Annotated in this window: 54 protein-coding genes and 1 tRNA gene (1 of these 55 running past the window's edge); 17 read left to right on the plus strand and 38 right to left on the minus strand. The window is 54.9% G+C overall.

All coding sequences use genetic code 11. From position 1 onward, the window contains the following. Together Yoon_RS13845 and msrB are read right to left on the minus strand one after the other, a co-directional pair. Positions 1 to 514: hypothetical protein (locus Yoon_RS13845; protein WP_238112956.1), on the minus strand; the 514-nt coding region annotated here is incomplete at its 3' end. A 309-nt stretch (positions 515 to 823) separates the two neighbouring features. Further along, entirely contained in the window at positions 824 to 1,285 is a 462-nt protein-coding gene (msrB, locus tag Yoon_RS13850; protein WP_238112957.1) for a peptide-methionine (R)-S-oxide reductase MsrB, read from the minus strand. A 147-nt stretch (positions 1,286 to 1,432) separates the two neighbouring features. On the opposite strand from msrB, the gene cobS reads away from it, so the two are divergent. The 6 genes from cobS (at position 1,433) to Yoon_RS13880 (ending at position 7,992) form a co-directional block, all read left to right on the plus strand. Beyond that, on the plus strand, positions 1,433 to 2,419 hold the full coding sequence (gene cobS, locus Yoon_RS13855) for a cobaltochelatase subunit CobS (RefSeq protein WP_238112958.1): 987 nt from the start codon (positions 1,433 to 1,435) through the stop codon (positions 2,417 to 2,419). Between the two features lie 2 nt (positions 2,420 to 2,421). Continuing rightward, a complete protein-coding gene (locus Yoon_RS13860) occupies positions 2,422 to 3,336 on the plus strand; it encodes a hypothetical protein (protein WP_238112959.1) in 915 nt (304 codons plus the stop codon). A 91-nt stretch (positions 3,337 to 3,427) separates the two neighbouring features. Continuing rightward, positions 3,428 to 3,790, plus strand: a complete 363-nt coding sequence (locus tag Yoon_RS13865) for a hypothetical protein (RefSeq protein WP_238112960.1) — start codon at positions 3,428 to 3,430, stop codon at positions 3,788 to 3,790. Between the two features lie 81 nt (positions 3,791 to 3,871). After that, positions 3,872 to 5,752 carry a cobaltochelatase subunit CobT gene (gene cobT / locus Yoon_RS13870; RefSeq protein ID WP_238112961.1) on the plus strand — a complete coding sequence of 627 codons (1,881 nt, stop codon included), beginning with the start codon at positions 3,872 to 3,874 and terminating at the stop codon, positions 5,750 to 5,752. 38 nt (positions 5,753 to 5,790) lie between these two features. Further along, entirely contained in the window at positions 5,791 to 7,575 is a 1,785-nt protein-coding gene (locus Yoon_RS13875; protein WP_238112963.1) for an aminopeptidase P family protein, read from the plus strand. 75 nt (positions 7,576 to 7,650) lie between these two features. After that, the gene (locus tag Yoon_RS13880) at positions 7,651 to 7,992 is read left to right on the plus strand and encodes a DUF427 domain-containing protein (RefSeq protein ID WP_238112964.1); all 342 of its coding nucleotides are present in this window, start codon (positions 7,651 to 7,653) and stop codon (positions 7,990 to 7,992) included. Here Yoon_RS13880 and Yoon_RS13885 read toward each other — a convergent pair. The 14 genes from Yoon_RS13885 to Yoon_RS13950 form a co-directional block, all read right to left on the minus strand. Continuing rightward, positions 7,989 to 9,677, minus strand: a complete 1,689-nt coding sequence (locus tag Yoon_RS13885) for a chloride channel protein (protein WP_238112965.1) — start codon at positions 9,675 to 9,677, stop codon at positions 7,989 to 7,991. The two genes, Yoon_RS13880 and Yoon_RS13885, sit on opposite strands and share 4 nt — an antisense overlap. A 685-nt stretch (positions 9,678 to 10,362) precedes the next feature. Then, positions 10,363 to 12,018 carry a DNA repair protein RecN gene (gene recN, locus Yoon_RS13890; RefSeq protein WP_238112966.1) on the minus strand — a complete coding sequence of 552 codons (1,656 nt, stop codon included), beginning with the start codon at positions 12,016 to 12,018 and terminating at the stop codon, positions 10,363 to 10,365. Positions 12,019 to 12,042: 24 nt separating this feature from the next. Then, positions 12,043 to 12,837: an outer membrane protein assembly factor BamD gene (locus Yoon_RS13895; protein ID WP_238113234.1), complete on the minus strand. Its 795-nt coding sequence runs from the start codon at positions 12,835 to 12,837 to the stop codon at positions 12,043 to 12,045. A 178-nt stretch (positions 12,838 to 13,015) separates the two neighbouring features. Then, positions 13,016 to 13,933, minus strand: a complete 918-nt coding sequence (lpxC, locus tag Yoon_RS13900) for a UDP-3-O-acyl-N-acetylglucosamine deacetylase (protein WP_238112967.1) — start codon at positions 13,931 to 13,933, stop codon at positions 13,016 to 13,018. Between the two features lie 198 nt (positions 13,934 to 14,131). After that, positions 14,132 to 15,736, minus strand: coding sequence for a cell division protein FtsZ (ftsZ, locus tag Yoon_RS13905; protein ID WP_238112968.1), 1,605 nt, complete (start codon positions 15,734 to 15,736; stop codon positions 14,132 to 14,134). A 175-nt stretch (positions 15,737 to 15,911) separates the two neighbouring features. Next, on the minus strand, positions 15,912 to 17,246 hold the full coding sequence (gene ftsA / locus Yoon_RS13910; RefSeq protein ID WP_238112969.1) for a cell division protein FtsA: 1,335 nt from the start codon (positions 17,244 to 17,246) through the stop codon (positions 15,912 to 15,914). Beyond that, a complete protein-coding gene (locus tag Yoon_RS13915) occupies positions 17,246 to 18,142 on the minus strand; it encodes a cell division protein FtsQ/DivIB (RefSeq protein ID WP_238112970.1) in 897 nt (298 codons plus the stop codon). Before Yoon_RS13915 ends, ftsA begins: the two co-directional genes overlap by 1 nt. Continuing rightward, positions 18,130 to 18,327, minus strand: coding sequence for a hypothetical protein (locus Yoon_RS13920; RefSeq protein WP_238112971.1), 198 nt, complete (start codon positions 18,325 to 18,327; stop codon positions 18,130 to 18,132). The genes Yoon_RS13915 and Yoon_RS13920 overlap by 13 nt, the downstream gene beginning before the upstream one ends. Positions 18,328 to 18,403: 76 nt before the next feature. Continuing rightward, a complete protein-coding gene (murB, locus tag Yoon_RS13925; RefSeq protein WP_238112972.1) occupies positions 18,404 to 19,342 on the minus strand; it encodes a UDP-N-acetylmuramate dehydrogenase in 939 nt (312 codons plus the stop codon). Next, positions 19,342 to 19,599 carry a DUF2484 family protein gene (locus Yoon_RS13930; protein WP_238112975.1) on the minus strand — a complete coding sequence of 86 codons (258 nt, stop codon included), beginning with the start codon at positions 19,597 to 19,599 and terminating at the stop codon, positions 19,342 to 19,344. The genes murB and Yoon_RS13930 overlap by 1 nt, the downstream gene beginning before the upstream one ends. Then, complete coding sequence (gene murC / locus Yoon_RS13935) at positions 19,596 to 20,999, minus strand: UDP-N-acetylmuramate--L-alanine ligase (protein ID WP_238112977.1); 1,404 nt, start codon at positions 20,997 to 20,999, stop codon at positions 19,596 to 19,598. The genes Yoon_RS13930 and murC overlap by 4 nt, the downstream gene beginning before the upstream one ends. Positions 21,000 to 21,034: 35 nt before the next feature. Then, positions 21,035 to 22,129 (minus strand): glycosyltransferase, encoded by a 1,095-nt coding sequence (locus Yoon_RS13940; protein WP_238112980.1) that lies wholly within the window; start codon positions 22,127 to 22,129, stop codon positions 21,035 to 21,037. Next, positions 22,126 to 23,295 (minus strand): putative lipid II flippase FtsW, encoded by a 1,170-nt coding sequence (gene ftsW / locus Yoon_RS13945; protein WP_238112982.1) that lies wholly within the window; start codon positions 23,293 to 23,295, stop codon positions 22,126 to 22,128. The genes Yoon_RS13940 and ftsW overlap by 4 nt, the downstream gene beginning before the upstream one ends. A gap of 154 nt (positions 23,296 to 23,449) precedes the next feature. Continuing rightward, a complete protein-coding gene (locus tag Yoon_RS13950; RefSeq protein ID WP_238112984.1) occupies positions 23,450 to 24,832 on the minus strand; it encodes a cellulose binding domain-containing protein in 1,383 nt (460 codons plus the stop codon). Positions 24,833 to 24,984: 152 nt separating this feature from the next. On the opposite strand from Yoon_RS13950, the gene Yoon_RS13955 reads away from it, so the two are divergent. Further along, positions 24,985 to 26,163: an NAD(P)/FAD-dependent oxidoreductase gene (locus Yoon_RS13955; RefSeq protein WP_238112985.1), complete on the plus strand. Its 1,179-nt coding sequence runs from the start codon at positions 24,985 to 24,987 to the stop codon at positions 26,161 to 26,163. 18 nt (positions 26,164 to 26,181) lie between these two features. On the opposite strand, the gene murD is transcribed toward Yoon_RS13955, so the two are convergent. From murD to Yoon_RS18040, 8 genes are all read right to left on the minus strand, one after another. Then, on the minus strand, positions 26,182 to 27,579 hold the full coding sequence (murD, locus tag Yoon_RS13960) for a UDP-N-acetylmuramoyl-L-alanine--D-glutamate ligase (RefSeq protein WP_238112987.1): 1,398 nt from the start codon (positions 27,577 to 27,579) through the stop codon (positions 26,182 to 26,184). A gap of 100 nt (positions 27,580 to 27,679) precedes the next feature. After that, on the minus strand, positions 27,680 to 28,687 hold the full coding sequence (locus Yoon_RS13965; RefSeq protein WP_238112989.1) for an alpha/beta hydrolase: 1,008 nt from the start codon (positions 28,685 to 28,687) through the stop codon (positions 27,680 to 27,682). Then, the gene (locus Yoon_RS13970; RefSeq protein WP_238112991.1) at positions 28,680 to 28,958 is read right to left on the minus strand and encodes a DUF4389 domain-containing protein; all 279 of its coding nucleotides are present in this window, start codon (positions 28,956 to 28,958) and stop codon (positions 28,680 to 28,682) included. The genes Yoon_RS13965 and Yoon_RS13970 overlap by 8 nt, the downstream gene beginning before the upstream one ends. Positions 28,959 to 28,967: 9 nt before the next feature. Beyond that, positions 28,968 to 29,936 carry a Gfo/Idh/MocA family protein gene (locus Yoon_RS13975; RefSeq protein WP_238112993.1) on the minus strand — a complete coding sequence of 323 codons (969 nt, stop codon included), beginning with the start codon at positions 29,934 to 29,936 and terminating at the stop codon, positions 28,968 to 28,970. 128 nt (positions 29,937 to 30,064) lie between these two features. Next, positions 30,065 to 30,964, minus strand: coding sequence for an RNA polymerase sigma factor RpoH (gene rpoH / locus Yoon_RS13980; RefSeq protein WP_113775703.1), 900 nt, complete (start codon positions 30,962 to 30,964; stop codon positions 30,065 to 30,067). A gap of 159 nt (positions 30,965 to 31,123) precedes the next feature. Beyond that, positions 31,124 to 32,152: an RluA family pseudouridine synthase gene (locus Yoon_RS13985; protein ID WP_238112995.1), complete on the minus strand. Its 1,029-nt coding sequence runs from the start codon at positions 32,150 to 32,152 to the stop codon at positions 31,124 to 31,126. 256 nt (positions 32,153 to 32,408) lie between these two features. Continuing rightward, entirely contained in the window at positions 32,409 to 33,482 is a 1,074-nt protein-coding gene (locus tag Yoon_RS13990) for an acyltransferase (protein WP_238112996.1), read from the minus strand. Between the two features lie 4 nt (positions 33,483 to 33,486). Beyond that, complete coding sequence (locus tag Yoon_RS18040) at positions 33,487 to 34,470, minus strand: sterol desaturase family protein (RefSeq protein ID WP_238112998.1); 984 nt, start codon at positions 34,468 to 34,470, stop codon at positions 33,487 to 33,489. A 343-nt stretch (positions 34,471 to 34,813) separates the two neighbouring features. Here Yoon_RS18040 and Yoon_RS14000 point away from each other — a divergent pair, with 343 nt between their 5' ends. Continuing rightward, entirely contained in the window at positions 34,814 to 36,667 is a 1,854-nt protein-coding gene (locus Yoon_RS14000; RefSeq protein WP_238113000.1) for a DUF4157 domain-containing protein, read from the plus strand. A 303-nt stretch (positions 36,668 to 36,970) separates the two neighbouring features. Here Yoon_RS14000 and Yoon_RS14005 read toward each other — a convergent pair. Further along, positions 36,971 to 37,047, minus strand: a tRNA-His gene (locus tag Yoon_RS14005). Positions 37,048 to 37,187: 140 nt separating this feature from the next. Between Yoon_RS14005 and Yoon_RS14010 the strand changes: the two genes are divergently transcribed. After that, entirely contained in the window at positions 37,188 to 37,379 is a 192-nt protein-coding gene (locus Yoon_RS14010) for a DUF6324 family protein (protein WP_113775813.1), read from the plus strand. On the opposite strand, the gene Yoon_RS14015 is transcribed toward Yoon_RS14010, so the two are convergent. Beyond that, entirely contained in the window at positions 37,366 to 37,824 is a 459-nt protein-coding gene (locus Yoon_RS14015; RefSeq protein WP_238113002.1) for an MmcB family DNA repair protein, read from the minus strand. The two genes, Yoon_RS14010 and Yoon_RS14015, sit on opposite strands and share 14 nt — an antisense overlap. 310 nt (positions 37,825 to 38,134) lie before the next feature. On the opposite strand from Yoon_RS14015, the gene Yoon_RS14020 reads away from it, so the two are divergent. Together Yoon_RS14020 and Yoon_RS14025 are read left to right on the plus strand one after the other, a co-directional pair. Further along, a complete protein-coding gene (locus tag Yoon_RS14020; protein ID WP_181820758.1) occupies positions 38,135 to 38,281 on the plus strand; it encodes a hypothetical protein in 147 nt (48 codons plus the stop codon). Between the two features lie 312 nt (positions 38,282 to 38,593). Continuing rightward, entirely contained in the window at positions 38,594 to 39,109 is a 516-nt protein-coding gene (locus Yoon_RS14025; protein ID WP_238113003.1) for a GNAT family N-acetyltransferase, read from the plus strand. On the opposite strand, the gene nusB is transcribed toward Yoon_RS14025, so the two are convergent. From nusB to Yoon_RS14050, 5 genes are all read right to left on the minus strand, one after another. Continuing rightward, positions 39,106 to 39,573, minus strand: coding sequence for a transcription antitermination factor NusB (nusB, locus tag Yoon_RS14030; protein ID WP_238113004.1), 468 nt, complete (start codon positions 39,571 to 39,573; stop codon positions 39,106 to 39,108). The two genes, Yoon_RS14025 and nusB, sit on opposite strands and share 4 nt — an antisense overlap. Continuing rightward, on the minus strand, positions 39,570 to 40,109 hold the full coding sequence (locus Yoon_RS14035; protein ID WP_238113005.1) for a 6,7-dimethyl-8-ribityllumazine synthase: 540 nt from the start codon (positions 40,107 to 40,109) through the stop codon (positions 39,570 to 39,572). The genes nusB and Yoon_RS14035 overlap by 4 nt, the downstream gene beginning before the upstream one ends. Continuing rightward, on the minus strand, positions 40,109 to 41,239 hold the full coding sequence (gene ribB / locus Yoon_RS14040; protein ID WP_238113006.1) for a 3,4-dihydroxy-2-butanone-4-phosphate synthase: 1,131 nt from the start codon (positions 41,237 to 41,239) through the stop codon (positions 40,109 to 40,111). The genes Yoon_RS14035 and ribB overlap by 1 nt, the downstream gene beginning before the upstream one ends. Positions 41,240 to 41,354: 115 nt before the next feature. Further along, positions 41,355 to 41,924, minus strand: a complete 570-nt coding sequence (locus Yoon_RS14045; RefSeq protein ID WP_238113007.1) for a hypothetical protein — start codon at positions 41,922 to 41,924, stop codon at positions 41,355 to 41,357. Further along, positions 41,921 to 42,517 (minus strand): riboflavin synthase, encoded by a 597-nt coding sequence (locus tag Yoon_RS14050; protein ID WP_238113008.1) that lies wholly within the window; start codon positions 42,515 to 42,517, stop codon positions 41,921 to 41,923. Before Yoon_RS14050 ends, Yoon_RS14045 begins: the two co-directional genes overlap by 4 nt. Before the next feature lie 130 nt (positions 42,518 to 42,647). On the opposite strand from Yoon_RS14050, the gene Yoon_RS14055 reads away from it, so the two are divergent. Then, complete coding sequence (locus Yoon_RS14055) at positions 42,648 to 43,919, plus strand: capsule biosynthesis protein (RefSeq protein WP_238113235.1); 1,272 nt, start codon at positions 42,648 to 42,650, stop codon at positions 43,917 to 43,919. A gap of 4 nt (positions 43,920 to 43,923) precedes the next feature. After that, the gene (locus Yoon_RS14060) at positions 43,924 to 45,924 is read left to right on the plus strand and encodes a capsular polysaccharide biosynthesis protein (RefSeq protein ID WP_238113009.1); all 2,001 of its coding nucleotides are present in this window, start codon (positions 43,924 to 43,926) and stop codon (positions 45,922 to 45,924) included. Here Yoon_RS14060 and ribD read toward each other — a convergent pair. The 3 genes from ribD to Yoon_RS14075 all read right to left on the minus strand — a co-directional run bounded on the left by ribD (position 45,921) and on the right by Yoon_RS14075 (position 48,018). Continuing rightward, positions 45,921 to 47,009 (minus strand): bifunctional diaminohydroxyphosphoribosylaminopyrimidine deaminase/5-amino-6-(5-phosphoribosylamino)uracil reductase RibD, encoded by a 1,089-nt coding sequence (gene ribD, locus Yoon_RS14065; RefSeq protein WP_370642180.1) that lies wholly within the window; start codon positions 47,007 to 47,009, stop codon positions 45,921 to 45,923. The two genes, Yoon_RS14060 and ribD, sit on opposite strands and share 4 nt — an antisense overlap. Then, on the minus strand, positions 47,006 to 47,473 hold the full coding sequence (nrdR, locus tag Yoon_RS14070; protein WP_238113012.1) for a transcriptional regulator NrdR: 468 nt from the start codon (positions 47,471 to 47,473) through the stop codon (positions 47,006 to 47,008). Before nrdR ends, ribD begins: the two co-directional genes overlap by 4 nt. Positions 47,474 to 47,610: 137 nt before the next feature. Continuing rightward, positions 47,611 to 48,018, minus strand: coding sequence for a secondary thiamine-phosphate synthase enzyme YjbQ (locus Yoon_RS14075; RefSeq protein WP_238113014.1), 408 nt, complete (start codon positions 48,016 to 48,018; stop codon positions 47,611 to 47,613). A 117-nt stretch (positions 48,019 to 48,135) separates the two neighbouring features. Here Yoon_RS14075 and Yoon_RS14080 point away from each other — a divergent pair, with 117 nt between their 5' ends. Continuing rightward, complete coding sequence (locus tag Yoon_RS14080; protein ID WP_238113016.1) at positions 48,136 to 49,713, plus strand: sulfotransferase; 1,578 nt, start codon at positions 48,136 to 48,138, stop codon at positions 49,711 to 49,713. Positions 49,714 to 49,780: 67 nt separating this feature from the next. Here Yoon_RS14080 and Yoon_RS14085 read toward each other — a convergent pair whose 3' ends face one another. Continuing rightward, positions 49,781 to 50,254 carry a hypothetical protein gene (locus Yoon_RS14085; RefSeq protein WP_238113018.1) on the minus strand — a complete coding sequence of 158 codons (474 nt, stop codon included), beginning with the start codon at positions 50,252 to 50,254 and terminating at the stop codon, positions 49,781 to 49,783. 209 nt (positions 50,255 to 50,463) lie between these two features. Here Yoon_RS14085 and Yoon_RS14090 point away from each other — a divergent pair, with 209 nt between their 5' ends. After that, positions 50,464 to 51,153, plus strand: a complete 690-nt coding sequence (locus tag Yoon_RS14090) for a nitroreductase family protein (protein WP_238113020.1) — start codon at positions 50,464 to 50,466, stop codon at positions 51,151 to 51,153. Between the two features lie 154 nt (positions 51,154 to 51,307). Further along, on the plus strand, positions 51,308 to 51,934 hold the full coding sequence (locus Yoon_RS14095) for a hypothetical protein (RefSeq protein WP_238113022.1): 627 nt from the start codon (positions 51,308 to 51,310) through the stop codon (positions 51,932 to 51,934). Positions 51,935 to 51,948: 14 nt separating this feature from the next. Here the strand turns inward: Yoon_RS14095 and Yoon_RS14100 are convergent, their stop codons facing one another. From Yoon_RS14100 to dnaG, 3 genes are all read right to left on the minus strand, one after another. Beyond that, complete coding sequence (locus Yoon_RS14100) at positions 51,949 to 52,224, minus strand: HlyU family transcriptional regulator (RefSeq protein WP_238113024.1); 276 nt, start codon at positions 52,222 to 52,224, stop codon at positions 51,949 to 51,951. Between the two features lie 812 nt (positions 52,225 to 53,036). Beyond that, entirely contained in the window at positions 53,037 to 55,010 is a 1,974-nt protein-coding gene (rpoD, locus tag Yoon_RS14105) for an RNA polymerase sigma factor RpoD (protein ID WP_238113026.1), read from the minus strand. Between the two features lie 126 nt (positions 55,011 to 55,136). Next, positions 55,137 to 57,107 carry a DNA primase gene (gene dnaG, locus Yoon_RS14110; protein WP_238113028.1) on the minus strand — a complete coding sequence of 657 codons (1,971 nt, stop codon included), beginning with the start codon at positions 57,105 to 57,107 and terminating at the stop codon, positions 55,137 to 55,139. 368 nt (positions 57,108 to 57,475) lie between these two features. On the opposite strand from dnaG, the gene Yoon_RS14115 reads away from it, so the two are divergent. Continuing rightward, positions 57,476 to 57,671 carry the 5' portion of a Tad domain-containing protein gene (locus tag Yoon_RS14115; protein WP_238113030.1) on the plus strand. Its footprint extends 1,349 nt past the window's final position, so the window shows 196 of its 1,545 coding nt (coding positions 1–196); its start codon is at positions 57,476 to 57,478; the stop codon falls past the right edge of the window.

The raw sequence follows: 57,671 nt of genomic DNA on the forward strand, positions 1-57,671 counted from the left end.
GAGACAAGGCGCTCAACTGCCCAATTGCAGTACTATCGGTCTTACGCGTAACTTGGCGTAGCCCTTTGGCACGCCGCGCCAAAAGCCCATGTGCCATCAGCACAACCATAAACCACGCGCCTGCAAGCCATGGCTTCAGCCCGAAGGCCGCGACCAACATGATTGGCGCAAAAACTGTTCCTGAAAGCGGCGCAATCAATGTGCCGGCGATCACCGCCGCGACAAGCGCCATCGCGCAACCACCAACCAACGCGCGTGCAGCGCCCAGCTTTCCTGGCATGCCCATCCAGCGGCGGGTCATAAATAATGCAATCAACCCGCTTACCGCGCCGGTTAACACGATCCCGATCTCTGTACCAAAGGGAGAGCGCGTCAGCACCTCCGACGTATTACTACCTGACATAACGAACAGGGTCATTCCCGCAGATGTCGCCCCGATGGCGGCATAGGCCGTTGCGAACGCCTTTCCGCCGCGCGAAAGATTAAAAAAATCTCCAAATACTCTTGCCATCATACGCCCTCAATACTCGTCTCTACTCAGGTCACTATACGAGGTAGATGGTTAACAATCCGTGTCAAACATCACAGACCCCTACCTTATACGCCTTCTTTATGCCATATTTGCCTTATTCTCGCAACATTTATTAAAAGTGGTGAGAGACCTATAAACGCTAAAAATACTTAAGCGAACTCAAAGGGATATCACGAATATCCGAGCACCCACGCCGAAACATATGCGACAGTTCATCGCAATTATTAAAATTGTGTCCAAACGGGACACAAGCGACCGCCAGAGCGATTCCCGATCATCCCACCTAAACCGTCAAGCTGCGCGGAAAACCAAGCTTACCCCGTTCAAACAATGACGCTTGCCTGTAGGCTGCGGACCGTCGTTAAAAATATGCCCCAGATGGCTTCCACAACGGCGACAATGACATTCGGTGCGCACAGAGAATAACTTGCGGTCCTCCATCGTGCCGATTGCGTTTGGCAGGCTTTCGAAAAAGCTGGGCCATCCGGTCCCACTGTCATATTTTGCCTCGGATGCATACAGCGGCAAATCGCAGCCGCGACAAAAATAGGTCCCGGACGCATAGTTTTTATCAAGCGGTGACGAACCCGGGCGTTCAGTCGCTTCATGACGCATCACTTGATACTGCAGATCAGTTAGCATCTCCCGCCATTCAGCATCAGTGCGGGTTACCTCAAACACTTCTTGCGCAAACCCGGCGCGCCCGAACAAAAGCGTTGCGATTGACAAGGTAACAAATTCTCTGCGGTACATGGTAACTTTCCTCTTTGGCTGCCCCATTTATAGCGCAACATTGTATTTCAAGCGATGCACCTTGCCGTTACCTCTGGTACTTGCAGCGGCGCGCGATATGTTGCATCCCGGAACACAACATTCGACGATAGATGCAAAGGCACGCACATGGCTGACGGTACATTGGATATGAACGCAAAACCGACCGAAGATATTTCGGTCCGTGAGGTCTTTGGCATCGACAGCGATATGAAGATCAAAGGCTTTGCAGATCGCACAGATCGCGTGCCTGAAATCGACAGCACCTATAAGTTCGACCCCGATACGACGCTCGCGATTTTGGCAGGTTTTGGCTATAACCGCCGGGTGATGATCCAAGGGTACCACGGCACAGGTAAGTCATCGCATATTGAACAAGTTGCGGCGCGCCTGAACTGGCCTGCGGTACGGGTGAACCTCGATAGCCACATTTCCCGGATTGATCTGATCGGGAAAGACGCGATTAAGCTGCGCGACGGCGTCCAAGTGACTGAATTCCATGAAGGCATCCTGCCATGGGCGCTGCGCAACCCAGTTGCCATTGTCTTTGATGAATATGACGCAGGCCGCGCTGACGTGATGTTTGTCATTCAGCGCGTGCTTGAGGCTGACGGCAAATTGACGCTGATGGATCAAAACGAAATCATCACGCCCAACAAACACTTCCGCCTGTTTGCGACCGCCAACACCGTTGGTTTGGGCGACACCACAGGGCTGTACCACGGCACCCAGCAAATTAACCAAGCCCAGATGGACCGCTGGTCGTTGGTCGCGACTCTCAACTACCTGTCGCATGACGCGGAAGCCGCGATTGTTCTGGCCAAATCACCGCATTTCAACACAGAATCTGGCCGCAAAACGCTGAGCCAGATGGTGACGGTTGCGGACTTGACCCGCACCGCCTTTATGAATGGTGACCTGTCGACAGTGATGTCGCCACGCACCGTGCTGGCCTGGGCGGAAAATTCGCGCATTTTCCAGGACGTCGGCTATGCGTTCCGTCTGTCATTCCTGAACAAATGTGACGAGCTTGAGCGCCAAACCGTCGCTGAATTTTACCAGCGCTGTTTTGACGAAGAGCTGCCCGAAAGCGCAGCGAGCCTTAGCCTCGGCTAAGGATGCCCAAAAAGACAATCACCATAACCGCGATGGAACGCCCGGCGTTATTTGCGGATATGGTGGCGTCGCTGACGCGTTGCGGGTTAGACCGATGGCATGTCTACGTTGCAATTGAACCAGGCGATCATCAAGAAGCACTGGCGCAGATTGCAATGGATCTGCTACCCAGCGACCAAATTACAATTCTGCGCAACCCAAAACAGCTAGGCGTGCGCGAGAACCCCAAAGCTGCGATTGACGCTGCTTTTGGTGACCGATCAGATTTCAACCTTTGCCTTGAAGAAGATTTTTTGCTTGCGCCAGACGCGTTGCAACTGGCCGATTGGTATATCGCAAACGCGCAGCCGCATTGGGTGTGTCTTAACCTCCTCGCCGCAAGCTGCGGGAGCACGGGCAATCTGTCCGCGCCAGCCTATCCGGAACTCTTGTTTGAGAGCAAAGGGTTTAGTTCAATTGGCCTTGGCTTGACGCGGCGCAACTGGGATCAACTGCGCCCCCATTGGAGCGCACCCACTGCGATCAGACGCAAAGGATACCATGACATCGCCGTTGATGGCTGGGATCATGCCTTATTCGCGCATCTATTGAAACATCCCGCCTTGCGCAGCATACATCCGGTTGCGGCGCGCTGCACGCATGTAGGCGCGACTGGTACCTACTGCACCCCCACTTTCCAAGACGCCGCATTTGGGCACATCGCATTGGCGCTGCGCGATGCCGATGCGGCCGCGCGCGACGGGTTTTCTCTTGTTCCAATCGCGCGGTTGCCACAACAGATTGTCGGCCACGTGCGCGCGCAACAAGATTTCGCAAACCTGCTGGCCCAACAGGTCACAAGGTTTGAACCAACCCGCAGTTATCTGTACGATCGGCTGAGCCATTGGAATCGCAAACGCCGCCGCCGCAATCAATAGCGGGATGCAGACGCGAAACCGCCGCGCGATAGCCACATTCCGGTCCGGTTTGTCGGCATTATACCGTTCACGACACAACCGGGAGCAGACCATGAAAATGAAAATTGGCACAGAGTTGCCTTCAGATTACGTGGTCAGCCACGCAGACCTCACAGATGCGGCAACCACATTGATCGCGCAGACATTGCTGCCGCTTTTTGCGGAAAGCATGACCGAAGAAGTCTCGCGCGCCAATGTCGAAGGGATCGTCACAGAGCTGGCCTATTTGTTTGACGAAGGCGCCATCGAAATCGGTGGCAAAACCTATTTGCCACGCTTGGCCTTTGTGGATGAGGCTGGTGCCACCTTGCCCGGCGTCGCAGAGCTGACCACGATGCACGAATTTGTCGAAGATCTTTTTGATATCGATCCAGCCGCGCAAATCACCTTTGAAGAGCCAGAGTTCGACGAATAGCGGGCGGTAAATTTGCCTGTCTTGGCTCTGGTCATTGGGGCGTCGCGTCTTTAGTTTGCACCTTAACAAAGGATGCAGCGCATGAAGAACCCGACCGACAACCCCGCAGATCCGTTTAAAAAAGCGCTGGCCGAAGCGACCAAGACGATGGCCGATGACACAGAGCTGTCGGTCACCTATTCTGTTGATCCTGCAGGACAAACCGCTGATAGCATCCGCTTGCCACAGGTCACGCGGCGTATGACCCGCGACGAAGTGCTGCTTGCGCGCGGGACGGCTGACGCCTTTGCGCTACGCCACAAATTTCATGATGCAAACCTTGCCGCCCGCTATATGCCCCAAGGGCAGATGGCGCGTGATTTGTACGAAGCAATGGAAACAGCCCGGATCGAGGCCGTAGGCGCCCAACATATGCCCGGCACCGCTGGCAATATTGACGCGAAAATCGAAAACGAAGCCACGCGCAAAGGCTATGATCAAATATCGAACGCCTCTGACGCTCCTTTGGCCGTTGCAGCAGGCTATATGATCCGACAGCTGGCCACGGGGCGTGACCTGCCCAAAGGCGCAGACAATGTGCTGGACCTTTGGCGCGGCTTTATCGAAGATCATTGTGACGGCACGCTTGATGGATTGGGCGACGCGCTGGACGATCAGCAGGCATTCGCAAAACTGGCGCGCCAAATGATCAGCGACATGGGCTATGCCGATCAGTTGGGCGACGATCCTGACAGTCTTGACGATGATCAAAACGACGAGGCCGAAGACGGCGGTGACGAGGATCAAGAACCCGAAAGCACAGGGGACGACGATGAAAGCGACGGCGAAGAAGCCGACGCTTCGCCCGAGCAGTCACAAGACGAACAACAAGACGCAAGCCAAGCCCAAGTCAGCATGGATGATCAGGCCGATCAGGACATGGGCGAAGAAGCCGAAATGCCAGAAGGCGAAGCCCCGCTTGATCCGCCTGCCCCGCAACCTGTGTCTGATGCAGACCCAGAGTACACTGTCTATAGCGCTGAATTCGATGAAGAAATCGGCGCCGAAGATCTCGCAGAACCTGCTGAATTAGACCGATTGCGTGCCTATTTGGATCAGCAGCTAGAACCGCTCAAGGGTGCAGTTAGCCGATTGGCTAACAAATTGCAGCGCCGGCTGCAGGCGCAACAGAACCGATCATGGGAATTTGACCGCGAAGAGGGCATCTTGGACGCCGGGCGGCTTGCTCGTGTGGTGGCATCCCCGACAACGCCCCTGTCGTTTAAGGTCGAAAAAGATACCGAATTCCGCGATACCGTGGTGACGTTGTTGCTTGATAATTCCGGGTCCATGCGGGGCCGCCCGATCTCTATCGCGGCGATCTGTGCTGACGTGATGGCGCGCACGCTGGAACGTTGCGACGTGAAGGTCGAAATTTTGGGCTTTACCACGAAGGCGTGGAAAGGCGGGCAATCGCGTGAAAAGTGGCTAGGTGATGGGCGCGCGGCAAAGCCGGGACGGCTGAACGATCTGCGCCATATCATCTATAAATCGGCGGACGCCCCTTGGCGGCGGACGCGCCCCAACCTAGGGCTGATGATGAAAGAAGGGTTGCTGAAGGAAAACATCGATGGTGAGGCGCTCGAATGGGCGCACCGCCGCGCAGTGAACCGCCCAGAGGCACGTAAAATCTTGATGGTGATTTCTGATGGGGCACCTGTCGACGATTCCACGCTGTCTGTGAACCCGGCAAATTATCTTGAAAAACACCTGCGCGACGTTATCGCCATGGTGGAAAAACGCAAAGCCGTCGAACTGGTCGCCATTGGCATCGGCCATGATGTGACCCGCTACTATGAACGTGCGGTGACGATCACGGATGTGGAACAGCTCGCAGGTGCGATGACCGAACAGCTTGCGGGCTTGTTCGATAGCGACCCGCGCAAGCGGGCGCGTGTTCTGGGCATGCGCAAGGCCGGCTAGGCAAAAGTTTCGGCCGCACTTATTAACAGGGGCATACCATGTTTCAAACCTTCGCGGCGCAAACCACACCTGAACAAGGTCCGCCCCGGCTAAAAGCTTTGCGCGCGCAAATGCAAACCGCAGGTGTCGATGCTTTCATCGTGCCGCGTGCTGACGCCCATCAGGGTGAGTATGTGGCCCCCCGCGACGCCCGGCTTGCGTGGTTGACGGGGTTTTCGGGCTCTGCCGGGTTTTGCGCGGTGTTGCCGGACATCGCGGGCGTGTTTATCGATGGGCGCTACCGGGTGCAGGTCCGCGCCGAGGTCGCAGATGCGTTTACCCCCGTGCATTGGCCGGAAACGCAGCTTGCCGATTGGGTCATGGATCACCTACCAAAGGGCGCGGTGATCGGCTTTGATCCGTGGTTGCATAGCGCGCAAGAAATCGCATCGCTGACGAAGAAACTCCGCGCATACGATCTGCGCGCGACAGATAACTTGGTCGACGCCATCTGGCACGACCAACCCCCTGCTCCGTCCTCCCCGTTCTTGGTCCAACCAATTGAATTTGCAGGCGAACCTCATACGGAAAAACGCATACGGATTGCAGATACCCTGACCGCAGATACAGCGGTGATTACCCTGCCTGATAGCATCGCATGGCTGCTCAATATCCGCGGGACAGATATCGCGCGCAACCCGGTACCGCAGGCATTTGCTATTTTGCATGCGACTGGCATGGTTGATCTGTTCGCAGGTACGGGCAAGGCAGACGGTATCCGCGACCATCTCGGGCCCGATGTGCAACTGCATGACGTCAGCGCGTTTCTTGGCCACATTGCGCGGCTATCCGGCCCGGTACAGATCGACCCAAAAACCTGCCCCGATATTGTCGCACAAACGCTGATCCGGACCGGCGCGGAGGCCAAACATTGCCCCGACCCCTGCCTGCTACCCAAGGCCATCAAGAATGCTGCCGAGATCGCAGGCGCGAAGACCGCGCATCACCGCGACGGCATCGCCATGGTGCGTTTTCTTGCCTGGCTTGATACTGAAGCCCCGAAGGGCGCGCTGACCGAAATCGATGTGGTCACAGCACTTGAAGGGTTCCGCGCGCAGACCAACGCACTGCGTGACATTAGCTTTGAGACCATCAGCGGCGCGGGGCCGAACGCAGCCATTGTGCATTACCGGGTCAATGAAAATACGAACCGCGCTGTTAATCCGGGGGAATTGCTGCTGGTGGATAGCGGCGGTCAATATGTTGACGGCACAACAGATATCACGCGGACGATTGCGATTGGCACCCCGACCGAGGATCACCGCCAATGCTACACAAGGGTCCTACAAGGGATGATTGCGATCAGCCGCATCCGGTTCCCCAAAGGGGTCGGTGGGCAGCATTTGGATGCGCTGGCGCGCGCGCCGCTTTGGCTGGCAGGTCAAGACTATGATCATGGGACCGGCCATGGTGTCGGCAGCTACCTCAGTGTCCACGAAGGCCCGCAGGGTATTTCGCGCCGATCAGAAGTTGCGCTGGAAGCCGGGATGATTCTGTCGAATGAGCCCGGCTATTACCGCGAGGGCGCGTTTGGTATCCGGATCGAGAACCTGATCACCGTCATCCCTGCCCTCGCCCTGCCGGGCGCGGATGCACGTGACATGCTTGGCTTTGACACGCTGACCTATGTGCCGCTTGACCGACGGTTGATTGATACATCCCTGCTGGCGAATGCAGAACGGGACTGGATTGATCAGTATCATACGGATACAGTCGCGCTTCTTGCGTCGCATCTTGATGCGACAACTTGCGCATGGCTGGAAGCGGCCTGCGCGCCGCTTTGACATAAAACTGTCACGGCCTACCCATACCACGCTACGGCGGTAATCGATTACCGCCCTCACCAAAGGAATTCGCTTATGGCTGACCATATAAATATTCGCCCCGTAACCGGTACATGGGTTGTTCGCGCTGGCGGCGCTGTATTGGGCGAAAGCCAGAACGCACTTGAATTGACCGAAGGCGACTACCCTGCTGTGATCTATTTCCCGCGCAGCGATATTGCCATGGCGTTTCTAGAGCCATCTGAAACGACGTCTTCATGCCCACATAAGGGCACGGCGTCTTATTTTTCAATTATTGCAAAAAGCGGACCAATAGCGGATGCGGTCTGGTCTTATGCGGCCCCCGCGGCAGGCGTTGCAGCAATCAAAGATCACCTCGCATTCTACAGCAATAAGGTAACCGTCGAAGAGGTCTAGGAATGTTCCTCGGCTGCGGTTTCTGACAGCGCCCGGTTCATCGCCTTCAGCGCATCGACCTGAAACAGCGCGCCCCATAATGCAGGCGGGCTGTCTTCGCCACCCAATGTGACCACCGGAATAAACGTATGCCCTGCTTGGTCAAACAACGGCATAGCTTGTTCTAACGTGGCGTTGCCGTCGATATAAACACCATCACGGATAAGATCCCAACAAGCATCTTCGGGCGCGGCACGCGGAGTATCGGCTGGGCGCATAATCGTTGAGACCTTGAAGGTCGCCAAAAGATAGGCCTGTGGACCTGCGGCCAAATGCACATTGCGCCGCTCAAGCTGCGTCAAAAAGAACGACCGATCCACCAGCCGTGACGACAGCGCGGTTGAAAGGGACACAGCCACCATCACCGCAAGCCCGGTCTGCCAATCGCCTGTCAGTTCAAACACAATCAACGTCGTTGAAATCGGCGCGCCCAAAACTGCAGCCGCAACCGCGCCCATCCCGGCCAAAGCATAAAGCGTGCCTTCGCCTGAAACCGTTGGGAAAATCGCCGTTGCGATGGCCCCAAAGGCCAAGCCAGTCAGCGCCCCCAACATCAACGACGGTGAAAACACGCCCCCGCCCATACGCCCGCCCATAGTGATGGCCACAGCAATGACCTTAAGAATGCCAAAGATGATCGCCTCGTGGAGCAGTAATTGGCCCGTAAGCGCGGCAGATGTCGTCTCGTAGCCGACGCCAATCACATGCGGCCACCAAATTGCGAGCATCCCCACCAGCCCACCCGCAATCGCTGGACGTAAAAAACGTGGGATTCCTATTTCGTTTTGAACGTAGGTGCCAAAATTATCGGCCCAAAAAATGGCCTTCATCAAGATGACGGCCACGAGCCCACAAAGCAACCCCAGGATCAAGAACGCTGGCAGTTCAACGTAGAACGCCAAGGCTTGTTGGGTAGGCAAGACAAATTCAGTCACATCGCCAAAGGCCAATCGGTTGATCACGGTCCCCGCAACTGATGCAATCACGATCGGCGCAAAAGCGTGCACTGCAAAATGGCGCAATACAACCTCTAGCGCGAAAAGCGCCCCAGCAATCGGCGCATTAAAACTCGCCGAGACGGCAGCTGCGACCGCGCAACCCAAAAGATCGCGACCTGTGATTCCATTTGCATTAATCCAACGACACACAAGCGTTGAAATGACCGCGGCAAGATGAACCACCGGACCTTCGCGGCCGGTAGAGCCACCAGAAGATAGGGTGATGAGCGAAGCAAAAGCCGATGCAAGCCCCCTGCGGGCCTCGACGCGCCCCTCTGACAGGGCCGCGGATTCGATCACATCCCCAACCGAACGCACCCGGCCGTCATCGGTAAACCGATCCAGAATGATCCCAACAATCAGCCCGCCAACAATAGGAATCACAATGATTAGATACCAATCAAGCCCCGCGACATGGCTATGTAGGAGCGTCACGTCATCGGTACCGTAAAGCGTCGCCTGAATGTAATCGATTCCCAACCGAAACAGCAATGCAGCCAGCCCGGCACATATCCCGATCGCCAATGCAATAAACCAAAACTGAATCTGCGTGGGGCCACGGGTCTTGATCACATGCGCGGCTTCAACGCACGCGGCCTTTGTGTCGCCAATCGCTTGATCTAGCAGTTTCTTAATCGGCTCGCCCATGCCGTTGGTCATCCCAAATCGTTAAATAGCCCGCAAATGCCGTTAATCTCGGTGTAAGCGATCCACCGAGCCAGTCCAAGTACCCATCGTAAAACGGTGTGTTCGTCCGAGAACGAATCAAAACTCCTAGCTCGCACCAAGCTCCACCCGTAGCAGCTGTATAGAGGGAACCCATCATTTCAGCCCGCAATGCAGATCATCCCGACAACACGAAACAACTTAAGGATGTAATCCTCCATTTTGCACGCCGACATAAAAACACCGATACTTTTTCTTTTTGCATTAGTATCAATACTTAACAATCCTGAAAACGATTACGTGAAGAGTGAAGAAAAACCCTTAATTTCCATAGAATACTCAGCCACGCCACAGGGTTGCAGGGGAAATACCTAAAAATAGGTCAGTTATAGTGATATACTTTGGTACAGGTTGATTGATAGCCACCCGCTCTGGTAGATTGTTACCTAGAGGAAATTAGGCCTCGTGTATTAGCCAGTTTATAAATCGTTTGACGGTTATTCAGCGGTTTTCGTGTTGAGGAGGAGGCACGGTTAAGGTCTCTCTCAAGACGACAGTGTGAGATACGTACCTTCGACGTGAGTGGAAAAGGTACGTCATAATGAGTGGGTCGGGTAACAATTTCTAGGGGTGGGATGCACATATTACTGCGCATCCCGCCCCTAACTTATTTTTGGCTCGCGATCAGCGCCTGCGCCGCAGCGCGAGCTGCATCGGTCACCACGTCACCAGAGATCATCCGTGCAATTTCATCAACGCGTGCCTCTGCGCCCAAAGCAATCACGGTAGAGGTCGTCGTGGCGTCATCTTGACGTTTTTCGACCCGCCAGTGGTGTCCACCTAAGGCAGCAACTTGGGGCGAATGCGTCACGACCAGAACTTGCCTACCATCCGCCAATTCGGCCAGACGACGGCCAACCGCATCTGCGGTCGCCCCACCAACGCCACGGTCAATTTCGTCAAATATCATCGTCAGGCCAGTCTCGGCCTGGGTCAAACAGACTTTCAACGCTAATAAAAACCGGCTGAGCTCTCCGCCGGAGGCAATTTTGTTGAGCGGCCCAGCAGGCGCGCCGGGGTTGGTTGCCACAGTAAAGGCCACCGTGTCCCTGCCCGATGGTCCCGGATCTGCTGGTGCAATATTCGTCGCAAAAACAGCGCGTTCCATCTTCAGTGGGGCCAGCTCTGTCGCCATCGCCTGATCCAGTTGCAGAGCAGCTGCGCGGCGCTTTTTGGTCAGCCTAGCTGCGGCTTCTTCATATATTGCTTGCGCGGTTTGTAGATCACCATTGAGCACGTGCAGATCACGCGCACCATCATCAAGCAGCGCCAAGCGGGCGCGCAACCCGTCGGCAAACCCGCGCAGATCATCCGCCAGCACCCCGTGTTTGCGGGCCAAACCACGAATAGCGAACAGCCGCTCTTCGACATTTTCAAGATCAGAGGTATCGAACGACAGCGCTTCGAGACACTGCAATATCCCATTTTGTGCCTCATCCAGCGCAAGCTGGACCCGTTCAATCGCGGCAAGCGGTTCATCAAGCTGCCCTTCGGCCTTATCCGCGACACCAATCAGCCAACGTGATGCATCGCTAATCATCCCTTCGGCACCATTCAAGCTTAGCGCCTCTCCGGCTTTGGCAATATCGGTGCGGATCTTTTCGGCCGCTTGCATCATCCGGCGTTGCGTATCAAGCGTCGCCTCTTCGCCCGCTTCGGGCGAGAGCGCATCAAGCTCGCCTACGGCGTGGCGCAGGTAGTCTTCTTCGGCTTGCACTTCGGCGATGCGCGCCTCGGCGGCGGCCAGTGCCTTTTGTGCCTTGGCCAATTGCAGCCAAGCCGCACGGGTCTTGTCTAAATCTGGCGCAAGCCCCGCATAGCTATCAAGCATCTGTTGATGTCCACGCGGATTCAAAAGCCCCCGGTCATCATGTTGACCATGCAATTCAACCAATGTTTCCGAAAGGTTACGCAAGACTTCACCGCTGACACGGCGGTCATTGATCCACGCCGTTTTGCGGCCATCACGGGTATTTACGCGACGCAAGATCAGCTCATCTTCGGCAGCGATCCCGGCATCCGCTAGCACGGCTAATCCCGGATGCCCCTCAGGCAAATCAAACCAAGCGGTAACTTCGCCTTGATCGGCACCTTGGCGCACCAGTTCAGCACGCCCGCGCCAACCCAGCACAAAGCCCAATGAATCAAGCAGAATAGATTTTCCGGCCCCGGTTTCCCCGGTCAGCACATTCAGCCCCGGTTGAAACGCCAATTCCAGCCGGTCAATGATAAGCATATCCCGGATATCAAGACCCCGTAGCATATCAGCCCCCGAATCTTGCGCCGATTACAGCCATTCGCCGCGCACGACCTGTCGGTAAATCGACGCCAGCCAATTGTCACCGGACACTTCAGTCGACAGCCCTTGCCCCGTCAGCAACGCATAGCTTGATTCGTACCATTCGGTTGACCGGTAGTTATGCCCCAAAATCGCGCCTGCGCTTTGCGCTTCAGCAGTGAGCCCAAGTGACAGGTACGATTCGACCAAGCGGTGGAGTGCTTCGGGTGTGTGAATGGTGGTTTGGAAATCTTCGACCACAATGCGGAAGCGGTTCGCGGCCGCCGCATAGTGGCCACGCTTCAGATAGTAACGTCCGATTTCCATCTCTTTTGCGGCCAAATGATCAAAGGCGAGATCAAACTTTAACACCGCAGAGCGCGCATATTCGCTGTCTGGATAGCGTTCAATCACCGTACGCAAAGCCTGTAACGCTTGGAACGTCAGCCCCTGATCGCGACCGATATCATCGATCTGATCGTAGTAAGACAGCGCCAAGAGATAGGCTGCATAAGGCGCATCCTGTTCGGCTGGGTAGAAATCCAAGAAACGTTGCGCGGACGCGCGGCTGTTCTGGTAGTCCTCGTCCCGGTGATAGGCGAATGCCTGCATGATCAGCGCGCGTTGGGCGTATTCAGAATAAGGATACAGCCGTTCAATTTCGCCAAATGTAAAGGCGGCATCATCTTGATCCCCCTGCGCCAACTGCTGTTCGCCACGTGCAAAAATCTGATCTGCGGTCATTTCATCCAGCGGAGCAGAAGGATTACCTGCGCCACAGGCGGACAAAAGCGCAAATGCCATTGCGGCGCCAACCTGCGTTGTCCGCATGCGGAATGTGTTCAAGCTGACTGACATCGAGCGACCTCATTACTGACGGTGCGCGCAAGACACGCACCAATTGTTAGGGATCGGTCTAGCATAGAAAAATCTGGTGCAAAATGCCTTTTGAGCACCCGGTGATCAACTGTGCGTCGCTGCTTTACGCAACAGCGTGAAGATCGGCCATGCTCACCCCGACACCGGGCAAACGCGCCGCGATTTTTGCATCACAATTGACCCAACGCCATGCGGTCGAATCTGCAAATAGCGCATGTAAAAGCCGGTTCGTCATCGCGTGGCCCGCACGCGTACCTGTATAACGTCCCAAGATCGGCGCGCCGGCCGTGTAAAGATCACCCAATGCATCCAGCATTTTATGGCGCACCGCTTCATCCGCGTGGCGCAGCCCACCGGGTGTCAACACATCCGCACCATCAACGACAACGGCATTTTCCATCGAACCGCCAAGCGCCAACCCATTGGCCCGCATGGCATCCACATCCGCAGAGCGGCAGAACGTCCGACTATCACACAGCTCGCGCACGAATGTGCCATTCGCCATATTCAAGGTCTTGTGCTGTTTACCAATCGCCGCATCAGCAAAATCGATCGCAAAATCGATTTGTAACGACGTTGCAGGCGAAAGCTGTGCAAAAGCCGCACCATCCGTCACAGACACATCTTTGAGAATTTCAATCGCGCGCAGCGGTGCGTTCAGACGTGTCAGGCCCGTCTGCACAATACCGCGCACAAAGGTCGCGGCGCTGCCATCCAAGATCGGCACTTCGGGACCGTCGATGTCGATAAGCACATTGTGAACACCACAGCCGGAAAGCGCCGCCATCAGGTGTTCAATTGTAGATACGGTCACCCCATCGGCATTCACCAAACGGGTATTAAGCGGTGAAACAATCACCCCATCCCATCTTGCCGCAAGCCGCGGGGTACCCTGTAGGTCAACCCGACGGAACACGATGCCCGCATTTGCGGGCGCTGGATGCAAGACGACTGAAACAGGCGCACCAGAGTGTAGACCTGTGCCTTCAAAGGCCGCTTTGTTTTTCAGTGTCGTTTGCACGGTTTTCGGGTGCCTTAGATGATTCCAGTTTCTTTACAGAACTACGCGCAAGGGCTGCGCGGCTCAACTCACTCTTTACAACGGTATGAAACATCACATGGCAATATTATGGCGGCCCAAGTAGGGCATTGCCTTAAAAGGAAAAAGGCCGCCCTGGGGCGACCTTTTCAAAGTATTAACGCAGCGTTACCGTAAGGTTTAGTTTGCCTGACGGCGCAAGAACGCAGGGATTTCGATGCGATCTTGGTCTTCGTTTGCTTCGGGTTCTTGGTGCAACGGCGTGACCTGCGGCTGTGCCCGTGTTGGCTGCGCGGCAGCGGCTTCAGCTTGCGCACCGGTCATCCGGTTGATCAAAGAATTGATACCAAATCGCGGCTTTTCTGCTTCTTCAGGAGCGGGCGCAGCAGCCTGCGGCTGCGCGGGGGCAGCACGCTGCGCGGGTGCGCGGCTCACGGCGGCTTGCAAACGCGCCAGAGCTTCGGGGGATGGTGTTCCCGGCGTGCGAGGCGCAACAAAGCTATCGGCCTCGGTTACCGCTGGTTCAGCGCGTGGCGTATATGCGGGCGGGGGCAGATCGTCAGCTGCGGCAGTCTGTGGCGCAGGCGCGGGCTGTGGTGCAGCAGCGGTTGGCATATCCAAATCTTGGAATAGCGTGCGTTCTTGTGGCTGTGGTTGCGGCGCTGGCGCAGCAACCTGCGCCGCTGGTTCTTGTACTGGTGCGGGCGCCGGTGCAGCAGCAGCCGGTGCAGGTTCTTGCACAGGTGCAGGGGCAACTTCGGGCTGTGCCAAAGGTGCGGCCATGCTGCGGCGAGGCAGCGGGGTATCAGCATTGCTCATGACAGCGTCAATGCCGGTCGCAACGACAGAAACGCGCATCTTGCCTTCCATCCCGGTGTCAAGCGTCGAGCCAACAATGATGTTTGCCTCTGGGTCGACTTTTTCGCGGATTTTGTTGGCCGCTTCGTCCAATTCGAACAGTGTCAAATCGTGTGAACCGGTGATGTTGATCAGAACGCCCTTCGCGCCTTCGAGGCTGATTTCATCAAGCAACGGGTTCGCGATGGCTTTTTCTGCCGCTTGGATCGCGCGGTTTTCGCCTTCGGCTTCGCCGGTGCCCATCATCGCCTTGCCCATTTCATCCATGACGGCGCGGACATCCGCAAAGTCGAGGTTGATCAGGCCGGGACGCACCATCAGGTCAGTCACACCTTTCACACCTTGATACAGAACGTCATCTGCAAGAGAGAAAGCTTCGGTGAATGTGGTGTTTTCATTGGCCAGACGGAACAGGTTCTGGTTTGGAATGATGATCAGCGTATCCACAACCTTTTGCAGGGCTTCAATGCCTGCATCGGCTTGTTTCATGCGCTTGCCGCCTTCAAATTGGAACGGCTTGGTCACGACGCCAACAGTCAGAACGCCCAATTCACGGGCTGCCTGTGCGATGATCGGGGCTGCACCTGTCCCGGTGCCGCCGCCCATACCTGCGGTGATGAAACACATATGCGCCCCAGCAAGGTGATCAACGATTTGTTCAATGCTTTCTTCAGCAGCAGCGGCCCCAACCGTTGCGCGCGCACCCGCACCCAGACCTTCGGTCACTTTCAGACCCATCTGGATTTTTTGTTCAGAACGCGATTGCTGCAGCGCTTGCGCATCAGTGTTCGCAACAACAAATTCGACGCCTTCAAGCGCCTGTTCGATCATGTTGTTTACTGCGTTGCCGCCTGCCCCACCTACACCAAACACGGTGATACGTGGTTTCAGTTCTTCATGCCCCGGGAGGGAGAGATTCAATGTCATTGCTCGATCCGCCTGTTTTTATGAGCCCGTCCCACCGGGCGCCTGACTGCTTATTGCTTACATCCTAACCGGGTGATGCCGAAAGGTCACGGGAAAAACACAAAATTGCCACCAAATCTGGACAAAAATTGATCGATACCCGCTTGATTTCGCGCAATCGGCAAAATGTTGCGCATTACCAGTTGTCTTTAAACCATTTGACAGCCCGTTTGAGCGAACGCGCCGGGTAGCGATCCGCCGGAATTTCGAAATCCCACCATTCGTCTTGCGGGTTTGACGCAAACAGCGACAGCCCAACTGCGCTTGAAAACGCGGGACCAATCGCGGCTTGTGGCAGGCCTTGCACCCGCAATGGACGCCCGAGCCGGACCTGCTGACCTAGAATTTTGCTAGCCAACCCATCAAGTCCAGGGATTTGGCTACCGCCGCCCGTCAACACGATCTGCTGGCTCGACAGATGCTCGAACCCGGCAGCATCAAGGCGCGCGCGGACTTCTTCAAGAATTTCTTCCACGCGCGGACGCATGATACCAATCAATTCGGCCCGGCTAACGGTGCGGCGATCATGTTCCCAATCGCCGGTTTCACCATCCGTCTCGATCATTTCGCGGTCATCCATTCCCGTCGCAACGACACCGCCATAGAATGTTTTAATCCGCTCAGCCGTCGCAGCGGGGATTTGCAGCCCCATCGAAATATCAGAGGTAATATGGTCGCCGCCCATGCGCACTGAATCCGCATAGATCATGTGTTTTTTCATAAAGACAGAGATGCTGGTCGACCCGCCGCCCAAATCAATACAGGCCGCGCCCAATTCTTGCTCATCCTCTACCAGTGATGACATCCCCGAAACATATGCCGAAGACGCCAGCCCAGCCAGTTCAAGATCGCATCGCTTGATGCAATAAAACAGGTTTTGCAATGTCGCCGTATCAACCGTCAGCATATGCATATCAGTGGTCAACTGGTGCCCAATTTGCCCGCGCGGATCAGCAAGGCCAGACCGGTTATCAAGCGAGAAATTGACAGGTTGCGCATGCAGTACTTCGCGATCAGCGCCGTAGTCGGGCACATCGCAGTTGGCCATCACCTGACTGATATCTTGTTCTGTCACAGCACCGGCCGACACATCAAGCGCACCATCCAAACCGTAAGACCGCGGACGCCCACCTGACAGCGACGCAATCACGTGATCAACACGGACTTTGGCCATTTTTTGGGCCGCCTGAACCACCGTGCGAATAGCGCGTTCCGTTTCTTGCATCGCGTCGATTTCGCCAAATCGAACACCGCGCGACCGTGTGGTCGCAGCACCGATCACCCGAAACTGCGATTGCCCGGCCATAGATCCCACGCCGTCGACATTGCGAAACTGTTCTGGTCCGTCAAAACGCAGCACCAAACAGGCAATTTTCGATGTACCCACATCCAAAATGGCCACGACACCGCGCTGCATTGCGGCTTTGCGCATTTGACGCATCGCGCGTTGGTTGTCGTATAGATCGCCCATTAGTTGCCTGCCCCGTTTGTCGATACTGTTTCATTCACGCGGCGCATGGCCGCGACGGCCTCTTCATTCATCCGCAAGGTGGGGCGGTCTGCATTGCGCATATCCACCACCGTTACATCACGGTCCAACATGTCTTGGGCCGCGTTCAGCGCGACAACCCGGTCAAGCGCAGCAACAGCCCCCTCGCCGGGTAAAAGGATGCGTTGTTCGCGGTCCAACACGATGTCCCAACGGCGTTCGCCCATGCGCACGAGGCCACGCACACGCGGGCCTAGCGGCCCGGCAGCAGCGTAAAGCGCAAGCGCTTCTTGGATATGTTGTTCTGCCCCGTCGCCTGCGATCAACGGCAGATCAAGCCGATCTGACCGCGAAGTCACAAAGCCAGAATCCACGCCCTCTGCATCGATCAACCGCAAGGTCGCCCCATCGCGCCAAAGCGCCGAAGGCACACGCGGCGTCAACCGCACCTCAAGCGTGCCAGCAGCGCCGACGCGGACGCTGGCGGATTTCACGGGGGCCAAGCTTTCAATCGCAAGGCGGGTTTGTTCGAGATCCACATCAAACGAAGACACCGGATAGTCGCTGGGCAGCAACCCGATAACATCCGTCATTGTCGCTTGATCTGCACCGGTAATGGTCATCGCTTTGACCATAAACTGTGGGCGGTCCTGAAACTGCTGAATGGCAGTTTCAATCTGTACCGCAACCGCGGCCCGGTTTGCCGCGTTAGAAAAATGCGTACCAAGGATTGTCACGATCAGCGCGATTGGCACCCCGATGCGCATAGTCGCACGAAACCCCGGCGTCAGCAGCAAGCGCTGGTAACGGTAGCCTAGCTTAGAAGGGGCCGGATCATGCGGTGCGGCATGGGCGGGGCGTCGGATCAGACCTCGCATGACGCAACCTCTGACACCCAAACGCCCGAAGACGCGGCCGACGGGCCGTCATCTGTCAAAATAACTTTGCATTGTTCGTCCCGAAAACCTGCCTGCGAATCCATGATGATCGACGAAGCGTCTGCCTGCGCTGCCATCGATCGATCGAAAATTCCGACATCTTCCGGGTTTGCCCTGCTCGACATACCCAACCACCTTTTTGCGGGTCTTTGTGACCCGTCATTTTGCGACCCATTGTGGATCAAGCCATTATTTGGCCCATTAATCTGCGGGATCGCTGCCTGTACGTTCGCCAACCCGCATAATTTCCCACTCTAGTCTAATCGCTTGCGAATCGTAAACCTTTTTCCGCACCAACTCGCCCAAATCCTCAAGATCGGCGGCTGTGGCCCCACCCGCATTTGTTAAAAAGTTGGAGTGTTTCACATTCATCACAGCCCCGCCAAGCGTGGCGCCGCGCATTCCGGCGTCGTCAATGACCTTCCACGCCTTAAGATCATGGACATCATCGGCGCGCCCTGTGGATGAAAACCCGGCAGGGTTCCGAAATGTTGATCCGGCGGTACGGTCTTTTGTGGGCTGCGTTTCGTCGCGCTTGGCAAGCTGTTCCGCCATGCGCTGCGCCAATGTTTCGGGGTCATCTTTCGGCGCTGCAAACCGTGCGCCGACAATAATTGCCCCCTCGGGTAAATCGCTTTGACGGTAGGCCAATTGGAGATCGTTGGCAGCCAGTTCTTTGACGTCACCTGCGCGGGTGACGATTGTGACGGCGACCAAAACATCGGCCACATAAGCACCGTAGCAGCCCGCGTTCATCCGCACGGCCCCGCCGATTGTGCCGGGGATGGTGCGCAAAAATGTCAAATCACGCCCAGCATCGGCCGCTTTGCGGGCCACATGCGCGTCCAAGGCCGCAGCCCCCGTGACCACATGATCCCCGCTTGCATCAATGCTATTGAACCCGCGCCCCAACCGGATCACCACGCCGCGAATGCCGCCGTCGCGCACGATCAGATTGCTGCCAACCCCCATAGGAAAGACAGGTACATCGGCAGGTAGCGCGGAAAGAAACGCGCAAATATCCTCTAAATCTGCGGGTTGGAACAACACATCCGCCGGTCCGCCTACACGCATCCATGTCAGGTCAGCCAATGCGCGATTTTCGGTCAATGTGCCACGTACCTGTGGAAGATCATGCATCAGATGTCCTTTCGTGTAAGCAGATTGTCACGCACCCAGCGGTAAAGATAATAGAGCGGCCAGCGAAAAACTGAGGCACCCAAGGTAAACACGGCAAGCCCGATCCATGCGCCATTCGCAACCACGACCCAAATCAAAATTGGCAACCCGATGGCCATCAGCACATAAGCCCGCCGCCAATGATTGTCGTCCGACGGGATCGACTGCATCACAAATGCCAAAACAACCCAAAGCGCGGCTGCAAGCAACGACATCATTTTGCGGCAAGCCGTGAAGGCAAGCGGTTGGCCCAAGCGCTGATCGTCCCTGCCCCAAGACAAACAACCATATCGCCCGGTTTTGCGGTTTCACGTACCAGTTTTTCAAGATCATCTTCGGATGTCACACTGCGCGCATCACGGTGACCATGACGGATTAAACCTGCAACAAGATCATCGCGGCTCGCACCCGGAATTGGGTCTTCGCCCGCCGAGAAGATATCGGAAATCCCAACGACATCGGCATCGTTAAAACACGCGCAAAAATCATCAAAATGATGCGACAACCGGCTAAAGCGGTGCGGCTGATGTACCGTGATCACGCGGCCTTCGGTTGCTTGGCGCGCAGCCTTAAGCACGGCTGCAATTTCCACCGGGTGATGGCCGTAGTCATCAATGATGGTCACGCCATCCACTTCGCCAACTTTGGTAAAGCGGCGGTTCACGCCTTTGAATCCCTTAAGCGCCGCACGAATTTCATCGCGTTTCATCCCAAGATGCCGGGCCACAGCCACGGCGGAAAGCGCGTTTGACACATTGTGGTCGCCAGGCATGGGCAATTCGCAACCATCGATGGTCGTGCCTTCGTCTTGGAGTGCTATATCAAAATGCGCCACGCCTGCCACATAGGTCAGGTTAATCGCGCGCACGTCTGCTTGGGCGTTAAACCCAAATGTCGTCACGCGGCGGTCGGTGATCCGACCGACCAAGGCCTGCACGTCCGGATCATCGGTACAGCAGACAGCCAACCCATAAAATGGGATGTTTGACAGAAAATCGTCAAAGCCTTTGTGCAGCGCCTCTTCGGTGCCCCAATGTTCCATATGCTCGGGGTCGATATTGGTGACGATCGCAATCGTTGCAGGCAAGCGGTTAAAAGTGCCGTCGCTTTCATCGGCCTCGACCACCATCCATTCACCCTGCCCCATACGCGCGTTGGACCCGTAAGCATGGATAATCCCGCCGTTGATCACGGTTGGGTCGATCCCGCCTTCGTCCAATAGCGCTGCAACCATCGTGGTCGTCGTGGTTTTGCCATGCGTGCCAGCGACGGCGATATTTGATTTGAGCCGCATCAGTTCAGCGAGCATTTCTGCACGGCGCACGACTGGCAGACCTTGGGCGCGGGCCATGTCCAATTCTGGATTACCGGGTTTAATCGCAGATGAAATCACCACCACCGCCGCACCATCAAGATTGTCTGCGCGCTGCCCTTCAAAAATCGTGGCCCCCAAAGATTTCAACCGGTCGGTGATCTTTGACGCCTTTAGGTCAGAGCCTTGCACCGCATAGCCATGGTCCATAAGCACTTCGGCGATGCCCGACATGCCAATGCCGCCAATGCCTACAAAGTGAATCGGTCCAATATCCAACGGCAGTTTAGTTGCAGCAGCGTTCATCGCATATCTTCCATCTTATTTTTGGGCCATTTATTCTAGGTGGGGCCGGCCAGTTCTTCGACAAGAGCAACCAAACGGTCGGTCGCATCAGGAACGCTGCAGGCGATGGCCGCGCGCGACATCTGCAGCGCGCCTGCTTCGTCTGTCAGCAGTTTTTCAATCATCGCGGTCAGCGGCGCGACCTCAAATTCGGCTTCGGTCATGATCACGGCAGCACCGCTTTCAACCAATTGACGCGCGTTTGCAGTTTGCTCATCGCGGATAGCACCCGCATAGGGCACCCAAATGGCTGGGCGTCCGATGATGCTAACATCAGCGACGGTCGAAGCGCCTGATCGCGAAATCACCAACTGTGCCTGCGCCATGCGGTCGGGTACATCTGAAAAAAACGTCTCTACATCAGCGCTGATCACTTCGTCAGCGTAGTATTTTGTGACCCGGTCCAAATCTTCAGCGCGGGCCTGATGGCTAACACGCACGTTGCGGCGGATATGTTCGGGCAGTGCAGAAATCGCAGGCGGCACAAAATCTGACATGATCCGCGCGCCTTGGCTGCCACCCAGGACAACAATCGACATCGGGTAATCGCCCGGCGGAATATAAGGCGCAGCTGCACGCTCCAAAACGGCCGCGCGCACGGGATTACCTGTATGCTCGCCGGTCACGCCTTTGGGCAGCGCAGTTGGCCAAGTCCCACAGGCCACTTTATTCACACGTTTGGCGAACAGTTGATTTACCCGGCCTAAAACACCGTTTTGTTCATGGATCATCCGCGGGACGCGCAAGACCCAAGCAGCCGCCATGGCTGGGATCGTCGGATAGCCACCAAAACCAACGACAACCGCAGGGCGGTCGCGCAGCATGCGCCATTTAGCTGCGGCAATGCCGCCTAAAATCCGAAACGGCACAGCAAGTTTAGCAAGGATACCACCGCGCGCGAATGTGGCGCTGCCGACGACGTTGACTTCGACTGCGTCGGGGAAGCCACTGGTATAACGCGCGCCGCGCGCATCCGTTGATAGGCGGACACGCCAGCCCTTTTCCAACATAGCCTCTGCCAATGCCTGCGCCGGGAACATGTGCCCGCCGGTACCGCCTGCCGCAATAATCATCAGTGGTGATGTCGTCATCTGTCTGCCCTACGCCGCAAAATATCTTCCATCTCGCCTTGCGGGCGCACGCGGGTAAATGCAAGCAACATTCCCACCGTAATGCCCCCTGCAATCAGCGAGGATCCGCCGTAAGACACGAACGGTAGTGTCATGCCCTTCGCTGGCAACAGACGCACAGCCACCCCCATGTTGATCATTGCCTGTACGCCAAACACGCAAGCCAATCCCGTGCCCGCGAGGCGAATAAACGGATCGCGTTCCTTCATCAGACGCAGCAGGGAACGGACAACAATGACACTGTAAAGCGCGATGATTACCAGCACGCAAATCAGGCCATATTCTTCGGCGGCAACGGCGATAATAAAATCTGTATGCGCGTCTGGCAGCGACCATTTCACCTGGCCTTCGCCCACGCCGACACCAAAAAACCCGCCTTCACGGATAGCGTTGGTGGCATACCCAAGTTGTGTTGTGGGATCCAGATCGGCAGATAGAAAGCCGTCAATACGGCGGGCAAAATGTTCCGAAGCGCTGTAGGCAAACATTCCGCCTAGGATAACCAGACCAGCAAGCACCATCAGCAACAGCATCGGCGCGCCAGCTACGAAATACATGACACCCCAAGAAAACAGGATCAGACAGGCTTGCCCAAAATCGGGTTGCATCGCGAGAATCAGTACGATCACAACGGTCAGCACAAAAGAATAAAGCTTGCCCGGAGGGCCACCCAACTGTTGTGACGCGGCCAGCAACCATGCGGACATGACAATAAAGCCGGGTTTCAAAAATTCAGAAGGCTGGACCGAGGCAAAACCAAGCGAATACCACCGCGTCGCGCCTTTCCCAAAATCAGTCCCCAAAACGGGCAGCATTGCCAGTGCGGCAAAGGCACATATAAAACCGATCACCGCCAAGCGCCGTACCAGCGTTGGCGACATCATCGAGACAGTGAACATCACCATCATCGCGGCCCCGCCAAAAATGGCCTGACGGGTCACATAGTGAAACGGATCAAGCCCGTTTTTCGCGGCCAACGGTGGCGAAGACGCGAGCCCCAGCAGCAACCCGACCCCAAAAAGGATCAAGATGCACGACAAGGTCCATTTATCAATTGTTCGCCACCACCGTGGGATCACCGGATCGCCGGATTGTACCGGGACCGCCCCATAGACCATTTCTGTCATGGATCACCGCCTTACTGCCTCAACCGCCCGTTTTCCGGGTCTAAGCGCAGCATAACCAGCATTTGCGTATGATTCTACTGAAATTGTTTACGGCCCTACTGATGACTTCATGTAGGGCCGCGTTTCTTTGTAATCACTTGTTTTTTTTGCAGACTTACCCGACCAACAAATCACCATAGTAGGGATCCAGAATGAAATTATCCGCGTTTAGGTCGTCCAAAGATACCCCTGATAGCAGAACACTTGCGGTATTTGACTGTGTCAACAAAACCCCATCGGCGGTCTGCACCATGTCATCAAACGGGTCGTAGTCGAGGTCGCCCCGCGTGTTGAGATACAAAAGGTCCATCGTGAAATCAAAATCCGTCACGGTGTCATGACCTTCGTCAGTTTCGACGAGGAAAATAACATCGTGACCTGTTCCGGTGGTAATCACATCGTCGCCAGCCCAGCCCGAAATTTGATCGTTGCCCGTGCCCGCGTCTATCGTATCATTCCCCGAAGACCCGAGCACCAGATCGTCACCACCGCCCGCATCAATGTCGCGCACTGTCGTATCCGCAAACATCAAAACATCCGCAGCGCTAGACCCAATGACGCTCTCAAAATTTGTCCAAACGGAATCGACACTGTCCGCGTCTACGGCCCCGACAACAACCGAAGTGCCATCAGGCAACGCGCTGACGCCTTGGTAAAAACCCGACAAATCCAATGTATCAAAGCCTGCGCCGCCATCGATTTGATCATTCGCGCCTGCAAGTGCAATCGCAATATCATCGCCAGCCAGCATATCCCCGACAGTCCCTATCGCATCCCCCGTCCAGACGTCGTCACCTTCGGTAAATGCCGGAGGCGCGCTTACGGTCACTTCAATCCACTGCGTCAGGTTATCTGTTTCGTTTTCTTCTTCCAAAACATCCGAAGGATCGGCAACGATAGCAACCCAATACGTGCCAGGGTCAAGATCGGCGGCCTCCAGATCGAACGAAACGTTTTGCTGTGTTCCTGTTGCCAGCGCGGTCAAGACTTGGGTTCCGAGCACTTCGGTTACCGCGTCAAAGTCGGGAGATGTGGCAACAACCAAAGAAAGCGTCGATGCTTCCGCGTCAGTCGCACCATTTGAATTCACGGTCGCGACGATCGTACCTGTTTGATCATGGTCCAACGACGCATCATCAATCGAAATTCCATCCAGAACAAGATTTGAAAGGCCTGCGTCGCCGCCGAATATATCGTCATTAATTGAAACTGGTACGATACTGTCAAACGTGCCCAAACCAACAAAACCAAAGCTCGCGCTGGCTCCGGCAGCCAAATTTGCGTTATATCCCATCGCCTGCACAGTATATGTATTCCCAACATGAGAGATAATCTGCGCATTCCAGATATTAGAGATTTCGCCCTCAAATGTGAATGCGTACACCCAACCGTTGATCGTTTGCACCGCATTTACGGTCACATTCGCGACGAAACCGCCCCCCCAGCTATTCACCGCGCTCACGTCAATGGTTGCGGTGTCAGATGTTGCTGAAATCATTATTTTTCTCCTAAAAAATTGTTTAGATAAATAACGTTGGATCACTAATTCACACTCAACCTCAAGATAGCTTGACCCGACCAGCACGCAACCCAAAAACGAATACCTTCCCAGCACTTGCATGCGACAGCGTTCCACGGCACATGCAATTTATGGATATCAACACACTGATCATTGGGGCGGGTGCCGCTGGCATGATGTGCGCGGCCCATGCGGGGCCCGGCACATTGGTGATCGATCATGCCAAATCCGCCGGCGAGAAAATCCGTATTTCAGGCGGGGGGCGCTGTAATTTCACGAATATGGACGCTGGCCCTGCCAATTTCATCAGCCAAAACCCGCATTTCTGCAAGTCCGCGCTGAAGCGTTATACCCAGTGGGACTTTATCGCCTTGGTCGACAGCTACCGGATCGCTTGGCATGAAAAGACCTTGGGTCAGTTGTTTTGCGACGATACAGCCAAGGACATTGTCACGATGCTGCGATCGGAAATGGACAAAGCGGGCGCACAGCTTTGGTTGCAAACGTCGGTCGACAATATTCGCCATGACGGCACCAATTTTCGCGCGACCCTGATGCGCGAAGGAAAGATCACGGAGGTGATTGCAAAGAACCTCGTGGTGGCTTGCGGCGGGAAGTCTATTCCCAAGATGGGGGCAACAGGTTTTGCCTATCAAATCGCCGCGCAGTTTGACCTTCCCGTCGTAGAAACCCGCGCGGGGCTAGTGCCGTTCACCTTTGGCGAAGATCGCTTCAAGCCACTTGCAGGCGTCGCCCTGCCCGCGCGGATCAGCGCGCATGGCCCGGCGTTCGACGAGGCATTGTTGTTCACCCATCGCGGGCTGTCCGGCCCGGCTATTCTACAAGCCTCGTCTTACTGGCACGCAGGCAATACAATCAACGTGAACCTCGACCCTACATCCGGATTGCTGGATTTTTTAAAAGCAGCGCGACAAGACCAAGGGCGCAAAGCACTGACCACGGTAATGGGGCAATATTTGCCCGCACGATTGGTAGATTTTTTGAACGCCGATCTGCAACTGACAGGCAATATCGCGGATCAAAGCGACGCCCGTTTGCAAGAAATTACCGATCAAATCACCGCCTGGATACTAACCCCATCGGGCACCGAAGGGTATCGCACCGCCGAGGTCACATTGGGGGGCGTCGACACAGATGCGCTCTCGTCCAAAACGATGGGCGCGAAATCGGTTCCGGGTCTCTATTTTATTGGCGAGTGTGTTGACGTCACAGGCTGGCTTGGGGGCTATAATTTCCAATGGGCGTGGTCATCAGGTTGGGCTGCAGGGCAAGCCATCGCCAACACGTAGGGTGGATCTTGATCCACCTCACGCTGTCGCTGCGTTCACACAGACAATAAAGTCGTCACCGCGTTTTTCAAAACTATCGTATTGATCAAACGAAGCCGCTGCCGGGGCCAGCAAAACCACGTCGCCCGGCTGCGCATCTTTGACAGCCTGTGCAACCGCAGCTTCCATCGTGTTGCACACCTGTGTCGCGGCGCCCTCAAGCTGGCGCGCAAAATCAGCGGCCTCGCGCCCGATCACATAGGCTTTGGCGACGTTGCTGAGATGTGGCAGCACCGCATCCAAGCCACCCTCTTTTTGCAGCCCACCGCAAATCCAACGGATATTTGTGAAAGCCTGCAACGCCTTAGCCGCACTATCGACGTTGGTTGCCTTACTATCGTTCACATAGCGCACGCCGTTATGATCCGCGACCAATTGCGACCGGTGCGGTAGACCGGGATAGCTGCGCATCGCCGCTTCGATCCCTTTGGGGCCAAGCCCAAGGCTGCGACACACCGCATAAGCTGCACAGGCGTTTTGATGATTATGCGCGCCGGGTAGCCCGGCAATATCGCGCAGATCGATTGCGCCAACCTGTCGGCCCTTGCGCATTTCAGCCAAAAACCCCTTTCGCGCGAAAACACACCAACCTTGGGACAGTTTGCGGCCAGATGAAATCTGGATCACACGGTCATCACCGGCGCCTTCAATCAGTTGATTGGCCAGATAGCGGCCCTCGGCCTCGTCCACGCCGATAATTGCGCGATCTGGTCCCCCTTCGGCAAAGAGGCGACGTTTGGCTGCAAAGTATCCGCCCAGCCCCGCGTGCCGATCCAAATGATCAGGCGACAAGTTTGTGAACACAGCGACATCCGGGGTCAATGATCGCGCAAGGTCTGTTTGATAGGATGAGAGCTCCAGCACGACAACTTCGCCATCGTGCGCGGGGTCAATATCAAGCACTCCGCGCCCGATGTTCCCTGCCAATTGCGCGGGGCGCCCGTTTTCAACCAAAATATGATGGATCAAAGCAGAAGTTGTCGATTTTCCGTTCGACCCGGTGACCGCAACAATACGCGGGGCCACATCAAAATTATCCCATTCGGACGTCGCAAAGGATTGAAAAAACAAACCGATATCATTGTCGACAGGCACAGCGGCGTCCCATGCCGCCGCAATCGCTGCATTTGGCTGCGGATAAAGATGCGGAATGCCGGGGCTAACGATCAGCTTGGCAATCCCGTCAAATGCGCCCGTCTTGGTCAAATCGCGGATTTCCAGCCCGGCCTCTTGCGCACTTTCACGCGCAGGAACACTGTCGTCCCAAACCACCACATCTGCGCCACCTGCCATAAGCGCGGCTGCCGCCGCGCGACCAGATCGCCCCAACCCCAAAACGGCAAGGGTTTTATTTGCGTAGCCCTGAACTGGAATCATCGATGCCTCACTTCAATATTCGTTGCGACATTGCCCCGTGCGGCATGGCCCGCGCAAGAGAGCAAAGCGCGCTTGCCCCGCTTTATAGGCATTCTCAAAACTAATCTAAGACCAGTCCACTCTCCGCCAGTCCACTGGCTTCACCAAGTTGGCGCAATAAGCTGATCGCGCTTGGCGAAGAGGCGGCCACCATATGCCCCATATGCGCGAGCGAGCTCATACTTGTTAAGTCGATAATCACAGTGCCCAATTCCGCAATATCGTCAGAAACGCCCAGTTGCCCGACTTTGGAACGCCCACCGATCAACAGCGACGACAGCGCAAGCGCCTGATCTGAGCTATTGGTCAAAATAACATAGGGGTTGTCGCGATCACCAATCACCCCGACTTGCCTGCGAAAGATGTCTGGATCAATGTCAGGAGAAAGCAACACCACAGTCCCGATATCGCCCAGAACGCGGGTGTTTTGTGCTATTGAAAGCTGGCGCATCGTCTCCATCGTCAGATGCGCCCCCAAAGAATGCGCAACAATCGTGATCGATTTATCAGAGGCTCGTGAAATCGCCGTTAGAAAATCGGCAAAATCATCGCGTGCAAACAGCACGCTATCGCGGTCGTAAACATATCCCGCAGGCACGCCAGCCGAATCCCACGAAAAAAGCGCCTGCGTATTGTTGAACGCGAAATCATGCCCCATCTGCGCAAACCGGAACATCGCCTCAGTCGTGGTTGTATTATACCCGTGGACGTAGATTACAATTTCGTCGCCCGGTCCGGCAGCAAGCGCATTTACAAATCCATCATGCGCTTGGGCTTGATAACTTGCCATCGTAAATCCACGGGTTGGATCATAAATATTTTCAATACGACCAACCTTGTGATCGGGCGGGATCGCAACATCAACCTGTGCATAGTGCAAAGCTGCTATACGGTCGGCGTACTCCTCTTCTTTTGAGTTTGATACCCTTTGTTGGGTCGCGACGAATACCGTCTGCGTGGTTGATCCCGGCTCTCCCGGTGATACGGTGATGCTGTAGGGATGCGCGCACCCCAACAGCGAAACCAAACTGGCCGCAGCGAGAACGCCGCGCAAAACCCGCCTAGTCAAGTTCAGTCCATGGCCAAGGTTTCACTTCACTAGCCGCAACTTGATAACGGGCGGCTTTGGCCATCCAGACACCCATCGTCGTGCCAATTTCGGCAAGCTGATCATTCGGCTCACGTTTTTTCATTGCCATGATGATGAACTGCGCGACAGTCAGTAGCCCAAGCAGGGTGCTGGCCATGCTCATCATCACCGCGATGATCACCATGTGGATCAAGCGCATCCATAAGCTTTCAAAGTCAGATTCGGCTTCGGTGTTGTCTTCTTCGGCCATGCCGATCTCCTATCTGTCGCCAGCGGCGAAAACCATATCCACCATCTTTTGCGTTCCGCGCGAAAATTCAAGAGGGCACAGATAATTACTGCCTGATTGTGCCGCTTTGCAGAAATTTTCGACCTGCGACACATATTGGTTCACGCCAGCAAACCGTTCGGTGACCACGGTGCCTGCATCCGTTTCCAGCTGCAGGGTCGCTTGATCAAAGACATTTGCGTTAAATGGGCAAGTCAGCTGCAAAACACCTGCATCCCCGTGGAACGTGATGTTTTGACGGTTATACAGGCGCATTGAAACCACGGCCGAATAGGTAAAGCCCGGAAAATCAGCAGCCACTTGGGCAAAAACATCGACATCGTTCTCAAGCACCAGTTTTGCATAGGGCACGGCCTCGGGCTCTACCCCAGTAACATAGCGCGCGGCACCAAACGTATAAACGCCGATATCGCGCAGCCCCCCGCCGCCTGCTTTTGCCTGATTTCGGATATTTTCTGCGTCATCGTTGAAATATGAAAATACCGCATCGACATGTTTCAATGCGCCGATCGCGCCACCCTGCACCAATGCGCGTGCGCGCGCGAACTGCGGGTGATGCACGATCATAAATGCCTCTGCCGCGAGTTTTCCGGATTGATCGCGCGCAGCAATCAACGCATCAAAATCGGAATCTTGCAGGGCGATGGGTTTTTCGCACAACACATGTTTACCCGCCTCCAACGCCTTGATCGCCCATGCCACATGCAGGTGATTGGGCAGTGGGATATAGACCGCATCAATCGCTGGGTCAGCAAGCAAAGCATCATAGTCATGATGCACGCGAAGCCCCGGCGCGAAGGCTTGGAACGGTGTGGCCTTATCGGGGTTTGATGTGGCCAGCGCCGCAAATTCAGCCCCACGCGCGGCATGAATTGCAGGTGCCATGTGGTTTAACGCAAAATTCGCAGCGCCTAGAACGCCCCAACGCAGTGGTGTCATTTCATTCTCTCCCATTTCGACGGGATGTTAGCGCTAAAATTGAACAAAGGGAAACATGATGCGCCACGAAAACAAAAACCCGCCAGACTTATTCTGACGGGTTTTTGCCTGGGTGTTGGAGCGGCCAATTACGCAGCCGGCGTCAACATGCCCTTTTCTTTGGCCAATTCCTGCATCTTTTCTTGCAGCTTTTCGAAAGCGCGCACTTCAATCTGGCGAATGCGTTCACGGCTCACGTTATATTGGCCGCTGAGATCTTCAAGCGTGACGGTTTCATCAGAAAGACGGCGCTGCACGAGAATGTCCTTTTCACGGTCATTCAAGACGTCCATGGCTTCAGCCAAAAGCGCGCGGCGCACGTCCATTTCATCGTGCTCTTCGTAATCGCCAGCAGTATTCGCGCTCTCATCCTCGAGCCAGTCCTGCCATTGCATCGTGCCTTCGCCGTCAGAACCGACCTGCGCGTTCAGCGACGCATCCCCGCCAGACATCCGGCGGTTCATCGAAATGACTTCGGTTTCGGTCACGCCAAGATCATTGGCAATGCGGGCCACGTTTTCAGGGCGCAAATCGCCCTCTTCCAGCGCGCCAATCCGGTTCTTTGCCTTGCGCAGGTTAAAGAACAGCTTTTTCTGCGCCGAAGTCGTGCCAAGTTTCACCAGCGACCATGACCGCAGGATGTATTCTTGGATCGATGCACGGATCCACCACATGGCATAGGTCGCCAGACGGAATCCTTTTTCAGGATCAAACCGTTTTACGGCCTGCATCAAGCCCACGTTCGCTTCCGAGATCACTTCGGCCTGCGGAAGCCCGTAGCCCCGGTAGCCCATCGCGATTTTTGCGGCGAGCCGCAGGTGCGATGTGACCATCTTATGCGCCGCATCGGTGTCTTCATGATCCACCCAGCGCTTGGCCAGCATGTATTCTTCCTCAGGCTCCAGCATCGGGAACTTGCGGATATCTTGCATATAACGGTTCAGACCACCCTCTGGGGTTGGTGCTGGTAAATTCTTATAGTTGCTCACTGTCGTGCCCTCCTATGTTTAAAGGCTTAACATGGATATGGTGACGCTAACATTGCGTTTCAAGGCTAAATACTAACTTTTCGTAAATTCAATATGAACCGAGCAGTTCAGCAGCGCGAGGGGAAATGCTGTGCGTTCACGCACATGGGATCGAATATTTCAGACCTCACCACCCAAATCGCGCAGTAAACCCTGCATATCATCAGGCAATGCCGCCTCAAATTCCATGAATTCATCTGTGACGGGGTGGGTGAAACCCAACGTCGCCGCGTGCAACGCTTGTCTCGAAAACGCAGACACCGCTGCAACACCCTGTTCGCCGACCGCCTTTGGTGACAATTTACGTCGCCCGCCATAAACTGGGTCGCCGATCAATGAGTGCCCACAATGCGCCATATGCACGCGAATCTGATGGGTGCGCCCCGTTTCCAGCCAGCATTCAATCAGTGCTGCACAGGGCGGCATACCCAGCGGCTGTAAAATGCGCGACCGCGTGACCGCATGGCGCCCTGTCGTGAATGAGACAGCTTGGCGCTGGCGGTCCGTTTTATGACGCCCCAGGAAGGTCTGGACCTTCAGGATATTGCCCGGCTCAAACGAGGTGCCCTTGATGCCGCGCAGGCGTGGATCATTGGCGTCTGGGACACCGTAACATATGGCCAGATAACGGCGTTCAACCGTGTGGGCGGCGAACTGCGCGGCCAAATGGTGATGCGCGCGGTCAGATTTCGCCGCAACCAGCAGCCCGGTGGTCTCTTTATCAATGCGGTGCACAACACCGGGGCGTTTCATCCCGCCGACACCCGATAGGCTGTCACCACAATGATGGATCAGCGCATTCACCAGCGTGCCGCCGGGTGTGCCGGGCGCGGGGTGCACGACCATGCCACTGGGTTTATTGACGACAATCAGATCATCATCTTCAAAAACGACCTCAAGCGGGATGTCCTCGCCCACGATATGGCTATCTTGGGCGACCTCGACCGTCACAGCAATCTGCGCGCCCTCAGTCACACGATGACGCGGGTCTGTAATGACAACGCTATCAACTGTGACTGCCCCCTTTTCGATCAGCTTAGCCAAGCGTGACCGGCTAAGCGATGCATCTTCCGGCACATCACGCCCCAAAGCCTTGTCCAACCGCGGCGGCGGGGCCGCTTGGATCACAAAGGAAATCACTTCAGACATAGCAAGTCGGCTTTCGCAAAGAATTCGGGCGCCAAAGTACTGGCGGATTAGGTTTTGGGGTTTGCGGGATTGGCCAACAAATAGCAAGTCTGCTGGGCGTCGTTCAAATGTAGGGCGTCGCGCATTTCGAGCCAGCGTCGCTATTTTTCCGGGCTCAATCAACAAACGGCAGCCATCTAAAAATGGGCCCAACTTGTGTTTTCAGAAAGCGTTTCCAATACGGTCGTCTGTCGCAGTGTAGGTTTTCAGGGCTTGGTCACCGTGGAATGCGACTTGCGATCACAGCGCGAAATCGTCTTATCGGACGTTCAAATAGCGCCGCGAATATCAATCCAAAGCCCACAGAGACAACCAAAAATAATAGGTCGCGCCAGACTGTTTCGGCTACGATAACAGCATCAATGAAATGCAAGATAGGATAGTGTGTCACATAAATTGAAAAAGTAGCCCCAGCCCACCACCGGATCTGAGGATGATGCCCCTTATAGGCCATCAAAAGCCGCGCCATGCCCATGATGTGTATACTCGCCAAACCGCCAATCACCCCATTCCAGACAAATTCGTCTGAAAAACCAAGCAAACGGCGATCGAGGAAGGGAGAAAAAGTTATCGCAGTAAAGTCAGCTAACATATCTGGCACATTGGCGAATTGGCAGACGATATAGGCAAGAGGCGCGCCAAATGCGAATAGCCTTGCTCTGCTTTGGGAAAGCCTTTGAGCGCCACCTGAGGCCAACCAATTCCAAAGGCAAACGCCCATCATCCAAGCGGGCATCAAGAGCAAAATACGCGGCCCAACCATCCATCCGCAAAGTAAAACCAGCGCTATCCGACGCATACCAGTCAAAAAGAAGACCAATGCAAAAAGGATGTAGTAAGCAGCTTCATAACTTAAAGACCATAGGGGGCCGTTGCTCCCTAGTCTAATACGCTGCAAGATGTTCCATTCATTCGACATCGTGAGACCGCGCAACATGAACTCAGTCATTGATGTAGAATTATAAAAGCTGGTGTAAGCTTGCGGGCCGATAACCTTACCGGCTTGATCAAGCATGAATGTCAGCAATAATGCGGGCAAAAGCGCCGATAGCAGCCGCGTGGCGCGGTTAAAGCTGTAAGTCGATAGCTTTTTGTCACGCTCAGCCGCATATGCGATCACAAGGCCCGAAAGCACGAAAAAAACGATAACGCTATCACTGCCCAAGTTGAGCTCGCGGATTATGATGTAGTCGCCGCGGGTAAAACGCGGGTAAGCGATATGTGAGATAACAACAATAAGCGTCGCCCAAACGCGCAGAACGTCAAGCCATATAGAAAGCCCGGGTGTCATCGTCTTATTGCGGCTTTTCGACGTCTGGATCGCGTGATGTCCCTGCCCAAAGTGCTTGCCAGCTGTCAATAAATGGATGCAGCAACGCTGAACGCAGATTTGGATAAGGCTGTTCTATGCGCTCTCCGTTCATGTCAGATAGCCCAAATGACAGTTTTTCGTATGTTTTCGGAACGTATAAGGTCCCGAAGATCAGATCCCAAATCGCAAAGACTTCGCCATAGTTTTTATTGTAATGTTTCAGCTCGATCGAGTGGTGAATATGATGTTGAGCCGGAGAAATGAAAACATGCTCTAGGACGCGCCCATAACTCAGCCAAACGTGGCTGTGGCGTAGATTTGAACCTAAGACATTAAAGATAAAATATCCGGCGTTCACAGTTCCAATCGTAAGTACTTCAATTTTTCCTATAATGAGAAACAAAATCAGGGCCTGCACTATGCCTACCACAATTGAATAAATCGCACCGCGCACGATCAAAAATACCGGGTGGTTTCTAGTTGCAGTCAAAGGCGTCATCACTTCGGCAGAGTGATGAAGGGCATGAAATGGCCATAGAATTGATGTTTCATGATGTAAGCGATGCGCCCAGTATTTGCAAAAATCGAGCGTCAAAATCATGATCACAGTCGCAGCGAGCAGTTTCCCAAATGTAGGATCTTCGGGAGCCGTAATTCCATTCGTTAATAATAACAGCCAGTTAAGAACCGTCGCTGTGACCGTTGGTATCATCGTCAGCGCAACAAAGACCCCGCTTGCAGTCAAGACCATGTTAAAAAAGAAAACTTTGATATCAACGAGGTTCGATTTGTGAAGGTAGACCTCTTTGGGAAGCAAATATTCTACAAAACTTGTCGAACGGCCGCGAACGACCCATAGGACAGCCACGATCAGTACGGTTATTGCTAGGTACATGATTGCCAGCCGAGAATTTAACCCGAAAAAGGTCGCAAGCATCAATGAAAAGAAGTTTTGGAAGAAATCCACTTTAAACTCATGTTTTGACTTATATTCTCTTCAAAAAATCAGATAATTGTGTCAAAAAGAGGACTTCAAACAGCGCTGCCTCTGTTCGGGCATTTCACCTATACGGTTTCAAACTGACCAAACATCTCCCCAAAACCCCGGTGGTTGTTAAAGGTCGTTGCCGAAGACCAGACGCTAGCGCAATCAGGACAAAGTTCGGGTATGCGGGACAAACCTGCCGTTGATGTTTCTGACATCAGCAGCTGCTTTTCCAGGAAAGGCTATGATTAGCCCGAAATTATATAGGTAGTCCGAGACATCCTATGCTACTAAAAGTTGTGGCCTTCACAGTGTTGAGGATTGAATGGGCATCGACAGACATATAAGTCGCAAACCGCACTATGCCGTTGGCCAGCGTAATTCGCAGCCAACCCAGTCTGTATTGCAGCAAGCCGCCGATGGCAGCCTGCGCGCAAATAGTTTGTCCGCACTGCAGAGCATGGCGGATGGATCTGCGCCGGTCCAACGGTTATCTGACGTTGCGCCAATGGGTCATTTGGCAGGTAATCAGGTGTCACGGGATCGCACCCACGACACTGGTCTGCCCGATGATCTGAAAGCCGGGATTGAAGATTTGTCGGGAATGTCGATGGATCATGTGCGCGTTCACCGGAACTCTGCCAAACCCGCAACGGTGCAAGCATATGCTTATGCGCAAGGTAGCGACATTCACCTTGGACCGGGGCAAGAACAACATCTGCCTCATGAGGCGTGGCATGTGGTTCAGCAAGCACAAGGGCGCGTAAAACCAACGCTGCAGTTACAGGGCATTGCCCTGAATGATGATCCCGGACTTGAAAAAGAGGCGGATGTTATGGGGGGCAGAGCTGCGCAGCTCCGCACCGGCACATCCCTCAGTGCGCTTGGCGCCGGAAAAAATACGCAGGCTGCACAGCTGATTGGCCTACATGCCTATCATTCGCAGCCCGTAGCCTATGATCCGACCATTCAAACCATGACGATGCCTGCCGCCGACTACACCCATTGGGGGCCAATGCTCCAACGACGGCAGATACAGCACGGCGCGGTCCGCGCGGGCAACCAAATGGTGGTCACCCAATTCGCCAAAGCACCGATGCAACTGTTCAGCATGCCATCGGCACGAAAACTCACGAGCATACTTCTGATTGGCGAAGGTCTACTAACTGTAGCCGCCGGAATAGGCTCGATGGTTCTGACGTCGGGGATTGGAATCCTGCCAGGGTTTATGGCTTCCTTGGTCGGCGGTCTCAAAATTTCGCGTGGCATTCTGTTGTGGCCCCAAAAAGACACCGCAGGCAAAGAAATAGACGTAGACCCTGCAAGTTTAAAAGCGATTGACGCGATGCGCGCGCTTGAGGCGATCCTTGCGATCACGGGTGGTGCCCTGGCCGGAAACCCCAAAGCGATTGCCTTCGGTGCCGTCAAAGCACTGCGGGCTCTCCTGACAGCGATTACCGACTATATGGGCGAAGGTTCGAAACACCCGCCGCTGCGCAAAGGCCTGATGTCACTTTCGTCGCTGCTGCAATTTGTAGAAGCTGTTCTGGTCGGTAGCATCGGTCTCGACGTAATTGGCAGTGCTGCAGAAGCAACGGGGACCGTCGCTAAAGGCATGACAGTCGCGGGTGGCGCCATGACCGCTATAGTTGGGGGCTCAAAAGCGGCTCGCAGCGGCGTGCAGGCCGCCGGCGCCTATAATTATCCGGGGAAATCGCAGGACGACCAGCAGCCAGACAACCAGAACGGACAGGTCGACGGCACCCCTACAGTTGCTCCAGACAGTGTCCATGACGATGTAGAGGCGCCACTAGACACAGCATCCGTGACTTCAGACACAGCATCCGTGACTTCAGACACCGATCAACCTGCCGTCACGGTAGAGGACGCAGAAGACGCTGTGTCGACGATTGCACGCGATACAGCCCCAAGGGATTTGCCCGGGCGCGTCTTTGGCGGCATGGCTGCCGAGATTGAGCAAAACATCAATCTTCGCGAAAGGAACGGATCACTACCTGCTCCGGAGGCAGATGACCTGCGACATGCGTTCAGGGCGGAAGTTGAGGCGGTTATCATGCATTCAATCGACGTAATTACGCGAAATCCAGATTTGGCCGAACAGGTTATGCACGCTGGTATCGCGGACATGATTGGAATTCAGTCGCGATATATAAAATGATCGGGGATTTCCGTCGCGTTTTCGGGCGCGCGTTTAAGTTGCTTTCATATCTGTAGTCACAGGATTTTTGCGGCCTCATCGATCAGTATTCATTTGCGTCGCTCCGTCCGCTGCCCAAACACCTCGCATCCCGCGAAACCCAACAGAAGGCCTTCGTGCCTCGTGCGGCATCGGTTGTTTCGGGCTCATTTGAAAGGTTCGCAGTATTCTTCGCGAAAGTCCGGTTTTCCATCTTCGGGACGTAGATATAGGTAAGGTCAAATTTGACCGTCGCTTCACACCAAAGACTACTTAACGTGAGAGTGGTACCGCCTCCCCGGCTTGAACGGGGGACCCCTGGTTCCACAAACCAGTGCTCTAACCAACTGAGCTAAGGCGGCATTGCGCGTGATTTAGCGGCAGGTGCGCGCGAATGCAAGACCCTCGTTCAGAAAACCCGTAACAAAGCGCTCCGTCGCACGACACCCTTGCCAATAGCGCCCGCCCCCTTGTAGGAAACCTCAGCAATAAAGGAAACGTCATGGGTATTAACAGCGAACGCGACATCGAAGCGAATATGCAAATCGGACCAACTGATCACGGAATGGTACGCATTTTTATCGAGGCGGGCGGCACGGAAATCCCGATGGATTTTGAACCTGAAGAAGCTGAAGAGATTGCCGAAGAAATTCGCGCCGCCGTCATCGCAGCCCGCGCGATCAAAACGCGCTGACAAATCCCGGATCCTGCGCCGCCTGTGCCCGCGTGGCGGCGTGGCGGGCAAATTTTTGTATCATGACCTTGCGACGCGCTGACGCAAGCTTGGCCTCAGGCCCCATGCGAATAATTTCTGCGCCGTATCCATCTGCGATGATTACCCCAGTGCCATCTGGCAAGAGGTCAGTCTGGAAATCTGTATCAACCGCCCAAAAATACCGGTCGCAATATGCAAGATACCCCTGCCATTTTTTATCATTCATGAAATCCGCGCGGCTGGATTTGCATTCAACGATCCATATCTCCCCCTTTGGCCCCAGCGCCATAACATCGACGCGCAAACCTGACGCGGGCACCAATTCCAACACGCTTACAAAGTCATAGCTGCGCAAATGCCGTGCAACACCGCGTGCCAGCATTTGTCCCGGCATATACTTGCAAGGCTTGTCTTCTGTGTTCATGCCGCAAGGGTGAACAATAAGTGAACAAAAATCAATCCTTAAGCTACGCCAATGAGAATCGGACGCCGCGAAGGTTAACAATCCCTATAAAAACACGGCATTTGCTGGCGAATTCGCATCAAAACGTATTTTATCGTTACGTCACAATAACTAAGCAAGTTTTCGCCAATCAAACAACCGAAAGCGCAGCGCACATCGTGACTGAAATAAGGCAAGTGACCTAGGGTAATCTCTAATTTAGACCCCTCAGCGTCACGATTTCGACCAGTTCTTGGGCAAATATATAACCACAGATTAATAGGAGCCTTTCATGTCATTGTTCAGCGGAATCACTGTTTACGAAGTATCAATGGCGTTGATCATGGTTGGCTTGGCGGAACGCGTACTTTTGGCTTACGCACCGATTGAGATGGTTGGCCCGAACGGCTGGCTGATCAAAGGCGATGTCAAAGAATAATCTCCCTCCCCTACTTGCCCTACTCCATAATCCCCCCTACCTGTAAACGCGGCGGGCTTCTGCGCTCCTCGTTATCACGGGTACAAATCCAGCGGCCTTAAGCAAATCCTCGGGGGCTGGCTCTGTTCTGACCCTGGTCAGTTTACCTGGCACCCACCTGTACATACAGGTCCTCAGGATTAGTTATCCCAACGGCTGCCGCGGTTCCCGCCACCTTCCCTCACTTGTTGATGCATAGGCTTCCCAAAGCCCGACATTGCGCCTAGGTTCCAGGCTGCGGCCGATGCCAATATCACCAGAGAAGTTGCACCTATGTCCAATACGCAAATTGTAACAACCGAGCGGCTTAGACTGGAGCCTTTTGCGCCTGCGCATGCTGATGCATTGTTTGCGATGAACTCTGATCCTGATGTAATGCGGTTTCTGGGCGGTGTACAAACACGTGAACAAACCAAAGAGGGTATCCAAAAGGTGCAGACCCGCTGGGCTACACTTGGGTACGGTTGGTGGACGGTGTTTTTGAAAGATACAGATGTGGCTATTGGCGCGGCATGTCTACAGAACCTCGCGCATAAAGAAGATGCCCCGCTAGAAATTGGTTGGCGGTTGATGACAGAGTATCATGGCAATGGCTATGCAACAGAAGCCGGGCAAGCAGCGATGAATTTTGGTTTCAACCAAATTGGCGTGCCCTACATTTGCGCGGTCGCGATCCCAGAAAATGCGGCCTCGCAACGGGTGATGAAGCGATTAGGAATGCACTATGTCAACATCCAAGTCCATTACGATGAAATTTGCGCCTATTACGAGATCACAAAACCCGGTTAGAATTTCTCCGGCTGTGCCTCGCGCGCCATGTGATCAAGCACAGCATTCACAAATTTCGGCTCTTTGCCGTCATGTGAAAACGCCTCTGATACGGCGACAAATTCGCTGATCACGACTTTGGGCGGGGTGTCGCCCTTTTTCAACTCTGCCCCGGCGGCGCGAAACAACGCCCGCCATGTCGGGTCAATACGCGCAATCGGCCATTTGGCGACCAGCGCACGGTCTGTCATTTGGTCAATCGCCGCTTGTTCATTTACGGCACCGTCCATCAAGCTGCGAAACGTAGCCAGATCGCCTTCGATCATTTCAACGTCGTCATAGGTCGCACCAAAGCGGTGGTCTTCGAATTCGCGCATGACCTGATCGACGGTCTGCCCAGAAGCCTCCATCTGGAATAGCGCCTGCACAGCATAGAGCCGAGCGGCGGATTTCATTTTGCGACGTTGGTTGTTCGAAATGGTCATGCGTTTGTTTTGCCGTCTGTTTGACCCGCGAGCAATATTTCTTGGGTAAAGCCCACCGGTTTTTCGGATTGGCCCCACTTACGGGCGAGCGCGACAAGGTGCAAGGCCGCAGCGGCCGCACCGCCACCTTTATTCATCTGCGCAGGATCGGCGCGTACTTCGGCTTGCGTGCGGTTTTCGACGGTCAAGATGCCATTGCCAATGCAAACACCTTGCAGGCCGAGCAATTGAATCGCACGCGAGCTGTCATTGCAGACGGTGTCATAATGGGTCGTTTCTCCCCGGATCACACAGCCCAGCGCGACGTAGCCGTCAAAGTTGGACATGCGTTCGGCGATCCCAATGGCGGTTGGGATTTCAAGCGCGCCGGGAACTTCGACGATATCCCAAGTTGCACCGGCTTTTTCAACCTCGGCCTTAGCACCTGCGATCTGATTATCAGAGATGTCTTTATAATAGGGCGAAGCGACGATCAGGATTTTGACGGGTTTCTCAAACGCTGGCAAAGGCATGATGTAGTGGGACGGTCCGGCCATTATCCGATCTCCGAAATTTTGCGTGTGCCGATGATTTCAAGCCCATAGGCATCAAGCCCCACGACTTTTGGCATCGGCGAATTGGTAAGCAACTCAATTTTATGCAAACCAAGCGAACTTAGGATTTGCGCGCCCAATCCATATTGACGCAAAGTCTTGGGCGAGGCCTCGGCATCAGGGTCGACCTGCATATGCAAATCACGCAGCAACACGAGCGCCCCGCGCCCCTCATCCGCGATTGCTTGCATTGCGTCGCCAAATTCATTGCGTCGCCCCTTGGGCCCGGTGCCAATCACATCCAACATTGGATCTAACGCATGCATCCGTACCAGCACGGGATCATCGGTGGTAATGTCCCCTTTGACCAACGCAATATGTTCCGCCCCTTGGGTTTCATCAGTGTAAATCCGCATTTCCCAATCGCCGCCAAATTCGGACTGAATCTGGCTGGTCTCACGGACGCGTACCAGATTATCGTGGCGGCGACGGTAAGCAATCAAATCGCTGATCGTCCCGATCTTTAGCCCGTGCAGCTGCGCAAATGAGATCAGATCAGGTAAGCGCGCCATTTCGCCGTCATCTTTCATGATCTCACAAATCACGCCTGATGGATTGAGCCCCGCAAGGCGCGAAATATCAACGGCGGCTTCGGTATGGCCGGCCCGGACCAAAACGCCACCGTCGCGCGCGCGCAGCGGAAACACGTGACCGGGGGTGGCAATATCGGCAGCACCTTTGTTGGCATCGATGGCCGTAGCCACGGTCCGCGCGCGATCATGTGCCGAAATCCCGGTACTGACGCCTTCGCGGGCTTCGATACTGACGGTAAAGGCCGTTTCATGGCGCGATGAATTATGCGACGCCATCAAAGGCAGGCCCAGCGCATCAATCCGCGCGCCCGGCAAGGTTAAACAAATCAACCCGCGCCCATGTGTGGCCATAAAGTTGATCGCGTCGGGCGTTGCCATTTGCGCTGGGATCACCAAATCACCTTCGTTTTCGCGATCTTCATGATCCACCAAAACGAACATACGCCCATTGCGCGCATCTTCGATGATGTCTTCAATCTTGCTGATCGCATCGGCCCAATCTTGTTCGACTGGACCGGGCGTTTCGAAATTCTGGCTCATGCGGATCCCCGAAAAATAAGTCTTCTCGCAGATAGACCAGCTGCCGTCCTTTGAAAAGGGTGGTGGATCAAGATCCACCCTACGACGTTACGATCTCCGCCTCGTAGGGTGGATTTCAATCCACCGCCTGCGCGAAATAAACATCCGCGGGCAAATACGCGGCCATTTTCCCGGTTTCGACCCACTCGCGTTCAAATGCCGTATCGCCAACTAAGATGACGCGACCGGAAGGGGTACGCGTATCGCGTGCAATAGCGCCGAACTGATCCCGCACAGAAGACCAGCTATCGGCAAACCTTGGCGCACGGTAGGCGTCATCGATCTGAGGAAGTGCCGCCAAATGGGGCACTGGTACCGGCGTATGTGCCAAACCGATGCGCTGCACACCGGTCAAAGCATCCAACTTATCCGCCCGTTCAACCGACATCACCTGCCCTGCACGCAAAACCCGCAACGCATTGTTTGAAAACATAAAGCCAATCACATCGTCGCCCGAACTTGCGCGAATACCCGCATATGTCTTGTATGGCAGACCAAGCTGCGCGGCACGCCGCACGCGCGTGCGAATAACCTCGAGCGGCAGCGTCGGCATCAGTTGCTTGCGCGCCTTGGTCCAGACATGTTTGCGCCAGCTGTGGCCCGGCGCGATCACCCGCCCGGAATTATGTCCGATCCCCGCGATCACGCGAATTCCTGCAACCGCGCCACGTAGCGCGCCATTGTGTCGATCTCGATGTTGATCATGTCCCCCACCCCGACCTCGCCCCAGGTCGTTGCGGTCTTTGTATGCGGGATAAAGTTGACCCCAAACTCTGCACCTGACACTTCATTTACCGTCAATGAGGTCCCGTTCAACGCAACCGATCCTTTTGGCGCAATAAATTTGGCGAGCCCTTCGGGCGCACGGAATGTCACCCGGGTGCTGTCACCTTCATCATGCATCGCGATCACCTGCGCGACCCCGTCCACATGGCCCGACACAATGTGCCCGCCAAGCTCATCCCCGACCTTTAGCGCGCGTTCAAGGTTCAGCCGCTTTCCCACCGCCCAGTTGCCAACATTGGTTGCGCCCACGGTCTCGGCTGAGATTTCGATATCAAACCAGTTGCGCGGTTCAGCGCCCAGCGCAATCACCGTCAGGCACACGCCGTTGCAAGCGATAGAGGCCCCGATATCAATCCCGCCAATATCATACCCAGTCGCAATCCGCGCGCGCAGATCGCCGCGCTGTTCAAGCGTGATCACCTCGCCGATATCTGTGACAATCCCTGTAAACATGCGCGCGTCCTTCTTTGATAGCCCTTTTGACCTAGCCCGTGTCGCCTGCCCGCGCAAGCAACTGCGCATAATCATATGTTTACGGTTAAGCGCTTACCTCGACGCATCCGAGCCGCTATAGACGTAGATGATGAATACGCAGCACAACTTTTTGTTTCTTCAGGGGCCACACGGGCCGTTCTTTGCACAGCTTGCAGCCATGTTGCGCGCGGCAGGCGCGGATGTGCACCGCGTAGGATTTAACGCAGGCGACCGTGTGTTTTGGGGGCGTATGCCCAACTATATCCCCTATCGGGGGGCGCCTGCAGACTGGCCGGATCGACTGCAAGAGATTTTGCACAGCCGCGCAATCACCGATATCGTCATCTATGGCGACACCCGCCCGATCCATGCGCAGGCCGTTTCGGCAGCTAAGACCGCAGGTATCCGTGTCCATGTCTTTGAAGAAGGGTACCTGCGCCCTTATTGGGTTACCTATGAACGCGGCGGATCAAACGGGCATTCAGAATTGATGGGATTGCAAGTCGCAGAGATGCGCGAAAGGCTCGCCGCGGGCACGACCGATATCCCAACCCCGCCATCCCATTGGGGTGATATGCGCCAACATATTTTCTACGGGGCGCTTTACCACTGGTTTGTAATGTTCTGGAACCGTGGTTATCCGCAGTTCAAACCCCACCGCGCGCTCCCCATTCACCGCGAGGCGCTCTTATATTCAAAACGCTTGTGCCTGATGCCATTTCTCGCGCTCAGCCGAATCTATGCCACCCATAAAATCAAGAAAGCTGGCTACCCCTTCCACATCGCGCTGTTGCAGCTTGAACATGACGCCAGCTTTCGCGCGCATTCCTCTTTTGACGATATGCAGGCATTTTTGACGCTTGTGATTGACGGGTTTGTGCGCGGGGGGCCGGCGCATCACCATCTGGTTTTTAAAGCACATCCGTTAGAGAATGGGCAATCCCCGTTACGCAAAATGATCCGTGAGCTGGCAAACGCCAAAGGGATCGCGGACCGGGTGCATTATGTGCGCGGCGGTAAGCTTGCGGGGCTCTTGGCCCAAGCGCACAGCGCCGTCACCGTGAATTCCACGGCCGGACAGCAAGCACTTTGGCGCGGCATACCGCTGCGCGCCTTTGGCACGGCAGTTTATTCCAAACCTGAGTTTGTATCGGACCAACACCTGCCTGCATTTTTCGCAAATCCAACGCGACCCGACGCAGATGCCTATCGCCATTATCGCCAATTCCTACTGCAAACCTCGCAGATCCCAGGCGGTTTCTATGCGACCAAGGGCCGCCGCCAGCTGAAACGTCAGCTCGTCGATAAAATGCTCAGTACCACTGGACCCTATGCAAGCACGCAGGTTCCATCCAGTTCAACTTTCAAGGTTGTAAGCTAAGCTGATGCCCGCGCCCGTCCGCAAGAACCTCTATGTCTATAATGGCGGGCTTTTGACCAAAGGGCGGGTGCGCCGCATTGTCGAATTGGCTGGGTATGATATCCGCCTTGGCGTGCCCGGCGCAGGCGATTTAGTCGGCGTTTGGGGGCACAGCCCCACCGCGCCGCGCGGCGAGGCAGTCGCTGATCACAAAGAGGCGGATATCGTCAGAATCGAGGATTCGTTTTTGCGGTCGGTCGGGTTGGGCCGTGATGGCGACGCGCCGATTGGTCTAAATATCGACATGCGCGGCGTGCATTTTGATCCAAACACCCCATCTGACCTTGAAACGATCCTGACAGAAAATCCGCTTGATAACACCGCACTTTTGAACCGTGCCCGCGCGGGAATAGAAACGCTCAAATCAGGGCATCTGTCTAAATACAACGCTTTCGACCCCGCGCTGCCTGTGCCGGATCCCGGCTATGTTCTTGTTGTCGATCAAACCCGCAAGGATGCATCAATCAAGGCCAGTGGCGCAGATAGCAACACGTTCCGGGAGATGCTGTTTTTCGCATTAACCGAACATCCGGGCGCGCGCGTCATCATCAAAACCCACCCTGAAACCGTCGCCGGACACCGGGGTGGGTATTTTTCCGAAAAAGACTGCGATAGCCGCATTCAGCTTTGCGATGCGCCGCTATCACCTTGGGCGCTGCTTGAAGGGGCGATTGCAGTCTATACGGTGACATCGCAACTTGGGTTTGAGGCAATACTCGCCGGGCATAAACCTGTGGTCTTTGGCCAACCGTTCTACATGGGATGGGGGCTGTCTGATGACCGCAAGCCGTTACAACGTAGGCAACGCAAACTGACGCGCGCGCAGCTATTTGCTGGGGCAATGCTAATCTATCCCAAGTGGTACGACCCATTTCATGACCGGTTGTGCAGCTTTGAAGAGGCCGCAGCGACCTTGGCCGCGTCAGCGCACGCGTGGCGCGACGATCACAAAGGGTGGGTCGCCGCCGACATGCGCCTGTGGAAACGCGCGCCACTGCAAAAACTGTTTGGCGCGCAAAAGCGCGTAATCTTCGCCAAAGGCAAATCTGCTGCGAAACGCGCGGACAAGTCTAACCGTCAATTGATGCGTTGGGCCAACACAGGCGCCACCGACGCGACATTGGTCGAAGACGGTTTTTTGCGATCCCGGGGATTGGGCGCTGATTTGATCGCGCCGCTCAGCCTCGTGTTAGATGAAATCGGCATATATTATGACGCGACGCGACCTAGCGGGCTTGAAAACTTGATCAATAGCGCGGCAGATTTACGCGAAGATGAGCGCGCAAGGGCGGCGGCTTTGATCTCGCGTATCCTTCATGCGGGTCTGTCGAAATATAATCTGTCAAAACAAGCCCCGATCGACATGCCAAAAGGGCGCCGCATTCTCGTGCCCGGACAGGTCGAAGATGATGCCTCTATCCGGTTGGGCTGCACAGATGTCACCACCAATCAAGGCCTGCTACAAGCCGCACGCGCCGCAAACCCAGCGGCGATCATCGCCTATAAACCCCACCCAGATGTCGAAGCAGGGCTGCGCCCCGGCGCAGTGCCCGGCGCGTTGCAATGGGCCGATATCATTCTTGCCGACGCAGATCCGATTGCGGCGCTTGATCACGTCGAAGAGGTTTGGACCCTGACCTCACTTTTGGGGTTTGAGGCCCTGCTGCGCGGCAAAAAAGTCACCTGTTTGGGCATGCCGTTTTATGCGGGTTGGGGGCTGACCGATGATCGGGCCTTACCAATCCCGCGCCGCCATGCACGGGTCGATATCGTCGCGCTCGCCCATGCCACGCTCATCGCCTATCCACGCTATTTTGATCCGATCACCGGGCTGCCTTGCCCGGTCGAAGTTGTTGTCGACAGGCTTGAAAACAACGATTTGCCCGCGCCCGGCAAGATGAACCGTAGCCTTGCAAAACTGCAAGGCATGTTCGCAAGCTCCGCGCACCTTTGGCGCAGGCGCTAAACCCGCCGCCAGCTATGTATGATGTCACCGCCCAAGGGCTGCACCTGCTCTAACGCAAAGCGCGGGGCATGATTCAAACGATCGACTCCCATCGCGGCCAGCGACGGTGTGCCTTCTGCCCCCATCGCCATGCCTGCGGTAAACACGACCAAGCGATCTACCAGCCCCGCTGATAAAAGCGACGCGGCCAACATTCCGCCCCCCTCGCAAAAAACGCGGGTTATACCCTTTTCTGCAAGGGCTGTCATCGCCGCAGCGGGGTCGACCTGCCCGGCAGAAACGTCGCACGGAAGGCTGACCGCCCCCTTTTCCACCCATGCAGAGGCATCGCTGGTTTTCCCGTGGCATAGCCACACCGGTGTCTCATGTGCGGATTGTGCCAAATGGCAATCTGCGCTGATCTTCATGCCGCGTGACACCACCACCCGCACGGGTTGGCGGTCAATGCCCAAACCGCGCACTGTCAAGGTCGGATCATCGGCCCGCACCGTGCCTGCACCAACCATCACCGCATCATGACGCGCACGCATCATATGTACGGCGCGGCGGGCCTCAGGCCCTGTAATCCATTGGCTTTCACCGGTCGCGGTCGCAATTCGCCCATCCAGCGTCCCCGCAAGCTTGAGCGTCACAAAGGGACGGTTTTCAACAATACGTAATAAAAAACCCGCGTGATCGGCCCGTGCTTGATCAGCCAAAACATCGGTTGTCACCGCAATCCCCGCTGCGCGCAGCATTTCGACGCCTCGGCCAGCTACGCGCGGATCAGGATCCCCCAAAGCGATCACTACGCGGCCAACTCCCGCCGCGATCAACGCCGCAGCGCAGGGCGGGGTTTTACCGTGATGCGCACAGGGTTCCAACGTGACATAGACCGTGGCACCACGCGCGGCCTCCCCCGCTTGCGCCAAGGCGACCGGCTCTGCGTGCGGGCGTCCGCCATCTGCGGTGCGACCGCGCCCGACAATCACACCGTCGCGGACAATGACACAGCCCACCGCAGGGTTCGGCCAAACGCGGCCCATCCCGCGCCGTCCCAAATTCAGGGCCAGCGCCATAAATCTTTCGTCAGATTTTAAGGTCACTCTTTTTCAGGGTCGCTAGGGCGCAGCTCACTGACGAACTTGTCAAAATCATCCGCCGCTTGGAAATTCTTATAAACGCTCGCAAAACGCACATAGGCCACGGTATCGATCCGCGCGAGGCTTTCCATCACGATTTCACCGATGGTACCTGACGGGATATCGGTTTCGCCCATGCTTTCCAACCGGCGCACGATCCCGCTGATCATCTGATCCATACGATCAGGTTCAACGGGTCGTTTTTGAAGAGCAATGCGGATGGAACGTTCTAGCTTTGGTCGATCAAAATCTTCGCGACGACCATTGGTTTTTATTACCACCAGATCACGCAGCTGCACACGTTCATAGGTCGTAAAACGTCCGCCGCAGGCTGGGCACAAACGCCGCCGCCGGATTGCAGAATGATCTTCGGCAGGGCGTGAATCTTTGACTTGAGTGTCAACATTTCCGCAAAAAGGGCAACGCATATCCGGTCCTCATCAGCTAGCGATGGGGGCACACCCCCAAGTTATCCACAGGCACTATAGGAACCCCCACAAGATTTGGGTAGTGGGCAATTCACGCCGCTACATAGAGCAGATGAACCGTTGCGAAATAGACTCGGTCAGGATGACAAATGCGCGACGACCCGGCGATGATGCGGAGCGTTGCGATGTTCAAATAGATAAATACCCTGCCATGTTCCCAAGGCCAACCGGCCTTCGGTAACCGGAATGCTTAGCTGCACAGGCAACAATGCCGCTTTAATATGCGCGGGCATATCGTCTGGCCCTTCATATGTATGGGTCAGATATGCCATCGTTGGATCCGTGGTCGGCGGCACCAAGCGATGGAAAAAATTCTGCATATCGACACGCACTTCTGGATCAGCGTTTTCTTGGATCAAAAGACTGGCTGACGTGTGCTGTACAAAAAGCGTGAGCAAGCCAGAGCCACGCACCCAAGCCGTCACCTGATCGGTAAATTCGTAAAGCCCGGGACCATTGGTCGAAACTTGGAAAACTGTTTGCATACAGCCATAGTGCGCAGACAATACAGCACGCACAAGACCCGTCACACAGTGCACAAACCTTGTGACTTGTGCAAAAACGTGGTTTTCAGCCCCCACAACAACGCAGTGAGAACAAAGATGGCCAAAGCTTCAAAATCCCCACTTATTTCGAAAGCTAAAGAGGCCGAAGCCGCTGGTCAAAATTTCCTTACTGAACGCATTCTGATCAAAGTGATTTCCGACTCGCCAAAAGATCCGACCGCTTACGCGATGCTAATCCGGCTTTATACGCGCAAGATGAAAAAGACCGATATGGCTATCGCGCTCCTGCCCAAGTTGCTGAAGCTCGCACCCCGATCGGCACTGGCCCATGAATTGGCCGCAGAATGTTTTTGCAAAAAAAATATGTTCGAAAGCGCAAAAATACACGCAGACCAGACCGTCAAGCTAGGTCCAAAATCGCCCGACGGATTATATGTTGCCGCGACAGTCTATTTCGACACTGAAGACTATGCAGCCGCAACAAAATGTATGGAGGCTTGCCTTGCCATCAGACCGGAGCACCTGCCGTCGCGCCTTCTTTATGCAAAATCGTTGCGCGGTTCTGGTGAACTCACGAAATCCGAAGCGATTTGTCGTGAAATTTTCAAAGAGTATCCGGACAGCCTTGCGAATTATTCTATTTGGCACCAAGCCTGCAAAATTACAGCTGATGATCCTATCTATTTACACATCCGCGACACGGTCTACCCAACACTTCTGGACAAGAAACTACCGGGGCGCATCCCGTTACTTCGCATACTCGGCAAAGCAGAAAACGACATTGGAAATTTCGAGACATCTTTTCAGCATTACACTGACGCCAAAGAACTTACGGGAAAGACGCATGATCGCACGGTGAACAAAATGTTCGTAAGCGCCGTGATTTCGGGTGTCTCACGCGCAGATTATTTCGGCGCCCCCGGCTCTGACAGTGAAAACCCGGTTCTGGTCGTCGGCATGCCCCGCACGGGCAGCACGTTGCTCGAGCAAATTCTATCCAGCCATCCGCAAATCGGTGGCATTGGTGAAAGCAAAAACCTGCGTGACGCCGCAAGCAAAGCCGGCATAAAATTCCACGATGGCGCTTCATTGGTGAATGCGATCCACAAACTCACACCTGATCAAGCGCAAGAACTTGCCGCAGACTACCTTCAAAAATCGACAGATGCACAGCCCGGAATGCTGCGTATCGTCGATAAAAACCTGCACAATTTTGAAATCTTGGGCTTTTATGCAAAGCTGTTCCCAAAAGCACGCATTCTCAACGCATTGCGTGACCCGATGGATAACTGCGTCTCGTGCTATCTTGCGCCGCTCAGCAAGTTTCACAGCTACACGCAGGATCTGACATCACTTGGTCAGTATTATTCCGAATTCCGGCGACTGATGGACCACTGGAAAAAGGTGCTGCCAAACCCGATCATGGAGGTGCACTATGAAGACGTCGTGGCTGACACCGAAGGCAAAGCCCGCGAAGTAATCGATTTTCTAGGGCTCGATTGGGATCCTGCCTGTCTTTCGTTCCAAGAAAATGAAAACCAAGCACGCACGATTTCGACATGGCAAGTGCGGCAGCCGATTTACAAAAGCTCAGTCAAACGTTGGGCGCGCTATGAGCAGCACCTTGATCCGCTGAAAGCCGAACTCAAGCAGTTCTACCCGGACGGTTTTTGATATCAGGACGGGTAAATAGCGCGGGGGGCAAAATCTTCCTCCGGCTATTGCCCCCACCCCAATGTTCTTAGACTCTATAGTCGACAATTGGGCTTGAGGTATCAAGCCCCGCGTCCTCGAGTGCTTGTGTCAACATTGTTCCGAAATCAACGTCTTCATCGCTGGCATCCACCGACGCCTGAAGCTGCTCTACGACGGATTGCAACGTAGAAATGGAGGCCTCATCAGGGCCTTTGGGGCCACCGCCCGGAGGTGGTGGTGGACGACCACCATTACCCTCCGCGCCACCGATCCCGGCCTGCTCTGCCAACCCGCGCGCGTCGATTCCTGCATCACCCAACGCCGAGGCAAGCCCTTGCCCTTTCGCGATGCCAAGCTCCTCAATCTGCGATACGATTTCTTTTGCGTCACTATCCGACAGGTTTTCAACGTCGTAGTTGGACAGCACGTCTTCCAACCCCTGCTTTTGTGTGTCCGTCAGACTTTGGGCCTTTGGGGTCATCCCGGCCATAGGGGCCATGCCGCCTTGGATCATGTTCATGGGTTTAGTCCATTTCTGCTGTCAATCTTTATTCACCTCAATTGACCTATAAAAAGAAAGTTACGCAGATATTACGATCTCAGCGTCAACACATTCAAAGTGCAGCGAAGTTTAGTGATATTGCAGCCAGCCCGCTGGACCCAAAAATTATGCTTGGATTACAATGTGCCTAAGGATTAACAATGCCTCTAGCAGGTCAGGAGCCACCAATGTTTGCAAAAGACAAAATGTCCTATGACGCCATGCCGTTGCCCGATCATTTAGGGCTAACGGATGCCGAGGCACAAAAGGCAGCCAGCGAGTTTCGGGCCTTTATGGCCAAGCGCCACTCTGTGCGCGATTTCACTGATCAACCTGTGCCGCGCGCCATCATCGAAGATTGCTTGATGACGGCGGGCAGCGCACCGTCAGGGGCCAATCACCAGCCGTGGTTTTTTGCTGCGGTATCCGACCCCACGCTCAAATCGCGTATCCGTGAGGAAGCCGAAGTTGAAGAGCGCAAATTCTATGACGGCGGTGGCAGCGATGAATGGATCAAAGCGCTCGAGCCGATAGGCACCGACGCTGACAAACCGCATCTGACAACAGCGCCTTGGTTGATCGTAATCTTTGCACAGCGTTGGGGGGAATTTGACGACGGCACGCGGTATAAGAACTACTACGTCCCTGAAAGCGTCGGCATCGCGACGGGTTTCTTGATTGCGGCGCTCCATAATGCGGGGCTGTCCTGTCTGACGCATACGCCCAACCCGATGAAGTTCCTGAACGCAGCACTTGATCGGCCGGACTCTGAAAAACCAGTGATGATCCTAACCGTTGGGCACGCATCAAAGGAAGCGACAGTGCCCGCAGTGGCGAAATACAAAAAACCGCTCAAAAAAATTGCACGGTTCTACTAATCCTCACATCTAGGCAACTCTTGGCCGTCGCGACTGTGGTTTCAGCGGCGGCCTGCCGATCAGGCGATTCGTTAGTCAGACATATTGCCACAGCGCACCTCCAACCATATGAAATTTATAAGGAAAATAGACTATCAAAAATTGGTGAGTCCAAATGCAGCAAGAAATAATTGACATCATCCGGGTCGTCCACTTGGCATGTTTCGCTGTTGGTATGGGCTCGGGCGTTTATTTTGACTTCCGGACGCTAAGCCGCCTCAATAGCCCCTTTGATGATTTTGATATTCTCGAATTTGAGCGTGTCCACAAAGTTGTCTTTGCAGCCTTACTTGGGCTTTGGATCACGGGTGTTATGTTGATCTATATCCGCACGGGTTTCGATCTTGATAATTTCTCACCAAAACTGATCCTCAAACTGGCTGTTGTCACTGTCTTGACGTTAAACGCCTTCTACATTGGCCTATCGGTTCTGCCGCGTGTGGCTGCTGCGGTGGGGCACCGCGCCTGCGAACTGCCATTGCGTTACATGATGCCAATGACCCTTGCTGCGGCGCTATCGATGTTTTGTTGGCTTGGCGGTTTGATTTTGGGCGCAAGTGTGGTTCTGAAAACTGCGGATTGGACGATGCTGGTTACCTTCTTCTCTTGGCAGTTTATCATCGTTGTTATCGGCGCGGTTGCCGGGTTTGTGGCACTGCGCGCAGCGCTACAGCTCTATAATATTTTGCTGACACATCGGATGAACCGCCGCACAGACGCCACGATTTTTCAGAACCGTTAGACCGACGCTACGGGTTAACGGAAAATACTGTCGCCCTGCTGGTCGATAACCACGCGAGCTTTGGTTGCTGCTTCCTTGCAGGCGACGTCCTCGCTTTCGAGCAAGTCCGCGCGGATGAGGTGATGCATCTTCACCTCGCCGTCGATCTCTTTTTCGATCTTCGCTGCCAGACGAAATTTCCCGCCCTCAGGGATCGGTTCAGGCGTGATAGTGTAGCCGTTGTATTCTTCTGACGGATGTGCGGCAGGTGGCGTGCTATTTCCACCAAAGAGACGTTTGAAAAGGGACATGAGGAGGCTCCGACTACAGGTTTTCCCAACCCTACCGTTTACGCCAAGAAATCAAAAGAGGTCAGCGCCCGACCCTGGGGCGAAGGCCGTCTTACAAAGGGTCCTGCGGACCTTTTCAGGACGAAGCGCGCGAAAGCGCAGGAAGCACGCAGTGCGCCCTCCCTTGGGGAGTGTCGGGCACTGACCGATGCCGGGCATCGGTCATAGATCACTGGCTCGGTTTGGCGGGCATCATCGCTGCACAACGACAGTCTGGTAAAATATCCCGAGCCGAGATCCATAGCCTGTCACCTTTATGAGGTCACCTTCCACCAACTTTCGACCCATTCCGGCCTCAGGATACAAAATACAACTGTAAAAAATAAAACTTCCTTCAATTCGCACGCCCTCACCGCAATGTTTGCGGGGTGGCTCTGGATCATTCACAACAAAATATGCAGCTTGGCTTTCTTGCCCGAAACACAGTGCGTGCAGCAACGGATACGCGCAAAATAAGAAAGCGTAACTCCAGAGCGCACCAACGATATCATGCCAACTTGGCCATTTCCCATACTCGACCCCTATTGTTGGGTCGGCGTCATCTAAATGAACGAAGCGAACGACCCACCAAACAATCAATGCACTTATGAAACTGACGTATAGCGCAGGCCATCTCGCACTTTCGGTCCACAAATCGGTCATTACGAATTGTGGAAAGGAAAATATCGCGGCGAGGGTAGCGGTCCCAGTCAGAATGAACCAAACGAACATGAGTAGCTTGGCAATTCGGCCAATACGTGTCTTTGGCCGAAGTCCCAAACGCTTAGTCTGCACTACTGATCCAAGAAGCTCCGCAGCTTGCGGCTCCGGCTTGGGTGTTTCAACTTCCGCAGCGCCTTCGCTTCGATCTGGCGGATACGTTCGCGGGTGACGCTAAACTGTTGGCCGACTTCTTCGAGCGTGTGGTCGGTGTTCATGCCGATCCCGAAACGCATGCGCAGTACGCGTTCTTCGCGTGGGGTCAATGACGCCAGCACCCGCGTTGTGGTTTCTTTCAGGTTTTCCTGAATGGCAGAGTCCAGCGGCAGGATCGCGTTTTTGTCTTCGATAAAATCGCCAAGCTGGCTGTCTTCCTCGTCGCCAATTGGCGTCTCCAAAGAAATCGGCTCTTTCGCGATCTTCATGACCTTGCGGACTTTTTCCAAAGGCATTTGCAGCTTTTCTGCCAATTCCTCGGGGGTGGGTTCGCGGCCAATTTCGTGCAGCATCTGGCGGCCCGTGCGGACCAATTTGTTGATCGTTTCGATCATGTGGACCGGAATACGGATCGTGCGCGCCTGATCCGCGATAGAGCGCGTGATCGCCTGACGGATCCACCATGTCGCATAGGTCGAGAATTTATAGCCACGGCGATATTCAAACTTATCAACCGCTTTCATCAGACCGATGTTCCCCTCTTGGATCAGATCCAAGAACTGCAAACCACGGTTGGTGTATTTCTTGGCGATTGAAATCACGAGCCGCAGGTTGGCTTCGACCATTTCTTTCTTGGCCTGACGCGCCTCTTTTTCACCTTTTTGGACCTGCTGCACGATGCGGCGGAATTCGGTGATATCGACGCCGACGTATTGACCGACTTGGGCCATGTCGCCGCGCAATTCTTCGATTTTATCTGTCGATTTCTCGATCATCATCTGCCAGCCACGGCCAGCTTTTTCGCCCATTTCTTCGAGCCAGTTCGGGTCAAGTTCGCGACCACGGTAGGCGTCGATGAATTCACGGCGGTTGATCCGCGCTTGGTCAGCGAGTTTTACCATCGCACTGTCAATCGACATGATACGGCGGTTGATGCCGTAAAGCTGGTCAATCAAGGCTTCGATACGGTTGTTATGCAGGTGAAGCGAATTCACCATCAGCACAATTTCTGACCGCAGCTTTTGGTATTTCGCTTCTTGTTTTTCATTGAACGATGAATCTTCGTTCAGCGTTGCGGACATCCGCGCGTCTTGCATTTCTGACAGTTCACCAAAGTCATGCGCGATGACTTCCAGCGTTTCGAGCACACGCGGCTTGAGCGCGGCTTCCATCGCAGCGAGCGACATATTTGCCTGATCTTCATCGTCGTCATCATCGTCTTTGGCAATCGGGTTGCCATCGGCGTCCAGCTCTTGCGGCTTTTCGGTTTTTTCTGGCGTACCAGCAATCGGGGCGACAACGGGCTCTTCCTCATCGCCGATCTGATCGCCGAATGTGGTTTCAAGATCGATCACATCGCGCAGCAAAATATCTTCGGACAAAAGTTCGTCGCGCCAGATCGTAATCGCCTGAAAGGTCAGCGGGCTTTCACACAGCCCAAGTATCATCGTGTTGCGACCAGCCTCGATCCGCTTGGCGATCGCGATCTCACCTTCGCGCGACAACAGCTCAACCGATCCCATTTCGCGCAGGTACATGCGCACAGGATCGTCAGTGCGGTCCAGCTTTTCAGCCTCCGCCCCGCCCAAGGTCACTTCGCGTGAACCGGCCACAGTGGCCACTTCGGTGCCCGCTTGGTTTTCTTCGGTCTCTTCGGATTCTTCTTCTTCGGTGACCTGAATGCCCATTTCGGACAGCATCGACATTACGTCTTCGATTTGATCGGATGATACCTGTTCAGGTGGCAGCACCGCGTTCAACTGATCGTAAGTGATGTAGCCCCGCTCACGTGCATCGGCGATCATTTTTTTGACCGCTGTTTGGCTCATATCAAGACTGATATCGCCATCTTGGTCCGCATTTTTACGATCGTCGTTGTCTTTCGCAGCCATCAAAAAAGGACCTTTCAAAGTCGTCGTTTCCGCGCCGAAGTGATTCGGCTGATTCGGTTAGCGTCGAATCAAACCTGCATTGCACTGATTCGCAAGCAGATCGCGCCTTGTTTTCAAAGTATGTTGCTATTCGGGCTTAGGGCCGCCATCCCCGCTGCCCATGCCAATTTGCGCAAGCAGTTGATCAAGCGCCGTGAGCTCGTCTTTTTTCAATCTCGCACCGTTCTTATGCACAGAATATTCAGCCTTATCTTCGCCATCGCCACGCCCTGCCCGTTCAATCGCCGCGGACGCCTGCGCCAAGCGCCACGTCAGCCCCTCATCCGCGACTCCAGATAGGTCTTCGACCGCATCCTCGATTTCGCGCGCCTGCCCCAAGCGGGCATTCAATTTGGCGAACTCTTCAGCCAAACACATGCGCGCAATTTCATCATCACCGGCACGACGGATGGCCGGGCTAATTGCGACATGGCGCTGCGTCATCAGATTTTCAAGGACCATAGGCCCAAAAGCTTCATAAATAACATCACGCAGGTCTTGGGCACCCATGTTGCGCAACAGACAGGCCTGAATTTCACTGTGGGTTTGGTCACGGCACTGCAACTGTTCAAGCGCCATTTCAAATTCCAACGCCACACCGGGGTTTGCGATGATCGTCGCAAGGATCACGACCTCGCGCAGATAGTCTTCTTGCGCGGCCCCTGTGCCGAGCGCTGAATTCTTACTGCTGACGGCTGGGCTAATGTCGCGCTGCCAAGCGGCCTGTTTACCGGGGGTCCATTTACGTTGCGGGCTTTGCGCCCGGCTGGGGCGCCGATTACTAAATAGATCCCAGCGCAGCTCTTTGATCGCTTCGCCGTAGTGCGCGCGGATAGACGCGTCAGCGATCAGTTTTATCTTTTCACGCAACCCCTTATCAAGCGCGGCTTTACGTTCAGGGCTGTCAAAAACCCGCCCTTCGGTTTCACGTTGCCACAGCAGTTGCACCATTGGAATCGCAGCATCGAGCAGCTTTTGCATCGCGCCAGCGCCCTGCGACTTAATCAGATCATCGGGGTCCAAACCTTCGGGCATCAAGGCAAAGCGCAAGGATTTTCCGGCCTCAAGCAAGGGCAAGGCGATATCGATCACCCGCATCGCCGCGCGCAGCCCAGCCTTATCCCCGTCCAACGCGATGATAGGCTCATCCGCGATCCGCCACAAAAGGCGCAGCTGATTGTCTGTGATTGCTGTGCCCAACGGAGCGACTGTGGCTGTGAACCCCGCCTCTGACAGGGCAATCACATCCATGTAGCCTTCGGCGACAATCAGCGGCTTACCCTTGCCCGCAGCTTCGCGGGCGGGACCGTGATTATAGAGACTGCGCCCCTTGTCGAACAAATCTGTTTCCGGTGAATTGTAGTATTTTGCCGGGTGATTTGGGTCCATGGCGCGACCGCCAAAACCAATCGCGCGCCCGCGTGCATCACGGATTGGGAATATAATCCGATCACGGAACCGGTTGTAAAGCCCGTTCCCCCGATCACTTTGCGCAGCTAAGCCCGCATCTACAATCAGTTTTTCGTCGACACCTTTGCCCTTTAAGTGTTCCAGCACCCCACCCTGCGCCGGGGCAAAACCAATATCCCAGCGCCCCTGCGTTTCTGGGTTAAGACCGCGCCGTTCAAGGTAATCGCGGGCCTCTGCGGCGGCCCCCGTTTGCAACTGCATCCGGTGAAACTGCACCGCCTGCTCCATCACATCGACAAGCAGCGTGCGGCGGTCCGATTTTTGCTGGGCTTGCGGGTCGCTCGCGGGGATCTGCATGCCGGCCTCCCCCGCCAAAATGCGCACGGCCTCCATGAAATCGACGTTCTCGGTTTCGCGTACGAACGTAATTGCGTTGCCTTTGGCGTGGCAACCAAAGCAGTAATAGAACCCTTTGCGATCATCGACATGAAAGCTGGCAGTTTTTTCTTGATGGAACGGGCATGGCGCCCACATGTCACCTTTGCCCTGGTTCGACTTGCGCGTATCCCACATGACTTTACGCCCCACCACCTGCGTCAAAGACAGTCGGGTCTGCAATTCATCAAGAAAGCCGGGCGGTAAACTCATACACTGATTATCGCGCAGATTCGCGCCGAATACCATCACCTCCGGCGAACGGCGCGCGAGGGTTCCATATGCGCCTATAACCGAATCAAAAAATCGGGACCATTCAAGAAATTCGGCACGCGAAACAAGATTCCCAAGGCAAAATGGCAACAACTTGCCGACCATACAATTGCGGGAAGGTGCGGGAAATGGAAACAATTTGCCAAATTGCCATATATTGGACAAGTATATCGGCGAACAAAGCACACAACAACCGGCCAACGCCACAATTTCGCCACGTACCCTTTTAGGCTTCATTAACGATTATGCAGCGTGGTCAGATTGTCGTATAAGTAACTCGGTGTTTTGCCATGGGGATATATCAGCCGATGACCAATAAAATTCAAAAACCAAAGATGTCACAAAGCGATAGCTTTCTGCGTCGTTTTGCAAAAGACGAAGATGGCGGCGTCATTGTCATGACATTGTTGCTGCTGATCACGATGCTTATCATGGGCGGCATGGCTGTCGACTTTATGCGTTTCGAATCGCGGCGCGCCGAATTGCAAAGTGTTGCAGACCGTG

It is taken from the genome of Yoonia sp. I 8.24, from assembly GCF_022096995.1.
Taxonomy (GTDB): domain Bacteria; phylum Pseudomonadota; class Alphaproteobacteria; order Rhodobacterales; family Rhodobacteraceae; genus Yoonia.

Excerpts from the sequence above, each read along its gene's own strand:
- Yoon_RS13860 (WP_238112959.1), top strand. The coding sequence starts at position 2,422 with ATGCCCAAAAAGACAATCACCATAACCGCGATGGAACGCCCGGCGTTA.
- msrB (WP_238112957.1), bottom strand. The coding sequence starts at position 1,285 with ATGTACCGCAGAGAATTTGTTACCTTGTCAATCGCAACGCTTTTGTTC.
- Yoon_RS14090 (WP_238113020.1), top strand. The coding sequence starts at position 50,464 with ATGTTTGCAAAAGACAAAATGTCCTATGACGCCATGCCGTTGCCCGAT.
- Yoon_RS13920 (WP_238112971.1), bottom strand. The coding sequence starts at position 18,327 with ATGTCGAGCAGGGCAAACCCGGAAGATGTCGGAATTTTCGATCGATCG.
- Yoon_RS13955 (WP_238112985.1), top strand. The coding sequence starts at position 24,985 with ATGGATATCAACACACTGATCATTGGGGCGGGTGCCGCTGGCATGATG.
- Yoon_RS13940 (WP_238112980.1), bottom strand. The coding sequence starts at position 22,129 with ATGACGACATCACCACTGATGATTATTGCGGCAGGCGGTACCGGCGGG.
- murC (WP_238112977.1), bottom strand. The coding sequence starts at position 20,999 with ATGAACGCTGCTGCAACTAAACTGCCGTTGGATATTGGACCGATTCAC.
- Yoon_RS13990 (WP_238112996.1), bottom strand. The coding sequence starts at position 33,482 with ATGACACCCGGGCTTTCTATATGGCTTGACGTTCTGCGCGTTTGGGCG.
- Yoon_RS13930 (WP_238112975.1), bottom strand. The coding sequence starts at position 19,599 with ATGATGTCGTTGCTTGCAGCCGCGCTTTGGGTTGTTTTGGCATTTGTG.
- Yoon_RS13865 (WP_238112960.1), top strand. The coding sequence starts at position 3,428 with ATGAAAATGAAAATTGGCACAGAGTTGCCTTCAGATTACGTGGTCAGC.
- ftsA (WP_238112969.1), bottom strand. The coding sequence starts at position 17,246 with ATGGGCGATCTATACGACAACCAACGCGCGATGCGTCAAATGCGCAAA.
- Yoon_RS13985 (WP_238112995.1), bottom strand. The coding sequence starts at position 32,152 with ATGTCTGAAGTGATTTCCTTTGTGATCCAAGCGGCCCCGCCGCCGCGG.
- murB (WP_238112972.1), bottom strand. The coding sequence starts at position 19,342 with ATGCATGATCTTCCACAGGTACGTGGCACATTGACCGAAAATCGCGCA.
- Yoon_RS13950 (WP_238112984.1), bottom strand. The coding sequence starts at position 24,832 with ATGATTTCAGCAACATCTGACACCGCAACCATTGACGTGAGCGCGGTG.
- Yoon_RS14100 (WP_238113024.1), bottom strand. The coding sequence starts at position 52,224 with ATGTCCCTTTTCAAACGTCTCTTTGGTGGAAATAGCACGCCACCTGCC.
- ftsW (WP_238112982.1), bottom strand. The coding sequence starts at position 23,295 with ATGACAGAAATGGTCTATGGGGCGGTCCCGGTACAATCCGGCGATCCG.
- Yoon_RS14035 (WP_238113005.1), bottom strand. The coding sequence starts at position 40,109 with ATGGCCGGACCGTCCCACTACATCATGCCTTTGCCAGCGTTTGAGAAA.
- Yoon_RS14060 (WP_238113009.1), top strand. The coding sequence starts at position 43,924 with ATGCCCGCGCCCGTCCGCAAGAACCTCTATGTCTATAATGGCGGGCTT.
- Yoon_RS13975 (WP_238112993.1), bottom strand. The coding sequence starts at position 29,936 with ATGACACCACTGCGTTGGGGCGTTCTAGGCGCTGCGAATTTTGCGTTA.
- Yoon_RS14025 (WP_238113003.1), top strand. The coding sequence starts at position 38,594 with ATGTCCAATACGCAAATTGTAACAACCGAGCGGCTTAGACTGGAGCCT.
- Yoon_RS13875 (WP_238112963.1), top strand. The coding sequence starts at position 5,791 with ATGTTTCAAACCTTCGCGGCGCAAACCACACCTGAACAAGGTCCGCCC.
- Yoon_RS14075 (WP_238113014.1), bottom strand. The coding sequence starts at position 48,018 with ATGCAAACAGTTTTCCAAGTTTCGACCAATGGTCCCGGGCTTTACGAA.
- murD (WP_238112987.1), bottom strand. The coding sequence starts at position 27,579 with ATGATTCCAGTTCAGGGCTACGCAAATAAAACCCTTGCCGTTTTGGGG.
- Yoon_RS13895 (WP_238113234.1), bottom strand. The coding sequence starts at position 12,837 with ATGGCATTTGCGCTTTTGTCCGCCTGTGGCGCAGGTAATCCTTCTGCT.
- nusB (WP_238113004.1), bottom strand. The coding sequence starts at position 39,573 with ATGACCATTTCGAACAACCAACGTCGCAAAATGAAATCCGCCGCTCGG.
- cobT (WP_238112961.1), top strand. The coding sequence starts at position 3,872 with ATGAAGAACCCGACCGACAACCCCGCAGATCCGTTTAAAAAAGCGCTG.
- rpoD (WP_238113026.1), bottom strand. The coding sequence starts at position 55,010 with ATGGCTGCGAAAGACAACGACGATCGTAAAAATGCGGACCAAGATGGC.
- Yoon_RS14055 (WP_238113235.1), top strand. The coding sequence starts at position 42,648 with ATGAATACGCAGCACAACTTTTTGTTTCTTCAGGGGCCACACGGGCCG.
- Yoon_RS13880 (WP_238112964.1), top strand. The coding sequence starts at position 7,651 with ATGGCTGACCATATAAATATTCGCCCCGTAACCGGTACATGGGTTGTT.
- Yoon_RS14020 (WP_181820758.1), top strand. The coding sequence starts at position 38,135 with ATGTCATTGTTCAGCGGAATCACTGTTTACGAAGTATCAATGGCGTTG.
- nrdR (WP_238113012.1), bottom strand. The coding sequence starts at position 47,473 with ATGCGTTGCCCTTTTTGCGGAAATGTTGACACTCAAGTCAAAGATTCA.
- Yoon_RS13885 (WP_238112965.1), bottom strand. The coding sequence starts at position 9,677 with ATGGGCGAGCCGATTAAGAAACTGCTAGATCAAGCGATTGGCGACACA.
- ftsZ (WP_238112968.1), bottom strand. The coding sequence starts at position 15,736 with ATGACATTGAATCTCTCCCTCCCGGGGCATGAAGAACTGAAACCACGT.
- ribB (WP_238113006.1), bottom strand. The coding sequence starts at position 41,239 with ATGAGCCAGAATTTCGAAACGCCCGGTCCAGTCGAACAAGATTGGGCC.
- Yoon_RS13915 (WP_238112970.1), bottom strand. The coding sequence starts at position 18,142 with ATGCGAGGTCTGATCCGACGCCCCGCCCATGCCGCACCGCATGATCCG.
- Yoon_RS14015 (WP_238113002.1), bottom strand. The coding sequence starts at position 37,824 with ATGAACACAGAAGACAAGCCTTGCAAGTATATGCCGGGACAAATGCTG.
- Yoon_RS14095 (WP_238113022.1), top strand. The coding sequence starts at position 51,308 with ATGCAGCAAGAAATAATTGACATCATCCGGGTCGTCCACTTGGCATGT.
- dnaG (WP_238113028.1), bottom strand. The coding sequence starts at position 57,107 with ATGAGTTTACCGCCCGGCTTTCTTGATGAATTGCAGACCCGACTGTCT.
- Yoon_RS14010 (WP_113775813.1), top strand. The coding sequence starts at position 37,188 with ATGGGTATTAACAGCGAACGCGACATCGAAGCGAATATGCAAATCGGA.
- recN (WP_238112966.1), bottom strand. The coding sequence starts at position 12,018 with ATGCTACGGGGTCTTGATATCCGGGATATGCTTATCATTGACCGGCTG.
- cobS (WP_238112958.1), top strand. The coding sequence starts at position 1,433 with ATGGCTGACGGTACATTGGATATGAACGCAAAACCGACCGAAGATATT.
- Yoon_RS14085 (WP_238113018.1), bottom strand. The coding sequence starts at position 50,254 with ATGAACATGATCCAAGGCGGCATGGCCCCTATGGCCGGGATGACCCCA.
- Yoon_RS14080 (WP_238113016.1), top strand. The coding sequence starts at position 48,136 with ATGGCCAAAGCTTCAAAATCCCCACTTATTTCGAAAGCTAAAGAGGCC.
- Yoon_RS14000 (WP_238113000.1), top strand. The coding sequence starts at position 34,814 with ATGGGCATCGACAGACATATAAGTCGCAAACCGCACTATGCCGTTGGC.
- Yoon_RS14050 (WP_238113008.1), bottom strand. The coding sequence starts at position 42,517 with ATGTTTACAGGGATTGTCACAGATATCGGCGAGGTGATCACGCTTGAA.
- Yoon_RS13970 (WP_238112991.1), bottom strand. The coding sequence starts at position 28,958 with ATGGCCGAAGAAGACAACACCGAAGCCGAATCTGACTTTGAAAGCTTA.